The 48,498-nt window shown below is 36.6% G+C and carries 45 protein-coding genes and 1 tRNA gene; 19 read left to right on the plus strand and 27 right to left on the minus strand.

Annotation, left to right across the window (positions count from 1 at the left end; genetic code table 11):
- Nucleotides 1-122: 122 nt before the first annotated feature.
- The 3 genes from DRF59_RS19710 to DRF59_RS19720 form a co-directional block, all read right to left on the minus strand.
- Nucleotides 123-791: a TetR/AcrR family transcriptional regulator gene (locus DRF59_RS19710; RefSeq protein WP_115964176.1), complete on the minus strand. Its 669-nt coding sequence runs from the start codon at nucleotides 789-791 to the stop codon at nucleotides 123-125.
- A 642-nt stretch (nucleotides 792-1,433) separates the two neighbouring features.
- The gene (locus tag DRF59_RS19715; RefSeq protein WP_115964178.1) at nucleotides 1,434-2,063 is read right to left on the minus strand and encodes a TetR/AcrR family transcriptional regulator; all 630 of its coding nucleotides are present in this window, start codon (nucleotides 2,061-2,063) and stop codon (nucleotides 1,434-1,436) included.
- Nucleotides 2,064-2,587: 524 nt separating this feature from the next.
- The gene (locus tag DRF59_RS19720) at nucleotides 2,588-2,941 is read right to left on the minus strand and encodes a hypothetical protein (RefSeq protein WP_123873718.1); all 354 of its coding nucleotides are present in this window, start codon (nucleotides 2,939-2,941) and stop codon (nucleotides 2,588-2,590) included.
- A gap of 786 nt (nucleotides 2,942-3,727) precedes the next feature.
- Between DRF59_RS19720 and DRF59_RS19725 the strand changes: the two genes are divergently transcribed.
- A complete protein-coding gene (locus tag DRF59_RS19725; protein ID WP_115964182.1) occupies nucleotides 3,728-4,174 on the plus strand; it encodes a KTSC domain-containing protein in 447 nt (148 codons plus the stop codon).
- An 80-nt stretch (nucleotides 4,175-4,254) separates the two neighbouring features.
- Here the strand turns inward: DRF59_RS19725 and pgl are convergent, their stop codons facing one another.
- From pgl to gndA, 3 genes are read right to left on the minus strand one after another with little or no spacing between them, the layout of a single operon-like run.
- The gene (gene pgl / locus DRF59_RS19730) at nucleotides 4,255-4,965 is read right to left on the minus strand and encodes a 6-phosphogluconolactonase (RefSeq protein ID WP_115964184.1); all 711 of its coding nucleotides are present in this window, start codon (nucleotides 4,963-4,965) and stop codon (nucleotides 4,255-4,257) included.
- 24 nt (nucleotides 4,966-4,989) lie between these two features.
- Entirely contained in the window at nucleotides 4,990-6,471 is a 1,482-nt protein-coding gene (gene zwf / locus DRF59_RS19735; RefSeq protein ID WP_115964186.1) for a glucose-6-phosphate dehydrogenase, read from the minus strand.
- A gap of 13 nt (nucleotides 6,472-6,484) precedes the next feature.
- Nucleotides 6,485-7,903, minus strand: a complete 1,419-nt coding sequence (gene gndA, locus DRF59_RS19740) for an NADP-dependent phosphogluconate dehydrogenase (protein WP_115964188.1) — start codon at nucleotides 7,901-7,903, stop codon at nucleotides 6,485-6,487.
- A gap of 351 nt (nucleotides 7,904-8,254) precedes the next feature.
- Between gndA and DRF59_RS19745 the strand changes: the two genes are divergently transcribed.
- The 3 genes from DRF59_RS19745 (at nucleotide 8,255) to DRF59_RS19755 (ending at nucleotide 11,257) form a co-directional block, all read left to right on the plus strand.
- Nucleotides 8,255-8,614, plus strand: coding sequence for a prevent-host-death protein (locus DRF59_RS19745; RefSeq protein WP_115964190.1), 360 nt, complete (start codon nucleotides 8,255-8,257; stop codon nucleotides 8,612-8,614).
- Nucleotides 8,615-8,882: 268 nt separating this feature from the next.
- Complete coding sequence (locus DRF59_RS19750) at nucleotides 8,883-9,800, plus strand: pentapeptide repeat-containing protein (protein ID WP_115964192.1); 918 nt, start codon at nucleotides 8,883-8,885, stop codon at nucleotides 9,798-9,800.
- A gap of 86 nt (nucleotides 9,801-9,886) precedes the next feature.
- Nucleotides 9,887-11,257, plus strand: a complete 1,371-nt coding sequence (locus DRF59_RS19755) for a T9SS type A sorting domain-containing protein (RefSeq protein WP_115964194.1) — start codon at nucleotides 9,887-9,889, stop codon at nucleotides 11,255-11,257.
- Nucleotides 11,258-11,527: 270 nt separating this feature from the next.
- Here the strand turns inward: DRF59_RS19755 and DRF59_RS19760 are convergent, their stop codons facing one another.
- From DRF59_RS19760 to pckA, 8 genes are all read right to left on the minus strand, one after another.
- Entirely contained in the window at nucleotides 11,528-13,324 is a 1,797-nt protein-coding gene (locus DRF59_RS19760) for a BamA/TamA family outer membrane protein (RefSeq protein WP_115964196.1), read from the minus strand.
- A gap of 310 nt (nucleotides 13,325-13,634) precedes the next feature.
- On the minus strand, nucleotides 13,635-14,954 hold the full coding sequence (locus tag DRF59_RS19765) for an aspartate kinase (RefSeq protein WP_115964198.1): 1,320 nt from the start codon (nucleotides 14,952-14,954) through the stop codon (nucleotides 13,635-13,637).
- Nucleotides 14,955-15,273: 319 nt separating this feature from the next.
- On the minus strand, nucleotides 15,274-15,624 hold the full coding sequence (locus DRF59_RS19770) for a hypothetical protein (protein WP_115964200.1): 351 nt from the start codon (nucleotides 15,622-15,624) through the stop codon (nucleotides 15,274-15,276).
- A 377-nt stretch (nucleotides 15,625-16,001) separates the two neighbouring features.
- Nucleotides 16,002-16,598: a methyltransferase domain-containing protein gene (locus DRF59_RS19775; protein ID WP_115964202.1), complete on the minus strand. Its 597-nt coding sequence runs from the start codon at nucleotides 16,596-16,598 to the stop codon at nucleotides 16,002-16,004.
- The gene (locus DRF59_RS21315; protein WP_115964204.1) at nucleotides 16,595-16,975 is read right to left on the minus strand and encodes a glycine cleavage system protein H; all 381 of its coding nucleotides are present in this window, start codon (nucleotides 16,973-16,975) and stop codon (nucleotides 16,595-16,597) included. Before DRF59_RS21315 ends, DRF59_RS19775 begins: the two co-directional genes overlap by 4 nt.
- Nucleotides 16,976-16,992: 17 nt before the next feature.
- Complete coding sequence (gene gcvT, locus DRF59_RS19785; protein WP_115964259.1) at nucleotides 16,993-18,090, minus strand: glycine cleavage system aminomethyltransferase GcvT; 1,098 nt, start codon at nucleotides 18,088-18,090, stop codon at nucleotides 16,993-16,995.
- A 5-nt stretch (nucleotides 18,091-18,095) separates the two neighbouring features.
- Nucleotides 18,096-18,476 (minus strand): glycine cleavage system protein GcvH, encoded by a 381-nt coding sequence (gcvH, locus tag DRF59_RS19790; RefSeq protein ID WP_115964206.1) that lies wholly within the window; start codon nucleotides 18,474-18,476, stop codon nucleotides 18,096-18,098.
- Between the two features lie 32 nt (nucleotides 18,477-18,508).
- Nucleotides 18,509-20,107 carry a phosphoenolpyruvate carboxykinase (ATP) gene (pckA, locus tag DRF59_RS19795; protein ID WP_115964208.1) on the minus strand — a complete coding sequence of 533 codons (1,599 nt, stop codon included), beginning with the start codon at nucleotides 20,105-20,107 and terminating at the stop codon, nucleotides 18,509-18,511.
- Between the two features lie 395 nt (nucleotides 20,108-20,502).
- Between pckA and DRF59_RS19800 the strand changes: the two genes are divergently transcribed.
- Together DRF59_RS19800 and DRF59_RS19805 are read left to right on the plus strand one after the other, a co-directional pair.
- Nucleotides 20,503-21,111 (plus strand): prealbumin-like fold domain-containing protein, encoded by a 609-nt coding sequence (locus tag DRF59_RS19800; RefSeq protein ID WP_115964210.1) that lies wholly within the window; start codon nucleotides 20,503-20,505, stop codon nucleotides 21,109-21,111.
- Between the two features lie 51 nt (nucleotides 21,112-21,162).
- Nucleotides 21,163-21,936: a leucine-rich repeat domain-containing protein gene (locus tag DRF59_RS19805; protein WP_115964212.1), complete on the plus strand. Its 774-nt coding sequence runs from the start codon at nucleotides 21,163-21,165 to the stop codon at nucleotides 21,934-21,936.
- A gap of 265 nt (nucleotides 21,937-22,201) precedes the next feature.
- On the opposite strand, the gene DRF59_RS19810 is transcribed toward DRF59_RS19805, so the two are convergent.
- The 4 genes from DRF59_RS19810 to DRF59_RS19825 form a co-directional block, all read right to left on the minus strand.
- Nucleotides 22,202-22,273, minus strand: a tRNA-Arg gene (locus DRF59_RS19810).
- 37 nt (nucleotides 22,274-22,310) lie between these two features.
- Nucleotides 22,311-24,092: a TonB-dependent receptor gene (locus tag DRF59_RS19815; RefSeq protein WP_115964214.1), complete on the minus strand. Its 1,782-nt coding sequence runs from the start codon at nucleotides 24,090-24,092 to the stop codon at nucleotides 22,311-22,313.
- Between the two features lie 35 nt (nucleotides 24,093-24,127).
- Nucleotides 24,128-24,619, minus strand: coding sequence for a hypothetical protein (locus DRF59_RS19820; RefSeq protein ID WP_115964216.1), 492 nt, complete (start codon nucleotides 24,617-24,619; stop codon nucleotides 24,128-24,130).
- Between the two features lies 1 nt (nucleotide 24,620).
- The gene (locus DRF59_RS19825) at nucleotides 24,621-27,584 is read right to left on the minus strand and encodes a tetratricopeptide repeat protein (RefSeq protein WP_115964218.1); all 2,964 of its coding nucleotides are present in this window, start codon (nucleotides 27,582-27,584) and stop codon (nucleotides 24,621-24,623) included.
- Nucleotides 27,585-27,841: 257 nt separating this feature from the next.
- Here DRF59_RS19825 and DRF59_RS19830 point away from each other — a divergent pair, with 257 nt between their 5' ends.
- The 3 genes from DRF59_RS19830 to DRF59_RS19840 all read left to right on the plus strand — a co-directional run bounded on the left by DRF59_RS19830 (nucleotide 27,842) and on the right by DRF59_RS19840 (nucleotide 32,353).
- Nucleotides 27,842-30,082 (plus strand): CocE/NonD family hydrolase, encoded by a 2,241-nt coding sequence (locus DRF59_RS19830; RefSeq protein WP_115964220.1) that lies wholly within the window; start codon nucleotides 27,842-27,844, stop codon nucleotides 30,080-30,082.
- A gap of 104 nt (nucleotides 30,083-30,186) precedes the next feature.
- Nucleotides 30,187-31,869, plus strand: a complete 1,683-nt coding sequence (locus DRF59_RS19835; RefSeq protein WP_115964222.1) for an APC family permease — start codon at nucleotides 30,187-30,189, stop codon at nucleotides 31,867-31,869.
- A 148-nt stretch (nucleotides 31,870-32,017) separates the two neighbouring features.
- Nucleotides 32,018-32,353, plus strand: coding sequence for a DUF962 domain-containing protein (locus DRF59_RS19840; protein ID WP_115964224.1), 336 nt, complete (start codon nucleotides 32,018-32,020; stop codon nucleotides 32,351-32,353).
- A 143-nt stretch (nucleotides 32,354-32,496) separates the two neighbouring features.
- Here the strand turns inward: DRF59_RS19840 and DRF59_RS19845 are convergent, their stop codons facing one another.
- From DRF59_RS19845 to DRF59_RS19860, 4 genes are read right to left on the minus strand one after another with little or no spacing between them, the layout of a single operon-like run.
- A complete protein-coding gene (locus tag DRF59_RS19845; RefSeq protein ID WP_115964226.1) occupies nucleotides 32,497-32,961 on the minus strand; it encodes a hypothetical protein in 465 nt (154 codons plus the stop codon).
- Between the two features lie 22 nt (nucleotides 32,962-32,983).
- Nucleotides 32,984-33,445, minus strand: coding sequence for a lipocalin-like domain-containing protein (locus DRF59_RS19850; protein ID WP_115964228.1), 462 nt, complete (start codon nucleotides 33,443-33,445; stop codon nucleotides 32,984-32,986).
- The gene (locus DRF59_RS19855; protein WP_123873719.1) at nucleotides 33,442-34,245 is read right to left on the minus strand and encodes a hypothetical protein; all 804 of its coding nucleotides are present in this window, start codon (nucleotides 34,243-34,245) and stop codon (nucleotides 33,442-33,444) included. Before DRF59_RS19855 ends, DRF59_RS19850 begins: the two co-directional genes overlap by 4 nt.
- Nucleotides 34,246-34,282: 37 nt before the next feature.
- Nucleotides 34,283-36,304 carry a DUF3857 domain-containing protein gene (locus DRF59_RS19860; protein WP_115964232.1) on the minus strand — a complete coding sequence of 674 codons (2,022 nt, stop codon included), beginning with the start codon at nucleotides 36,302-36,304 and terminating at the stop codon, nucleotides 34,283-34,285.
- 148 nt (nucleotides 36,305-36,452) lie between these two features.
- On the opposite strand from DRF59_RS19860, the gene DRF59_RS21165 reads away from it, so the two are divergent.
- Nucleotides 36,453-37,064, plus strand: a complete 612-nt coding sequence (locus DRF59_RS21165) for a DUF4377 domain-containing protein (protein WP_241505642.1) — start codon at nucleotides 36,453-36,455, stop codon at nucleotides 37,062-37,064.
- Nucleotides 37,065-37,206: 142 nt separating this feature from the next.
- Here the strand turns inward: DRF59_RS21165 and DRF59_RS19875 are convergent, their stop codons facing one another.
- A complete protein-coding gene (locus DRF59_RS19875; RefSeq protein WP_002978074.1) occupies nucleotides 37,207-38,145 on the minus strand; it encodes an SPFH domain-containing protein in 939 nt (312 codons plus the stop codon).
- Between the two features lie 149 nt (nucleotides 38,146-38,294).
- Here DRF59_RS19875 and DRF59_RS19880 point away from each other — a divergent pair, with 149 nt between their 5' ends.
- From DRF59_RS19880 to DRF59_RS19905, 6 genes are all read left to right on the plus strand, one after another.
- A complete protein-coding gene (locus DRF59_RS19880; RefSeq protein ID WP_115964234.1) occupies nucleotides 38,295-38,909 on the plus strand; it encodes a Crp/Fnr family transcriptional regulator in 615 nt (204 codons plus the stop codon).
- Between the two features lie 108 nt (nucleotides 38,910-39,017).
- Nucleotides 39,018-39,551 carry a YceI family protein gene (locus DRF59_RS19885; protein ID WP_115964236.1) on the plus strand — a complete coding sequence of 178 codons (534 nt, stop codon included), beginning with the start codon at nucleotides 39,018-39,020 and terminating at the stop codon, nucleotides 39,549-39,551.
- 26 nt (nucleotides 39,552-39,577) lie between these two features.
- The gene (locus DRF59_RS19890) at nucleotides 39,578-39,796 is read left to right on the plus strand and encodes a tautomerase family protein (RefSeq protein ID WP_115964238.1); all 219 of its coding nucleotides are present in this window, start codon (nucleotides 39,578-39,580) and stop codon (nucleotides 39,794-39,796) included.
- A gap of 6 nt (nucleotides 39,797-39,802) precedes the next feature.
- Complete coding sequence (locus tag DRF59_RS19895) at nucleotides 39,803-40,537, plus strand: SDR family NAD(P)-dependent oxidoreductase (protein WP_115964240.1); 735 nt, start codon at nucleotides 39,803-39,805, stop codon at nucleotides 40,535-40,537.
- On the plus strand, nucleotides 40,534-40,986 hold the full coding sequence (locus tag DRF59_RS19900) for a nuclear transport factor 2 family protein (protein WP_115964242.1): 453 nt from the start codon (nucleotides 40,534-40,536) through the stop codon (nucleotides 40,984-40,986). Before DRF59_RS19895 ends, DRF59_RS19900 begins: the two co-directional genes overlap by 4 nt.
- A 29-nt stretch (nucleotides 40,987-41,015) precedes the next feature.
- Nucleotides 41,016-42,089, plus strand: a complete 1,074-nt coding sequence (locus DRF59_RS19905) for an NAD(P)H-dependent flavin oxidoreductase (RefSeq protein WP_115964243.1) — start codon at nucleotides 41,016-41,018, stop codon at nucleotides 42,087-42,089.
- Between the two features lie 7 nt (nucleotides 42,090-42,096).
- Here the strand turns inward: DRF59_RS19905 and DRF59_RS19910 are convergent, their stop codons facing one another.
- Nucleotides 42,097-43,452 (minus strand): deoxyguanosinetriphosphate triphosphohydrolase, encoded by a 1,356-nt coding sequence (locus tag DRF59_RS19910; protein ID WP_115964245.1) that lies wholly within the window; start codon nucleotides 43,450-43,452, stop codon nucleotides 42,097-42,099.
- Between the two features lie 182 nt (nucleotides 43,453-43,634).
- Between DRF59_RS19910 and DRF59_RS19915 the strand changes: the two genes are divergently transcribed.
- Both DRF59_RS19915 and DRF59_RS19920 read left to right on the plus strand, forming a co-directional pair.
- Nucleotides 43,635-44,261: a class I SAM-dependent methyltransferase gene (locus DRF59_RS19915; RefSeq protein ID WP_115964247.1), complete on the plus strand. Its 627-nt coding sequence runs from the start codon at nucleotides 43,635-43,637 to the stop codon at nucleotides 44,259-44,261.
- 128 nt (nucleotides 44,262-44,389) lie between these two features.
- Nucleotides 44,390-45,127: a DNA-formamidopyrimidine glycosylase family protein gene (locus DRF59_RS19920; protein ID WP_115964249.1), complete on the plus strand. Its 738-nt coding sequence runs from the start codon at nucleotides 44,390-44,392 to the stop codon at nucleotides 45,125-45,127.
- A gap of 41 nt (nucleotides 45,128-45,168) precedes the next feature.
- Here the strand turns inward: DRF59_RS19920 and DRF59_RS19925 are convergent, their stop codons facing one another.
- Nucleotides 45,169-45,891 (minus strand): LytR/AlgR family response regulator transcription factor, encoded by a 723-nt coding sequence (locus tag DRF59_RS19925; protein ID WP_115964251.1) that lies wholly within the window; start codon nucleotides 45,889-45,891, stop codon nucleotides 45,169-45,171.
- The gene (locus DRF59_RS19930; RefSeq protein WP_115964253.1) at nucleotides 45,891-46,967 is read right to left on the minus strand and encodes a sensor histidine kinase; all 1,077 of its coding nucleotides are present in this window, start codon (nucleotides 46,965-46,967) and stop codon (nucleotides 45,891-45,893) included. Before DRF59_RS19930 ends, DRF59_RS19925 begins: the two co-directional genes overlap by 1 nt.
- Before the next feature lie 191 nt (nucleotides 46,968-47,158).
- Here DRF59_RS19930 and DRF59_RS19935 point away from each other — a divergent pair, with 191 nt between their 5' ends.
- Entirely contained in the window at nucleotides 47,159-47,587 is a 429-nt protein-coding gene (locus DRF59_RS19935) for a hypothetical protein (RefSeq protein WP_115964255.1), read from the plus strand.
- A 7-nt stretch (nucleotides 47,588-47,594) separates the two neighbouring features.
- Here DRF59_RS19935 and DRF59_RS19940 read toward each other — a convergent pair whose 3' ends face one another.
- The gene (locus tag DRF59_RS19940; protein WP_115964257.1) at nucleotides 47,595-47,930 is read right to left on the minus strand and encodes a DMT family transporter; all 336 of its coding nucleotides are present in this window, start codon (nucleotides 47,928-47,930) and stop codon (nucleotides 47,595-47,597) included.
- Nucleotides 47,931-48,498 lie beyond the last annotated feature (568 nt).

Genomic DNA, 48,498 nt, shown 5'->3' on the forward strand with positions numbered 1-48,498 from the left:
CAAATGCATAACCAGTCACAAATTAAAATGAAAACCTATAAAAACAAAAACCAAAGTAATAGTAAAATTACTCTGGTTTAATTATTTATTTTTGTACTTAAATCTGTATCAGATTTTCAGGACTAGTCATCCTTCGTTATTATTTTAGCGTTACCTAGGTTTTCATAGGTCTGGTCAATTAAAAAAGAGATAGCCTTCCTGATTTTATCTCTTCCTTCCGGAGCATTGATATCAATACCGCAAAAAATACTTCCGTTTAAAGAGGAATACATGTTCAGATAGTATAGCCCGGAAACCATAATGGCCATTATCGAACGGAGAACATCGGTGTTTTCTCCAAAACGGGAATCCATCATCAGATTAAATATATATTCCCCGTTTTCCTCTTGTGTATCTGTCAGTTTTTTTAGTGACTTCCGGGGTTCAGATAAACGCCATAACAGTAATTTTTGTGCTTCCTTATTGTGATAAACATAGTCAAACTGTGAAAGAAGCATCTGTTCAATAAATGATCTTCCTCCATCATCCGTTTTCGGCTTCATTTCTTCAAGTTTTTCAACTGTCACCCCACTCCAATAATCTTGTGAACGGATATATTCATCAATCAAACCGTCCATTCCGCCAAAATAGGTATAGATCATTTTTTTATCTACTCCTGCAACTTTGGCAATATGATTTACTTTCAATGCCGCATATCCTTTTGTTTTTAGAATTTTCCCAACGGCATCCAGAAATTTTTTTTTACTGCGTTCCTTGTTTCGGATACTACCCGCTGCTGATTTTCTTTCCATAATTAAATATTCGGAGATACAAGTTTATGAATTTTTTTTATTATTTTAGACACCACAAAGTGTCTTAAGCAACCAGCCATATACCACAAATATCATGTTTTTAATGAATTTGATAGCAAACTACATCTTAAAAACAAAAATTAAATAGCTGGTATACAATCAATTACAAATTTTTAAGAAAATTTTTCTGATTTTTAGACACTATTAAGTGTCTTATTTGTATATTTGAACAAACTAATAACCATTCTATCATATAGAATCAGGTAAACCATTACTACCAGCAGCATTACTAAAAATTTAGTAATGTTGCTTTATATTTTTTAATCATCATTTTTATAAATATCATTTCTTCATATTTTCGTAAACAGATAGTGTAGGCACACATAATTTGTAGTACTTTTAAACACCAAAAGGTGTCTTACTTATACAATCAACTATATTCTGCCATCCCCTAACAAAGCATGGTCTATAACTATAATCTTAAAAATATAGCAGTAGTAAGAGAATAAAGCTTATCAGCTATGAAATCAGGATATTTCTTTTACTGTGAAGTTTGATTCAGAAAATAATATTACAGATGGAACAGCTACAACACACCTGTAATATGTGAAAACAAATTATGGTTCTGCAAACTTTCGGCAGCTACAAATTATTATAAGTTTCATCTACCAGAAAAGATACTGCTTTTTTGATATTATCCCGTCCTTCAGCAGTACTCAGGTCTATTCCACAAAAAATACTTCCATTTAAAGATGAATACATGTTTAAATAATACAGCCCCGAAATAAGGATCGCCATTATCGCACGAAAATCCTGTGAATGTTCACCAAAATAAGGATCTGCAATAAATTTAAAAAGCAATTCCCCGTTTTCTTCCTGCGTTTCTGTCATTTTTTTTAATGATTTCCTGGATTCGGACAACCGCCACAATAATAGCTTTTGTAACTCCTTATTTCCAAAAACATAATCATATTGTGCATGCAATAACTTTTCAGCAAATGCCTTGCCTCCATCTTCCGGGCTGGGCATTAAGCTTTCAGGGGTTATATTACTCCAATAATCCTGAGAACGAATATATTCATCCATCAAACCGTCCATCCCTCCAAAATAAGTATAGATCATTTTTTTGTCTACTCCTGCAACAGAAGCAATATCATTGATCTTTAACGAGGAATATCCTTTTGTTTTTAAAATTTTCCCAACTGCATCCAAAAATTTTTTTTTGCTACGTTCCTTGTTCCGGATACTGCCTGCTGCTGATTTTCTTTCCATGATTAAATATTCGGTAATACAAGTTTATGAAATTTTTTATTATTTTAGACACTACTAAGTGTCTTATTTTGTATATTTGCAAAAACTAAACCATGTAATACATAAAAAAACATCATCTGAATTGGAAAAAAATGAATTCCGGACTCAGGTAAAAACAACAGTAAACTTAACAATCTTTAAAGTTGTAAAAAACTGATATAGCCTGACAGAAGGGTTCCCCGGTTCAAAATTGCTTCAAAAGAGTGAGAAGATGAAGTAGTGGAGAAACGATGAAGACATAATGGTGATGAGGTTATTAAAACGGCAAATGAGCTGTTGCAATAACCAGAAAATTAATTCGAATACCGAAACTAGGTAAAAACACGAACTGTGAACAGCACATTAGGTTTCTAATGATGCTGTTTTTTTATTACAAAAATAAAATGCTGCAAAATACGGTTATGGTACATCAGAGCTCAGCATATGAAAGAGATTGCCTGACAGCAATCTCCTTAGTAATAAATTTGAATATCAGGAAACGTTTATCATAATACGCCATAGCAAAATAAGCACATCCAACGTCCCTGATTACCGGCTGCTTCTGCATCAAAAATATAAAGACCTTTACTTTCTATATATTCTCTCTGGCTCAACCTGTCTCCTCCTGAAACATTGGTAATATAGAGTATTGTTCCATCCTGATCCATACCATATAAAGTATTTCCTTTTTCTGTAAGTTCAGCGAGTGTCAATCTTGGAGGCAGTAATCCATCAATAGTCAATACCTCTTTTTTGGCAGTAATATCAAGAGTAGCTTTAGGGGTTTGGGTGTTAATACCTGCTTGTGCAGATAAAATTGATGATGCACAGATAAAGATCATGCTTATCATATTTTTCATAGAAATCATTTTTTGCAAATATAATAAGAGTAAAAAAATAAACATGCAATCCGCAGAAAGCATTATACTGTTGCTTATTTTACTATAAGATTCCTTCAATGATTTGAGAAGCTTTTCTGTTTATCAACAAATTACTTATCAGAGAAACCGGAGGGAAACTGTGCAGATTTTTTTCACAGATCATTGAGAAGGAAAATCCTTCTCAATAGTAAGCTGCTTCAGACGATAGATGATCTTTTTTCACCAATCTGTATTTTTTGTATCATCTACAGCTTTGATCTGTAAAAAAACATAGGAGTATAATTAGGAATATTTGAATCTAAATAATAATTGTAAATATTCATCTCAAAAGTTCATATGCAATATTTTAAAAAACATATTAAACTTTTGTCATAGTAAATCTATCAACAGTTTTAAAATTAGTCCTAAAAAAATGTAAAAAATTATACTGACAAATTGTAATATTGTTTGTACAATTTCATAAAGCATTAAAAAGCAAACGCTTACATGTAAAACCATAAGCTTTAAAATGCTAAAAAATGACATTTTTCAGAGGAAAAATAAAAAGCTACAGACAAAAGTCTACCGCTGTTCAATAAAAAAGCAGCAATTTTCTTCTTCTTTTTAACCTGTACAAGCTTCTGGTATCCGAATATATACTCATTTTTTAAATTATACATGTATACTTATTGCTCTACGTGCAAAAAACAGACTAACAATGAATACATTATAGTTTTATTTAAATATAATTACCTAATTTTGCACCCCGAAAATAAGGATCAAATTATGAAAAGAGTTGGTGAGCACAGAAAGCTTCTTGGGGTTGATAAAAATGTTACTTTAAGAGAATTAAAGACCATCTACAGAAATACAATGAAGGATTCTCATCCTGATAAGTTTATAAATGATGAAGCCGGAAAGCTGGAAGCTGAAGAAAAAAGCAAGGCGGTCATAGAGGCTTACCATTTTTTGGTGAGCATTAATCCTGAGACCCAGGAAAAATATAAGGAAGAATATACTGAGACGATCACAAAATCCAATATTCAGGATTTCTATTTTGAGAAGCAGATTCTGAACATACAGCATTTGAACGGGAAGATGTATGAATATATAGGGGTCCCGAGAAATACGTACATCAAAATGGTAAATGCTGATTCTCCAAGCCGTTTTGCCAGAAGGCATATTTATGGGAACTTCATCTACAGGAAGGCCGGTGAGGCAATGCAGGAATAATTTTCAATTATAAAATAAAGGCTTTCAGAAATATTTCCGAAAGCCTTTATTTATAATCGTTTTTTACCTGTTAAACTTTTTTAGCCTTTTGCTTTTTCATCCGTGAAAAACTGAAACCCTTCTTTTTGATTAATAAGCTGCATTGGGTACAATGCCGGATTGTAAGCTCCGTTAAGAACTTCATTCAGAGCATGCTTTTTAGATTCACCAAATGCAACCACCAATATATTTTCAGCTTTATTGATCAGCGGTGCCGTCAAAGTAATCCTGAACATATCCTGAGATTTCAGATAATATGCGGAAACCCATTTTTCTTTTTCGTCCAAAACATTTTCCCCCGGAAACAAAGATGCAGTATGTCCATCATCTCCCATTCCTAAAAGAATAAAATCAAAAACACCTTCATTACCCAGTATTTTTCTGATCTGCATCTCATACGCTCCGGCATAATCTTCAGGAAGTACTCCATCCTTATACATCGGGAAAATATGATCCCTGCTTACCGGAACCCGGTTAAGAAGTGTTTCAAAAGTCATACGGGCATTGCTTTTCTCATGATCCAAAGGAACCCAACGCTCGTCAACCCAAAAAAAATAGATTTTGTTCCATTCTATTTTTTCTGCATATTCTGCAGTCGCCAGTAATGTAAAGATAGCTTTGGGAGATGATCCGCCACTCAGTGCGACCACAAAACGGTTATTTTTATGTATTGATTCTTTGGCAAGATCTACAAATGTATCAGCTGCTTTTCTGTATAGTTTATCTAAATCTTCAAATACCGTAATATTCATTTCTTATTTTTTTAATTGATACTTTTACACCCAGTGATGTCCCTGTCTTTCCACGAGCGTATAACTGCTTTTAGGCCCCCAGCTTCCTGCTTCATAATTTGGAAAAGACGGATCTTTTTTACTTTCCCAGGCTTCCTGAATTGTAGTGACTACATCCCATGCCTCTTCTACCTGATCTGAACGCATAAACAGAGTAAGATCACCCAAAAGGGCATCCAGCAATAATGTTTCATACGCTTCCGGTGTATCTTCCTGACAGGCGAAATAATCAAAGATCATTTCTACCGGCTGCAGGTCCAGTGAAAGTCCCGGCTTTTTGGTCATAAACTGAAGCCTGATATCCATAAGCGGCTGAATATTGATAATCAGCCTGTTTGCAGACAGCAGATGCGGACTCCCTGAAAAAGTAGACTGGGGAAGCGGTTTAAACTGAATGGTAATATAAGAATGCTTTTCTTTCATTTTTTTTCCGGTACGTACATAAAACGGTACATCCTGCCATCTCTCATTATCAAGATAGAATTTTATAGCGGCAAATGTTTCGGTATTTGAATTTTCAGCAATTCCGTCTTCCTGTCTATAGCCCTTTGCTCCTACACCATCTGCCATATTCTCCCCATACTGCCCACGCACGGCATAATGATCTACCTGATCAGGCGAAATTCTCCTGATAGCTTTAAGCACATCTACTTTACGGTCTCTGATTTCACCTGAAGCCAGTGAAGCAGGTTGCTCCATTGCTACCATGCATAAAATCTGCAACAGATGATTCTGTATCATATCTCTTAAAGCTCCGGTCTGTTCATAGAATGCTCCTCTTGTTTCAACCCCAACTTCTTCAGCTACTGTGATCTGGACCGATTCGATATATTTATGATCCCATAAGGGTTCAAAAATAGAATTCCCGAACCTGAATGCCAGAATATTCTGTACTGTTTCTTTTCCCAGATAGTGATCAATACGGTAGATCTGCTCTTCTTCGAAAGTTTGTGCCAGAAGACTGTTCAGCTCTATTGCAGACTGTTTGTTATGTCCAAAAGGTTTTTCAATGATAATACGGTCTTTCTGGGGGTCAGAAGCCAGTGATGCATTTTTGATATGGTTCGAAATCGTTGAGATAAAATTGGGGCCGATAGACAGGTAGAATAGCCGGTTCGCTCTCATTCCGTAAATCGTGTCAAATTCCTGTAACTTCTGATAAAGCTCAATATAGGACGTTTCCTGATCCAGCTGATGCCGGAAATAGGTAATATGGGCCTGGAAACCTGCCCAATCTTCCGGAGTTACTTTTTTTCTGGAGAAATTTTCAAGGTTTTCCCTGATATAATTCCTGAAATATTCATCGGTATGATCTGCTCTTCCTAATGCAACAATATTAAATCCTTTTGGCATTCTCCCATCAATGTACAGATTATAAAACGCGGGAAAAAGTTTTCTTTTCGCCAAATCTCCTGTAGCACCAAAAATAATAATTGTAGTTGGCTGCAAGATTTTATTTTGATTCATTTTTCGCCAGGTTTTAATTGTTTACACTTTGCCATGAAGTATGGAATACTCCTTCCCTGTCGATCCGCTGATAGGTATGAGCTCCGAAATAATCCCGTTGTGCCTGAATAAGGTTCACCGGCAGGGATTCCGTGGAATATGCATCAAAATATCCTAAAGCAGTCTGAATTCCTAAACTTGAGATACCATTTGCAACTGCATATCCTGCAGTTTTTCTCAACCCTTTGATCTTTAATTTAACAAGCTCTGAAATCTCAGGATCCAGTAAGATATTGGAAAGGTTCGGATCTCTGGTATATGCAGCATAAAATTTTTCAAGCAATACGGAACGGATAATACATCCTCCTCTCCAGATTTTCACAACATCTTTCAACGGAATTCCGAAACCATATTCTTCAGAAGCTTTTACCAGTAAAGATAAACCTTGGGCATAACTGATCAGTGTTGCCAGAAACAGTGCGTCTCCTACTTCGTTTATAAACAGACTGATATCCTCCGGATCTGTAATCTCTTTTCCGGTATACAGCCGGGAGGCCTGAACTCTTTCTTCCTTATAAGCAGACAGAATCCTCGATGTAACCGCAGTGTCAATGGTAGGGATGGAAACTCCGATCTCCATAGCCTGCTCTGAAGTCCATTTCCCGGTTCCTTTTGCTCCTGCTTTATCTAGAATCTGATCTACAAGATAGTTATCCGTTAAAGAATCTTTCTGCTGGAAGATATCTCTGGTAATCTCGATCAGGAACGAGTTCATTTCACCATTATTCCACTCTTTGAAAACTTCATAAAGCTGATCATTATTTAATTTTGCTCCTCTTTTCAGAAGGTCATAGGCTTCACTGATGAGCTGCATGATCGCATATTCTATCCCATTATGGACCATTTTCACATAGTTTCCTGCTGAACCTTTCCCCATATAGGCAGTACAGGGCTCATTGTTAACTTTTGCTGATATGGCTTCCAGCATCGGCTTAAGAAGATGGAAAGCTTCCACATCACCTCCAGGCATAATACTGGGTCCTGTTCTCGCTCCTTTCTCACCTCCCGATACCCCTATTCCCATAAAATGAAGATCTTTAGATGACAAATCAGCAATACGCCTGTTGGTATCCATAAAATAAGAATTTCCTGCATCAATAACGATGTCTCCTTTACTCAAAAGCGGTGTAATATTATCTAAGACAGCATCAACAGGTTTCCCTGCCGGAACCATAAGGATAATTTTCCTGGGAGTTTCCAATGTCTCTACGAAGTCTTCCAGGGTAAGCGCCCCTTTTACTTTCATTCCCGAAGCAGTACCCTCCTCCAGTTCTTTTACCTTCTCTTCATCAAGATCGAATCCTGCAATTGAAAAACCATTCTCAGCAATATTATAAAGAAGATTCCTGCCCATCACTCCAAGGCCGATCATTCCATAATGATATCTTTCCATTGTATTGATATTAATATAAATTCTGTTATACAGAGAATAAAATTACGTAAATGCTGAGGATGAAAAAAATAAAGGTCAGAAAAAATTTCTGTTTTTATATTTAGTCTTCATCAATAAACGGGTTATTTTCTCACATTTCCATACAGCAGTTTTTTACAAGTTCCACAGGGATTTCATTTAAAATCAACATGTTCTATTTAAAATATTTTATAGTTATAAATAAAAGCTTTATCTTTTCACCGTGGATTTTTAGATGAACTGAATAAATTCAATCGTTATTATGGTAACGATCTATTAAAAATACACCGATATTTAACATAATTAAACTTATCTTTACCAAAATTTAAATTAATGAACTACAAGCTTGAGCTTAATACTCAGGAGCCTAACTCTAAAATTGTTTTTAATACGATCCTGTTTGATTCATTCAAAATTAATATCGTAGAAAGATATATCGGATCAGTAAAGTCCCGTTTAACCCTGTGTGAAGCACTGTTTAAAGTCAGAACTTTAGATGATGAGATCATCAAAAGGAAAGATGGTAATATAAGGGTAAAAATTAAAGGTGATAATTTCGAAACCTATCAGCAATTAAGCAGAAGACTGAGCTCGTATGAGTATAAAAACAAACTGATCAACAGAAAAGAAGTTGAGCAGGATTATGTTCATTTCATTTTAGGTCTGGTCATTGCCAATTACCAGCTTAATTAAGATTACTGATATAATACAGTCACGGGCATTGTTCGTGTTTTCTGACCATAATATTATTTACCCTCTTCTTTTGTAACTGTTGTACATTAAATATGGGCCGAGCTTAATTTTTTCGCCGGTACCATCCTGGAAACACTTAATACAACCAGGAGTTGTATAATACAACTATAAATAGCGGTATTACAACCAGAAGTGTCTGTTTATGTGCTTAGCCGGTGAATGCCTCTGACTATCTTTGTCCTGTCAAATCAATTAAAAGACAGCATGTATGGATCTAAAAGTATTAGGCAATAAAATTGCCAGCGCAAGAAAAGAAAATAATATGTCCCAGGCACAGCTTGCCCAGCTTCTGTTTATCAGTCCGCAGGCGGTTGGGAAATGGGAACGGGGAGAATCTGTTCCTGACTTTTTTACCATTAATAAACTTTCAGAGATCTTCAGGGTAGATCTTAATTATTTTTCAGGGAATCAACATTTATCTGAAAATTTACCTGCTGCTCCGATATCGGGAGCAACATTACGGGAAAATGCAGAATCTCCTGAAGAGCGGTATCTCCTGACCAATTTTAATGGTAGTGCCCTTGCAGAAACTGATTTTTCCGGAGTTGTTGCTCCGAAAAGAAAATTTTTCGGCAGTAATCTTCAACGCACTGATTTTTCGGAAGCAGACCTTACAGGTAGTGCCTTTAAAGGCAGTGATGTGCGGGGAAGTAATTTTAAGGGAACAAACCTGACCGACTGCACGCTTACCGCCAGTAATTTTACGGATGCGGAATTCTTCCAGACCATTATTATACGTACCGAATTTATTGCATCGGAACTCAGCGGGGCAAAATTTACAGAAACCAGATTCATTGATTCAAAACTAAAAGCAACCGATCTGAGGAAAACGATATTCGAAAACTGTGAATTTAACGGCGTAGACTTTAAGGCTTCAGATATGGACGGACTTTGTTTTGAAGGATTTACTTTTATAAATGTAAAGTTTGATAACGCTTCTCTAAAAAATACTTCTTTTAAAGGGGCAACTTTAAGAAATGTTTCTTTCCGCCCGACCTTTGCCCTTACCAATAAGTTTTACAAAAGTCTTCAAACCATTAATTTTGAAGGTGCATCAATGGATAAGCTGACCTATGCAGCACTTAAAGGTATGGGTGTAAATCTATCAAAAGCCCTCGTAATGTAAATCTGAAAGATTATTTTTCTGAGGGGAAGGATTCGTGTGCTTTTTTATGCACCTTTTTATGTATATTTAAAGCAAACTTTTAATCCATGAAACAACCATTATTCTTTAAGCAGATGCTTCTTCTGCTCTTTTCTGTCTTGTCTTATTCTTTATATGGACAGACTAATGACTGGCAGCCTCTTGGCCCCAATGACCTGAATCAGCCTTCTTTCGGCACCTCTGATGTCACGAGTCTCACTATAGGAGCTGACGACCAGATCTATTTTGCCTATCGGGATTATGATCATAATAACAAAGCCACTGTGAGAAAGTTTAACGGTACAAGCTGGGAGACGGTAGGTACAATAGGGTTTTCAGAAGGGGCTATTTCTCAGTTAAGTTCGGCTACTGCTCCGGATGGCACACTCTATATAGGCTATCAGGATTATGCGTATGCAGGCAAAATAACAGTAAAGAAGTTTAACGGAATCTCCTGGGAAACGGTAGGCACTCCCGGCTTTTCTTCGGGTATCGGAATCTATACAAGTCTGGTGATTGCTCCTGATGGTACGCCTTATATTGGCTTTTCCGATATAAGCAACAGCAATAAGGCAACGGTAATGAAATTTAACGGAACCGGCTGGGTTGCGGTGGGTTCCGGAATTATATCCACAGGGGGAGCTTACTATACCAGTCTTGCCATTGCCCAGGATGGCACGCTTTACACAGGATATATGGACTTAAACAGTAACAGCAAAGCTACTGTTAAAAAGTTTGACGGAACTAACTGGGTTACGGTAGGAACAGAAGGATTTTCCGTAGATCCTACATCCTACTATACAAGTCTTGTCATAGCACAGGACGGTACGCTCTATATCGGGTATTCTGATTTCGGAAGCATTGGAAAAGCCACTGTAATGAAATATAGCGGAAATACCTGGCAGACAGTAGGTACAGCCCAATTTTCACCAGACAGTGCTGTGTATACCAAACTTGCCATAGCACCGGACGGAACCCCTTATATTGGTTATGCAGACGGCAGTAACAATGGAAAAGCTACAGTGAAAAAATTTAATGGCAGCAGCTGGATTACTGTAGGAACAGAAGGACTCTCTGCGGGAGCTGTCAACTATTATCTTGATCTTGCTTTTACCCAGGACAGCAAAAATGTAGTTATTGGCTATAGCTTATCCGGATCAAATGGTGTCTTTGCCAGATATTATGATACGGACCTGCTGAGCACCAGAGAAACGGGAATACAGCAGTCCGGGATTTATCCTAATCCCTCAAAAGGAGAAGTTAATATCAAAACGAGTAAGCCTATAAAATCTGTTACCATATTTGATATGGCAGGAAGGATGATCTTAACAACCACATCAGACAAAGTTGATCTTTCAGCGTTTCCGGAGAGCACCTATATTCTGAATGTACAGTTTTCGGATGGAACCTCATTGTCTGAAAAGGTGATAAAGGAATAGAAATAACACAGAAAAGTATTTTGTATTAATATAAGCCGGAGTATTAAATGCTCCGGTTTTTGCTAGATACAGGGAGACCTCAACTTCATCCAATCGATTGAAAACCGATCCCATCTTTGCTTTCTTGAAATAATGACAACAGCAATAAATACTTTGTGTATAAACAAATAAACTTCTATAAATGAATGGCCAAAAATGGTAATGAAGAACATGATTCTATTCTACAGGTCTCACTTTAATAACAAATTTAAATTATTCCGGATGCTCTTATCAGTTCCCAAAATTTACAAAGTGAGGAATATCTGTAGAAAAACTGTTCATTGGCAAAAGATTATTCCGGTTACTGTTAAAATCAAAAACAGAATTATTATCAAAAGGAACACGGGGATAATATGTGAAAGACACCTGAATCCTGTTGAAAACCAGAAACGGATTATTAATTAAAACTCCAATCCCTATTTTCATATTTGTTTTTGTTTTCAGAAGTTTATCATCAGGCATTCCCAACCAACCGACTGCAGCTGTTAAATAGGGGCTGAAATGAAAATTTTTCCAGGTTTTATTGATAAACATTTGAAGCTGATACCTTAATACCAGTTTTTTAGTACCGATATAATCCTGATTATATACTGGAAATTCATCTGCAGAGGAAAGGTTTATCCTGTCCTTATATGAGTAATTATGCTGAGGGTTTCCCAATGCCAGGGTTGGTGAAAAAAAATGTCTGACTGAGGCAAATTTCCAATCCATAAGGTTGGTAAAATAGGTACCGTCCAGACGAAAAGATTCCCGGTTTTTGTTATCTTCATTAAAAAACCTTCCGAATTGAGCTTTGATATTAAAATATCCTGCTTTTGTAAAACTGCCATACGATGCAGAAATTCCTGCATAAGGTTTTACCTCATTGTTCCTTGATAACCCTCCGGCTGTGAAACTGACCGAATTACCGTACGCAATATCCTCCGGTAAATCATATTGGAAGATATTTTTCAGAATCGAAAAATTTCTGCGGATAAATTCGACAGACATCAGGAAACTGCTATAAGAGCTAAAATACTGATAACGGTCAATTCCCGGACTGTCTTTGTATTGATAATTCTGAAATCTTCCTGTTACTGCAATATTACCGGAAACTTTCTCATTAGGATCAGATGAAACCGGAATCTGGTAACCACCCCACACATCCTGGCTATATACCTTGATCTGAACCTCCGGAAACGCTATATCAGAAGCTGTGGGAAGCAATACATTGCGCATAAAATACTCAAAATTAACGCCTCCAGCCCACTTGGTCAGGGGCGAAAAAAAATCTCTTCTGATATTGAAACCGACTCTTTCATTTTTAAAAAAATCACGTTCCCCAAGGATTTGTGCATTGATATAGGTGCCAAAAAGATTATAGGCAGTATAGCTTCCCAGAAGATAATTTTGCTTTTCTTTAGAATCATTTCTATAAAGGAAACTGAAATCGTGCCCCAGGCCCAAGACATTTTCTTCTGTAACACCCAAACCTATCTTACTTCCTGAATAACTCAGCCTGGGTTTTAAGCTCCAGGAATCAAGAACTTTTACAATAACATCAATAGAATCCCTGCCGGAATTCACATCTGAAACGTTGATATGTACCCTGTTTATAAAGGGCATTGTTCTGAGCAGACGTTCAGATTCATAGAGCTTCTGGGCATTATACTCCTCACCTTCATGAAAAAGCAGATAATTATTAACTGTAGATACTTTTGTATTGTAATGAAGATGATTGGCCATCCGGTCATACCATCTGGATTGTTCTTTAGTGTCTTTTGAGCCATATCCGAACGGGTCAATGGTTTCTATTCGGATCTTCCTGATATATTTTTTGTTATAGAGGGCCTGTGGCAGCTTTTCAATCCTGGACTTAACCGAAGTGGAATCCGCTTCCCGGCGGAATATCAAACGGTGAATGAATTTGGTTATTTTTCTTTGATCAGAAAACTCTTCTATTTTATAATAAAGTGAATCTTTTTTTTCCTGTCCGTATAAGAAAAAAGTATGTAAGAAGAACAGCAGAAATATAATCAGTTTATTCATACGCATTAAAATTCAGCAAGTTTTCAGATTCAAGAGATAATATTCGAAAATCCTTTGTGTAAGGTTCGTCACCGATTGGAAGATCAAATATAAACCAGAATACCGTTACATTACAAGAAGGTTATAAAATAAAAAACGGAAAAAACATAAAATATGCTTTTTCCGCCAGATACCGTGGATATGAAGCTCCGGGCATTTGTGTTGGTATAATGAAATTAATACACTATTTTAAAACTGTTTATATCAATTCTGATAAATAAAACTGCTTACAGGTGTTTTTATAGTTTTGTTCTTCTCCCACTGCCGGTTTCTAAAACAACCTGTTATGCAGGGATCTTAAGGCTTCTATCTTGTAAACAGAAGGAACCAATAATGAAATATTATTTTCACTTCCCCCATAGGAGATCATACGTATCGGGATATGTTTTACCGCTTCAGAGACGATGGTTGCATAGCCGTGGTTTTCTTTTCTGAAATCCCCCACAATGCAGATGATAGATTGCTCATTATCAGTTTCAACTGCTGAAAAAACTTCTAATTCCCTTACAATTTCAGAAAGGTAATCCGTCTGGTCAATGGTAAGGGAAACAGCTACTTCAGAAGTAGTAATCATATCTATGGGAGTCCTGTAACGTTCAAAAACTTCAAAAACCTTTCTCAGAAAACCATACGCCATCAGCATACGGGAAGATTGAATACGGATTGCTGTGATTCCATCCTTTGCTGCAATGGCTACAATCTGTTTTTGGTTGGTCGTTTCTCCCGAAATCAATGTTCCGGCTGCCTCTGGATTCATGGTATCCAGTAACCTTACAGGAACATTATATTTTCTTGCAGGGAAAACGCTTTGAGGGTGAAGGATTTTAGCTCCAAAGTATGACAGCTCTGCAGCTTCATCAAAGCTGAGTCTGGCAATAGATCTGGTATTCTGAACGTATCTCGGGTCATTATTATGGAAACCGTCAATATCTGTCCAGATCTGGATTTCATCGGCCTGCAATGCTGCTCCCAGTAATGAAGCGGTATAATCAGAACCTCCCCTCTGCAGATTGTCAATTTCACCCTGAGCATTCCTGCATATATATCCCTGGGTGATAAATAAGGTTTCTTCCGGATATTTTGCAATCTCAAGGCCTGCATGCTTTCTGATGAAATCAATATCGGGCTCCTTGTCCTCATCAATCAACATGAAATCCAATGCTGATAATAATACAGAAGAGATTTCCTTTTCCTTTAAGTGTAAGTGAAACAGGGTTGTTGAAATAATTTCACCTTGCGCAAGTATAATACGTTCTGCATCGGGAGTGAAATTTTTATTTTTGAACTGATAAAACAGATCAAAAATTTTATCAATAAAAGCTAAAGCTTCCGATATACCTTTTTCGGTCTTAAATAATTCGTTTACAAATTTTTTATATTTTTCATACAGTACATCAATATGTTTGTAGGCTGCATCAATATCCTTGCTCTCATACAGCTCTGATAATTTTACCAAATCGTTTGTAGTACCGGAAACGGCTGATAAAACAACCAGGTGCTTGTCCGCTGCCTGAGATCTGATAATAGGTAATAACTGTTCAATCCTTTCCGGACTTCCTACTGAAGTCCCCCCAAATTTTAGTACTTTCATAATATGTTAAATTGTTAAAATAATCTTCAAAAAAAAGAGCTTGTCGTGATGACAAACTCCTGATGTATTTCGTTTCTAACCAATAGGAAAATGACTCACGACGTTCGACGTAAGTTCTGTTTCTTTCCTTTTTTTAAGTTAGATAATATCATTTTCTTTTTTTTGCTGGGCAAATATACAAATTTTCTAAAAGTTTATAAGAAGATTTTATGAGAAATATTGGCTGAACAAATTTTTAATTTCAAATTACATAATCTGTATACTGTTCATGGGCTATCTTCCAGCCTAACATATGATTTCAGCCTTGTTCAGATTATGGTTATATATCATCATTTACCAATAATCCCCATTTGTTTTTAAGATATACCTCTAATGGTGTTGTCCAAAAATAAGGAGGAGAGCAATACTCTGTTATTTCTGAAAAGACCGTCTGAATCCGTTCTTCATAAACAGGATGTTCTTCAAATTTTTCGGACCTATCATAATATATTTCATTGATAAATCGGATGAATTCATCATTTTTATCTAATCCTCTGGCTTTTAACTGGTCCATATTTTTAAAAAATTCAATGACAGTCTCTTTATATTGCCCTTCATCAATAGCTGAAAGGAATTCAAAGTTCAGATAAGTATCTATAATACGGTTTACTTCTGTTATTTGGGTTTCCATGTCGGGGTTTAAATTGTTGTAGTTTTTTGATTGTGTTTTATAATGAATATGACCTGAAACATTTTCCTGCCAGTTTTCAAGCTTATAAAACTATCTGTTACCAAATATAAACATTCATTGTATGGTATCAATAGTATTTCGAATAATTATTATACGCCCTCTGTACTTAATTTGATTAAATCTATCGAATAAATTTCTGAACTCTACAGATAAAAGCCCTGTTTGAACCCTGACCATTTTTCAATTACTGTGAATGTTCAAAACCTAATTGACGGAAATCATCTTTCCTTTGCTTTTTCAGTGATCTTTCCACGAATGTACTGCTGGATATTGTGAACAGGTACAAAATAAAATTAAGTATTCAATAACAAAAGTATTCAGGACATTTTTCTCCAAAAACTTAGAAATCCATTACAGGCAGAGTCCACCAGCTCAAAATTTCTTGGGATTTCGTCCCATTTACTCCAATAGGTAACTAAGCGTGTTCCTACAGGTGTTTTATCTAATTGTTCTTTGACATAATTTGAATAAACATCATATAAGTCTCTCTCTGGAATTATAGTATCATCAATGGGAAATGAAGTATCAATATTTTCAAAAAAAGGATTAAAAAAATAAAATGCTCCAAAATCAGAAAAACTGATTTCATCAATATTGGAGTGTATAAATTCTACATTGGTGATATCGTGTTTATTAGCAATTTTTCTTGATATTCTGATAAGCGAAGCTCTTTGTTCCACCCCATAAAAAAAACCATTCGTAGAAGCTGCTCCTACCAGGCAAAACTTTCCGGCACCCGCTCCAATATCCAAAACTTTTACTCCAGGCTCTTCAGCTAAATATGCAGCAGCCATTCTGGCAACAGCAACAGGAGTCCAATGTCTCTCGGCAACTGCTTTTATATGCTCCGGATATAATTCATTAAAAACAGAATCCTTCACATCAACATTCTGTCTGAGCTGTTTAAAAATCATTGGGTTATTTGTATATATTGTTTATGTGTTAAAAATTCGTTCATAGAATGATGGGTTGAAAAAATCAAAAACCAGCAGCCATAAGGATCTATATTGATATGAGAAGGCTTTAAATTTAAATTTTGATTGGTTTCCATGATTTTACAACTACAGGGAGCGATCAGTTCAAAACTCATATTAATTCCGTGAACGACACCAAAAGAATCGTTTTTTCCTATCAAATTTTTCTGCATGGTAAATTCAATCAAATGGATCTCTCCAATTTCCTTTTGAGCATAATCAGTAATCCCCATGCAGAAATCATGCAATCCAATTTTTCTAAACCACAAATGGTTTTCTGTATAATAAAGGTTTTTGGAAACAAGCATATAATACATCAAATAGTTTACGGGTATTATTTTTTTATAAACGGAGTTTTCACAATAACAGCTTTAACCGGCTTATTTCTAATACCAATATAAATATCCTCTCCTTCTTTAGAATTTTCTACAGAAATATATCCCATTCCTATTGCTTTATTTAGCGTAGGAGACATTGTTCCAGAGGTAACCATTCCTATGATCTGCTGTTTATTATCCCAGATTTCATAGCCATGGCGGGGAATTCCTTTTTCTACCATTTCAAAACCAACCAGTTTCTCAGTGGTACCTTTTTCTTTTTCAATTCTTAAAAATCCACTATGGATAAAATCTTTGGTAAATTTTGTTATCCAGCCTAAACCTGCTGCTAATGGCGACGTAAATTCATTAATATCATTTCCATACAGACAATACCCCATTTCCAAACGCAAAGTATCTCTTGCTGCCAGTCCAATGGGCTCAATACCTAAATCTTTTCCAGCCTCAAAAATGGTTTCCCATAAATGAGCGGCATACCTGTTCTCTACATAAATCTCGAATCCGGATTCTCCTGTATATCCCGTTGCGGAGATCAATACATTGGGAATATGGGCAAACTCCCCAATAGTAAAGGTATAACTCTCCATCTTTTTTAGGTTGATATCAGTCAGTTTCTGTAAAGCCTCCACTGATTTTGGTCCCTGGACAGCCAATAAAGAAACCGAATCGGAAATGTTAGTTACCTCTGCCCCAAAAGAATTATGCCTTATAATCCATTCCAAATCTTTTTGTATGTTAGAAGCATTAACTACCAGCAGATAATCGTTTTTGCTAATCTTATAGACCAACAAATCATCAATAATTCCACCTGTATCATTAGGCATACAGCTGTATTGCACTTTTCCCGGATAAAGCTTTGAGGCGTCATTTGAAGTGATTTTCTGAACGAGTTCCAAAGAACCTTTTCCCTGCACCGAGATCTCTCCCATATGGGAAACATCAAAAACTCCGACTCCTTTTCTTGCAATTTCATGCTCATGGGTTATTCCTTTGTACTGAACAGGCATTTCATATCCTGCATATTCAACCATTTTAGCTCCCAGAGCATGATGCATTACATTAAATGCTGTCTTCTTTAATCTTATAGTTTTCATATTGGTCATCCTGCTATTAAGGATGAATACGAATCAGCTCTTAACAATCCTTCAATATCAAAAAGATTCGCAATTTTAATTTTAATCATCCAGCCTTCTCCATAAGGATCAGTATTTACCAATTCAGGATTTGTTTCTAATTTTGGATTAATTTCTAATATTTCCCCGGCAAGTGGTAAAAAGAGGTCAGATACTGTTTTCACGGCTTCAACAGTTCCAAATACTTCATGCTGTTTCAGGTTTTCCCCCAGAGTCTCAATTTCTACATAAACAATATCTCCTAATTCATGCTGGGCAAAATCCGTAATTCCAATATATGCTATATTATTTTCTAATCTCACCCATTCATGATCTTCGGTGTACAAAAGGTTTTCAGGAATCTTCATTATTACTTTTTTATCTTCTTGCTTAATTAATTTTATTTGATTTCATTTCTAACTAATGGCCCTCCATTCAATGTTTCCAAATCAGCAAAGGCCTCAAATGATTTAAAGTTTTGCACAAACTCTTTGGCAAGGTGCAAAGCCTTTTCATCATACCAAGCCTGATCCGTCCATGTGTTTTTAGGATGTAATATTTCGGAAGGAACTCCATCACACTCTGCAGGTATTTGAAGTCCAAACACAGAATCCTGGATAAAGTCTGTTTTTTCCAGTTTCCGATCAAGCACGGCTGCTATCATCGCTCTTGTATAAGCCAGCTTTATACGGTTTCCAGTGCCATAAGATCCTCCGGACCAGCCTGTGTTGATAAGCCATACATTAATATTATTCTCCCTGAGTTTTTTACCTAAAAGTTCGGCATATTTTGTAGGATGAAGGGGTAAGAAAGGCTTTCCAAAACATGCGGAAAATGTGGTTTGTGGCTCCGTAACTCCGGCCTCAGTTCCAGCTACTTTTGCTGTATATCCTGAAATAAAGTGATACATAGCCTGTCCTACTGATAATTTTGAAATGGGAGGAAGAACTCCAAAAGCATCACAGGTTAAAAAGAAAATATTTTGAGGAATTTTACCTACGGAAGGGCGTAATGCATTATCTATAAAATCAATTGGATATGCAGCCCTTGTATTTTCTGTTACGGAAACATTATCGTAATCAACAATAAAAGTCCCATCAAAAAAACGTACATTTTCAAGCAGTGTTCCAAATCTGATGGCTGAAAATATCTGTGGTTCTTTCTCCTCACTTAAATTTACGCATTTCGCATAGCAGCCTCCCTCAAAGTTGAAAACACTTTCATTATCCCACCCATGCTCATCATCCCCAATTAATTTTCTGGAAGGATCTGCAGAAAGAGTAGTTTTACCCGTCCCGGAAAGACCAAAAAATACTGAGGTATCACCGTCAGCTCCAACATTAGCTGAACAGTGCATGGAAAGCACATTTTTTTTAAATGGTAAAATGTAATTCAATACAGTAAAAATTCCTTTTTTAATTTCGCCGGTATAGGCGCTTCCTCCGATAAGTATAATTTTCTTTGTGAAGTTGATAATTGTAAAATTATGCCGGCGGGTTTTATGAATTTCCGGAATGGCTTTAAACTCAGGTGCACAAAGTATCAGCCATTCATGTTCAAAAGCTGCCAATTCATGTTTTGCAGGTCTTAAAAAAAGATTATTAACAAATAAGTTTGCCCATGGAGTTTCAGTAACAACTTTCAGATTCAGTCTATATTCCTGCTTTGCACAAGCATAAGCATCTCTTACGTAAATATCCCTGCCTGAAAGATGAGTAGTAACATCCATATATAGTCTTTCAAAATCTTCCGGCATAAAAGGATGATTAACCTCGCCCCACCAAACAGAATCTTTGGTTTCATAATCCATGACAATATATTTGTCCTTTGGTGAACGGCCTGTAAATTCACCTGTATCACACGCCAGAGCTCCTGAACTTGTAATAACTCCCTGACTTTTTCTCAAGGTTTGGGAAATCAGCTGAGGTTCAGATAAATTCCAATATACTTCTTTATCTGGTATGATTCCAATGTTCTTTAGTGATTCTAAATATTCCATAACTTCAATATCCCAACAAAAGTAGTTGAATTACAGGGATGCAGAAATGATAGAGATCTTTTCTAAACTTGATTTAAGTCAAATTTATACTGTTTTAAAATTGTTTTTAAAAAGCCTCTGTTGAATGGTGAGAATGACTAATGTCATTCTAAGAAAATCCGGTCTTTATTAATTAGCAGACATACATCTAAATCGGGATATCTGAAACCATATTGAGGTTTCGGAGAAAAGTTTCCACAAGTACAATTTTCAAACACCTTGTAAGGCTTGCTTATTTAAGAGAACAAAAAATGAATGCTGCATATTCTGATATTTCCTACCTGACTTGTATATTTTTTTTGTAAACAACTATATTTCAGACTTTTTATCTATTTTTGGACTAAAATAAATATACCATGAATAAGCATGTTAAATCTTTTGTTTTCAGCATAATCTTTCTGGTACCTTATCTTTCGGTAAGAGCTCAGAAAACACCTGAATTCATCCCGCCTGCCGTAGCTTTTAATAAAGAGGAAGCGTACAAAATGCTTGACGAAGGCAATAACAGCATCCGGGGAAACATCTCACTTAAAAAAAGAGGTTATGTCAATTATCCGGGATTCTCGGATATGGTCCTGCTTTATCCTGCAACACCATATTTTCAGGAGTATATTGAACTTAAAAAGAAATACAACAGCAAAAAGAAACAGGCCGGACTGACAAGGGAAGCTGCAATGGCACGCATCGAAACAAAAACTATAGATGACAAAGGCAATTTTCAGTTTACCAATATAAAACCCGGAAAGTACTATATCGTAAGCTGGATTAAATGGGAAAAAGTTACCCGTAACGAGGTGCAATCCGGACCGGTTACAGCCAATCGTAATATGCTCGGGATACAGATGGGCGGAGGTTATTTTCCCACCAAAACACAATATGAATCCCAAGCTTATGAAAATGAGGTAGGTGCCTATATTGAAGTCTCTGCAAACAATCCCGTAACCACCGTAACCATTGCCCAGTAGCATTGATTAAGCAGATACTGTCTTACTGAAAATTATTAATAAAATACGACAATGAAATCAATCTATATCAACTTTATCAAGCTGTTGGTTTTGTGCAGTACAATCAGTGTTAACGCCCAGACCCTAACTTTTCCTGACCCAAATTTCAAGGCTGCATTGATTGCCCTGGGACTTGATACCAACAATGACGGAAATATTCAGAAATCCGAGGTAGCCAATGTCAAGAAGCTGGATGTTGGCAATTATGGTATCACTTCAGTAGTAGGTATAAAACACTTTACAAATCTTGAAAACTTTCTATTTTACGATAATAAGATTAACGTGGTTGATCTTGAAGGCATGCGTAATTTAAAGTATATCTATGGTATTGATGGTACAACCACACAGCTCAAAGTAAAAGGCTGTATTAATCTGGAAGAGATCATTATGGATAACAACCAATTATCTTCACTTGATCTGACCGGACTTACAGTCCTTAGCGATATACGGGCCAGCAGGAATAATCTGAAACGGATCGACCTCAGGAATAAACCTAAATTGTGGATGGTACAGCTGTTTCGCAATGAGATCAGTGATTTCAAAATCGGCCCTGCGCCGGAGCTCAAACACCTTTACCTATACAAAAACTTAATTTCGGAAATTGATCTGAGGCCATTTACCCAGCTTGTGGAGGCCGATCTGGACGGCAACCCATTAACAAAAGTATATGTAACCGGTCTGAACAAGCTTGAAAAGCTAAACCTGGAACCCCCGTTTAATACCCCTTCCGCAATCAAGCAATTAAACACCAGCGGACTTGTAAGCCTGAAAGAATATAAATGGTAGATAACTGGTATAAATATATCAGATAATATCGCTGTGTTTGTTTCAGATATATATTAAATGAATGAAGCTGCAGCACAGAGGCAGATCATACTCTACTCACAACGGACACAGAAACTAAACAATCTATTCAATTTTAGTTAAAAAATTGAATTTGATGAAATATATTTCAACACAATGCTGAATTCAGCCTTCTCCTATATAACACATCAACAATGGTCTACAAATAAAACGGACAAAGCATTAAAAAATGCTTTGTCCGTCTAAGTGACCGCAGAGGGATTCGAACCCCCACTGTCGGAGCCGAAATCCGAAGTTCTATCCATTAAACTATGCAGCCTTATTTTTGAGTCATCAGATTAGATCTGCTGCGCTCATTAGAAAGTAATTTTCACTCCTCCCAGAATCTGTGCACCCAGGACTTTATATCCTTTGTACGTCTGGTATTTTGAGCTTAGAAGATTATTTCCGAGTGCAAAAATACTGAAATTTTTGTGAATTTTATACTCTGCAGAAAGATTTAAATCAGCATAACCGCCAACTTTATCATCTGTATTTTCTAAAGAGCGGAAAATCATCCCGTTAGGAGCCTGAGCATCTGCAACACCTTCGATAGAAAAAGAGTTTGTGGTTCTGTCACTCGCAAAAATTCCTTTGAAACCCAGTAATAATTTCTTATCCAGCATCGTATATTTCGCTCCTATGCTTGCATTGAACAAAGGAACATTATAAATATTTTCGTAATTCTTCAGATTATACTTTGTAAAACGCAGTTCGCCATCTAAAACAAGGTTTTCCAACGGGAAATACTGTATACTCCCTTTGATATCACTTACATTTCCATCGTCATAAACTGCAGAGAATGTATTCGCAAAATCATAAGCAGAACGGTTCATGCTGTATACATCATCAAAAATACTGTTGGCCTTAAAGAACATAATGTCTCTCATCTTTCCATATCCGGCTGAGAAATCATACTTGAATGTTTCATCAATATCCCCTCTCAGACCTACATAAAAATGATATTTGGTTTCTGTAGGCTTCAGGTACTGATCAGATAAAAGAAACGGGTTTTCCTGCAAAAGATCACCATAGGTATTCAGTTTAAGACCTCCGTCTACCCCGCCATAAAATTTAAACTCTTTAGCTGCGGCAAACTGGAATTCTGCCTGCGGGAACCAATAGGTTTTATTGCTCTTTAGTTTTTCAGCCATCAGATCATTTGAATTTTTGGCATTCAGGAAAGAGAATGAAGATCCCAGCATTAAATATGAATCCCCTTTTCTGAAGGTTACCTTAGGAGCTAAATTCGTATTAAAGAAGTTCGCAGAGTTCTTGTCTCTGATTGCAAAATCTGTTTTTACAGCTTCTAATCCTACTCCAAGATCAGCATTCAGGTTAATTCCGGATCCTCCCAGCTCTACAGCATGTTTTGAGAAGTTAGCTAAAATGGAAACCTGGTTTTCCTGTGCATCAAAATGGTCTTTCAGGAAAGTTGATTTCACCCGAACATCATTTAAGATTTCATTGGAATAAAAATCATAGTACCCGTTTACCTTAAACTGATTCACGTTTTGTTTCAGGTCAACATCAGCAGCAGGCTGTAAAGCATAAATACCATAATAATTGTAGTTATTCAGCCCGTATTCAGCATTCACATTGAATTTTCCTTTATCTCCGTAAGAATTAAGGAAAGCCCCGAAAGTGGCTGAAGTCTGCTTTGATTTCCAGTCGTAATCTTTTTTAAGACCACTGGTAGAAAGCACATGTACATCACCTCCTACTTCAATTTTATTTTCAAGGGTTTTGGAAACATTTCCATCCAGCAAGATTTTACCATAATTTCCCATTCCGAACTGTAAATAGTTATTCTGGGCTGTCCCGTCAAATTTTGGGGTCACATCTTCTCCCTGGATCGTTGAAGTTTTAAAGTCCGAAACCGCAGGAACATCCGTAATGGTATATCTTACAGGAGTTTGGGATTTCTCTTCCGGCGGATAATTTTTAATGGTTTCCACAGAAGTTTTCTTCTTCTCGATCTTCTTCACTTCCGGCTCTCTCTTTTTATTAAGAACCAGTTTTTCCTCCTTGATCTGGGAAAACGCCACCGACGAAACCCCTAAAAATAATATGGATAATAATTGAATTTTTCTGTTCATATTTTCTTTATTTGAAAAAAATATATAACGGGCTTTTATTTATTGGAAGCAATATAACTGCCTAATAAAGCTTTCCCCGACTGTTTTGAAAAAGTTCTCCCCAGTCTGAATATATTAAACAGCCAAAGGCTTTGATAAACTTGTAATTTGTATTGATAATTTTTTGTTGTACTGCTCTCAGCTACATCATAACTGTAAGAAATATTATACGAAAATCCCGAAGGCAGTAATCCGACGGTCAGCATACTTCCAATCATTGGGTTTCCACAAGGAGGAGTAAGAGTCTGCATCGGATGCAGAGTAATCTTAGCTGCATGGGTACTGTCTTCTACAATTTCATAAATATCAGAATGTTTTAAAATCTCAAATTCTTTATTAAGATCCTTGTTCACTACAAAAGCCTTTTGTTTTTTGAAGTCAGCTTTTGCATGGTTATACTCTTTGGGATAGGCACTATACGAAGGAATGCAGCTCCAGAGAGAAGCAGAAATTAAAAAGGAATATATAGCAATTTTAAAAACTTTCATCCTATTTCTTAATCTGTTTTTTAACTTCTTTAGCTTCTGCTACAATTTCAGGGAAATCCTTATAATTCGCAATGATCTGATCACATGTATAACTTGCCTGATAGTTATCTTTCAGGCCGATATAGTTTTTCGCCATCAATATCAAGGCTTTTGCTCCCCAGAATTCTTCCGAAGCATAGTTATTGGCCAGCTTAAAGATCGTTTCATTGGAAGACTTGAAAGCTTTTGCTTTGTTCTGATAATATGCTTTTGCATACAATGCTTCTGCAGCTACTGAAGTGTTGGATGATTTTTCCAGAGCAGTATAGGCAGACTGTGCATCTTTATCCTTTCCTGAATTCATCAGACTTCTGGCCTTAATCACTTTCGCCGTTTCAATAACTGCTGCTGAGTTTTTAGAGTTGGCAATCACGGCATTGGCTAATTTTTCAGCTTCAGAGAAATTCTTTTCTTCTGCATATAGTTTCATCAGCTCTACATTCGCATAGTTTTTAATGCTGATATTGGAAGAGTTCCTAATGCTTTCAAGGTACTTTTTAGCTTCTGCAGTATTCCCCTGTGCAATGAAGATCTGAGCTAAACGGGTTTGTGCATCATCCTGGTAATCATTCTGAATTCCAGCAACTTCCTGCAACACAAGTAAAGCTTTTGTTGAATTATTGGTCTGATAGTAGCTTTCCCCTAATTCGTACTTCGCCTGGTACAATCCTTCACCCGTTGGATTTTGTGTCAGATACTTTTCATAATAAGAAATAGCATTTTTATAATCCTTCTGAGCAAAGTATTGTTTCCCTGTAGATAGATTGATCTCATCAATTTCTGCAGCATCCACATTCACCCCTATATTTCTTGCGAAGGCCTCATACCCGGAAACATCCCCGCTTTTTGTGAAGACAGGTTTTGCAGCCTGAACGATTTTCTGGGCGTATGCGGTATTTTTATACTGTTCACCCAAAGATTTCAGTTCAGAAAGTGCTTTATCATTCTGGTTCTGATCAATATAATTCTGTGCCCTGTAAATAGAAGCATTGGCAATCAGATCTTTATCAGAAGAGCCTTTAATCACTTTTCCGAAATAATCATTGGAATTCACAAAATCATCCTGAGCAGCATAAGCTGCTCCTATTTCATACTGGGCATCATCATAATATTCAGAATCCGGATATTTTGATAAAAGGTTTTTTAAATTATTGATTTTCGCCTGAGTATCTCCTTTAAATCCTAAAGCCATTGCTTTCTGATATAAAGTATAGTCCATGGCATCTTCATTTTTATCATAGATGGCTATGGCCTCGTTCAGGTCATTATTGGCATAATGAATATCCGCAAGACGAAGTTCCGCATCATTTTTAAATTCCGGTTTAGGATTGGCAAGATATTGTTTAAAGTAAGCGGCTGCCTGATCAAACTTTTTGGATTTAAAATAAGCATATCCCAGATCATATGGTAACTGCTGTTTTTCCGGAAAGTTTTCGTTTAAAAGTTTTTCATAACGAACAATGGCAGATGGATAATTTCCTTTCTGATAATATACCTGTGCCAGCCAGTATAGAGCCCTGCTGTTAAATTCTTTATTAATATTAAATCCAAGGCTTCTTAAAAAGTACTTCTCTGCCTCGTCATAATTTCCTTTATTGAACTCTTCTGTTCCTAATAAATAAGAAACTTCCTGATCTACTTTGTCAATTTCAGGAGTGGAACTCTGCAATCTGTCAATAGCATTCAGGGTTTCTTTATAGTTTCCTGAGTACAGGTATGATTTCACCAATAAAGATCTCATTTCCGGGCTATTGGCATCGTTCTGATTCTCATTAATATAACTTTGGATTACTGCGGAAGGGCTTTCAAACGGGTTTCCTATATCATAACTTAATTTGGCATACTGCTCATGGGCCAGCTTTTTCACCTTAGCATCATAATCCATCTGGTAAGAAGAACGGAATGCAGAAAGAGCCTCCTGTTTTTTATCCACTGCCAGATAAGCATTTCCTAACTGGTAATAAGCATTTTGGGCCAATGCAGAATTGCTGTTGATAAGCTGGTTATAATATGAAACCGCCTCATCATATTTCTTCAGCTGAGCCGCTACAAATCCCATTTCATACAGATCATTCTCAGACGGGTTCTGCTGCACGTTCAGATAATCTTTCAGATGCGGATAAGCAGCAGTATAATCATTTTTCATGAAATAACTTTCTCCAATGATCTTATGAACTTCAGCTTTATAAGAATCCGAAATATTTTCATTTAATAAGGCATTTCCTTCCGTAATGGCCTGATCATAGTTTTTATCATTATAGTACATCTGTACATAATAAGGCCTTACCAGCTTTGAGAATTTTTCCTGATCCTTTATAGAGTCAAAGTACTGAAATGCTTTATCACTTTGCCTGTTACTGTAGTATAAATGCCCAAGCATATAAGCAATATCTCCTTTTTGGGATTCATCAGCCGTTTTATAAGCTTCTTCCAGAGCATCTGTTGCCCCTTTGGAATCTCCGGTCATGAATTTTGCATATCCAAGCTTCAGAATATACTGTGTATTTTCCTCTTTCGAAAGCTGATACTGGTTTACTTTTTTAAGAGTCTCCAGCGCTTTATCAAAATCTTTTTTTGCTAAGTAATAATCCGCAAGAGGAAGATTAGCCTGTGCAAAATAAGCAGAATTTGGATATTCTTTCATGAAAGCTGTTAATCCATCTTCAGCATGATTTTTCTGGAGGATTACACCAATCACATTGTCAAAAAACTGAGCCGCTTCCTTTTTTGAACGTGACAGATTCTGATTATAGAAATACTGCCTTGCATATTCATATTGGGAAGCGTTGTATATTTTGGTCTGATAAAGATTTTCAGCTAGATTGAACCTGTAATTTTCTTTCTGTGTAAAATATTGGGACTGTTGAGCATCGGAGATTCCGAAATAAATGACCGCAGCCGCTAAAAGTATTTTTTTTGATTTCATTCTTCTTGATATAAGAAAATTAGTCTAAATAAGTTAACGAAAATATTAAAAACTTATTGTTTAAGCAAGTTTTAACAGATTTAATAGTATTAAACAGCAAATTAACAACAATGAAAATTTTCTCACTATTCAATGATAAAATTTACTACTTTCGTCTGATAAAATGTAAACAATTTTAATAAACAGTTATCAAAAACCTATTTTAATTTGATACCTTTTCAACAGCAGCTAAAAACATACCATAAATACACCTAAACATGAAATTTAAGATACTTTTAGCATTAATTTTTGTCAATTTAATGCAGGCCCAGAAATTTTACTTTCCGAAAACAGCTGTAACTGATTCTGTTATACTGGAAAAACAGATGCCAGAACTGGCCAGGCAGGTGATCCCACACCTTCAATCTACTAAGTACAGACCGGAAAATACCGTTGATCTTATGGACAATCTTTTCCGTTTACAAATGGTTGCTCAGGATTATAAAAACTCACTTGCTTCTCTTTCTGAAAACCGTAATCTGTTTGCCGATCATAATATGGGAGGATATCGGTTTATGGGATTCGAATTGTACAATCTGGCTAAACAGGTACAAACAAATAAGAATGTTTCGTTTTCCAACGCATTACAGGAAGTATTCAATCAAAAATATGATAACCTTCCTGAACGGTTAATCCCCAGGCTCGGACTTTCTCTCGACGGAGATGTAAAAGACTCCAAAAAACAGCTGAAAAAAGCACTGGACAAGCAAAAGGATAAAGACAGCATCGATTACAGAACCGCCCTGGCCCTCTGCAAAACCTATCTGAACTATAAGGCCTACTCAAGTATCAAACCCCAGGTAATGCAGCTGCTGACCTCTAAAGACAAGGAAAGGTTCATTACTGAAACACGGGATCTTAAGATAAAAAGCGGGAATACCTTAACAATTACCATTGTCAGAAAAAAAGAAAACACTTCCCCTCTTCCCGTTATTCTTACCAGTAATATCTATGCAGGATCATTTGATCATTTCTTTGGAAAAAGAGCAGCTACATATAATTATGTGGGAGCTGTGGTCAACACCCGGGGTAAAAGAAACAGTAATGATGTGAACAATCCTTTTGAACATGAATCAGAAGATCTGTATGAAGTAATAGACTGGGTAAGCAAACAGCCGTGGAGCAACGGAAAAGTGGGCATGATCGGGGGAAGTTATCTGGGCTTTAGTCAGTGGGCAGCTGTCAAGAAGCTGCATCCTGCTTTAAAAACCATTGTACCGCAGGTTGCTGTAGGTATTGGGATTGATTATCCTGCACAAAATAATATTTTTATGAGCTATATGCTGCAATGGATACAATATGTTACCAACAATAAACTCACCGATGAAGCAGATTTTGCCAATGCTGTAAAATGGGATTCTATTTATACAAAATGGTATAAAAGCGGGAAATCATTCAGGTCTTTAGATACAATAAGCGGAAAGCCCAGCAAAATATTCCAGCGATGGCTGGATCATCCGGGATATGACCGGTACTGGCAAAAAATGGTTCCTTATAAAGAAGATTTTTCAAAAATAAATATTCCGATCCTGACGACAACAGGATATTATGATGATGATCAGATAGGGGCACTGTATTATTTTAAAGAACATCATAAATACAATAAAAATGCAGAACATTATCTGGTGATAGGGCCCTATAATCATGGAGGTGCACAAAACTTCGGTTTTACCTATGTGAATGGCAACCCTATTGATCCGGCAGCCAGAATAAGCATTGACGAGCTTGCTTTTTCCTGGTTTGATTATATTCTTAAAGGGGGTAAAAAACCGGAAATTTTAAAAGACAGGATCAATTTTCAGGTCATGAATACGAATACATGGAAACATGTTGCTGATCTTGGCAAAATGCACAATTCTTCTTTGAAATTTTACCTTCAGGACAAAAAAAATACTTCTTCAGTATTCAGAAAGCCAGAAAGCCAGAGCTTCACGAAGCAAACCGTTGATTTAAAAAACAGGGATCAGAAAGACACCTATTATAAAGTCAGCAAAAAAGACAGTATAAAAACAACGTATTCTGTTGTTTTTGAAAGTGAAATACTTGACAAAGATATAATCATCAGCGGGAATCTGTCAGGAGTTTTTAATGTTTCAATTAATAAGAAAGATTTTGATACCGATACTTATCTGTACCAGATTTCTCCGGATGGAAAATCCTATTTGCTATCTACTCATATTGTGAGAGCCAGCTATTCAAAGGACAATGAAAGACGACAACTTCTTGAACCAAATAAAGTGGAACAGATTCCAATTAACAATTCCTATTTTATGAGTAAAAAAATTGAAAAGGGAAGCAAATTACTCTTATTGGTTGGTGTTAATAAGAACCCTAACTGGCAGATTAACTACGGATCAGGTAAGGATGTAAGTGATGAAACCCTGAAAGATGCCGGTGAACCTTTGGAAATAAAATGGTACAATGACAGTTATGTGGAAATACCGGTCTATAAAGACTAGAAGCTTTCGATCCTTTATTTTTATCTAAATGTTCTTAACGACTGTTAACATCAAAATAAAAAATCATTACATTTGCTTTTTTTCAAATCAAATATAGTTATTGAATGAGTCAACTTTTTAGAAGAAAAATCTATTCAGATACAGATACTTCAACAGGACTTTTAAGGGTCTTAGGTGTATGGGACATCGTATTTTTTGGTATTGCGGCTATTATAGGAGCTGGAAGTTTCAGCAGTTTGGGAGAAGCCGTTTTCAGAGGTGGTCCCGGTGTTATCCTTCTATATTTGATTTGTGGTTTTGCCTGTGGGTTTACCGCTCTATGTTATGCTGAATTTGCCAGCAGAATTCCTACCGCCGGGTCTGCCTATACTTACGCTTATGCAAGTTTTGGGGAATTAATTGCCTGGATCATCGGTTGGGCTTTGATCATGGAATATTCTTTCGGAAATATTTATGTAGCCTTTTCCTGGTCGGATTATTTCACCAGTTTTTTAGGCCGTCTCGGAATGCATATCCCTGATTACCTGACCTGCAGCTATACCGAAGCCAGAAAGGCTTTTCAGTATGGTTCAGAAAATAAAGAATTATTAAATGCATGGAAAACAGCGCCGTTAATCGGAAGTTTGAAGTTTATTGTAGATATTCCCGCATTGGTTATCAATGGATTGATCACATGGCTTTGCTATGTAGGAGTTAAAGAAAGTAAAAATTTCAACAACTCTCTGGTGATCCTTAAACTCGGAGTGATAGTACTGGTAATCCTTGTCGGATTTGCTTACATCAATACGGATAACTGGACACCGGTAAGCCCTGCCACAGGAACACCATCCTTTATGCCTAACGGATTTGCAGGAGTAATGAGTGCGGTATCAGGTGTATTCTTTGCCTATATCGGGTTTGATGCCTTAAGTGTTCTTTCCGAAGAAACCAAAGATCCGCAAAAAACACTTCCAAAAGGAATGATCATTTCACTTGTTTTATGTACAGTGATTTATATTGCACTGACATTGGTATTAACGGGAATGGTTGATTATAAAAAGTTTGATGGTGTAGGGGACCCTCTTTCATTTATATTTGAGAAAACCAACGCCAATGTAGCATGGATGGAACTTGTAGTTTCTTTTGTTGCCATTGTTGCCATCACCACAGTATTACTGGTTTTTCAGATGGGGCAGCCAAGAATCTGGTATGCAATGAGCCGTGACGGGCTGATGCCTCAGCGGTTTCAGAAAATACATCCCAAATACAAAACACCTTCCTATGCAACCATTATTACCGGAGTTGTAGTAGGAATTCCCATTCTGTTTACTGACAAAACATTCATCCTTGACTTTACCAGTATAGGAACCATCTTTGCTTTCGTACTGGTGTGTGCAGGCGTGCTGGTTCTTCCGGCCAAAGAAAAAATTAAAGGCAGATTCCACCTTCCTTATGTGAACGGTAAAATTATCTTCCCTGTGGTTTTCATTGGTGGGCTGATTGCATTTTACTACTGGCAGCCGGAATTTTTTCATAACCTGACAGACTGGTCAGATCCTTCAGAGGGGGAATTCAGAGCTTCCATTTTCTTTTTCATTCTGATCAATCTTATCCTTTGTATTCTGGCTTTTGTTAAAAATCTTTCATTAATTCCATTGGTTGGTTTAAGCTCCTGCCTGTACCTGCTTACAGGGATGAGTCATGATAACTGGTTCTGGTTCGGGCTTTGGTTTCTGATCGGAATGGTTATTTACTTCTGCTATGGTTACAGAAACAGCAAACTGGGGAAAGAGCTAAAGAGCAAGTAAACTGAAAAATTATAACAAAAGGGCAAAACAGCTAAAGGCAAACATACAGGTTTCTTTTTTTCTGTTTTGTCCTTTTTCTTTTCTTCTTTTCTACAAAACCGGCAGAATTATTGCTGTTATCTTACAGAAACACCAAACTAATGCTGCCATGTCTGAGAGAATAAAAACATACAGAGAATTTTATCAGTTCTATCTTACCGAGCACCGTAAAACCGGAACCCGCATTTTTCATTTCATCGGAACATTACTTGTATTTGTCGTGATAGGTTATGTCATCAGTTCCGGAAAAGAAAGGTTCCTATGGTATATTCCTATTGTCGGATATGGTTTTGCCTGGTTCAGTCATGCTGTTATTGAAAGAAACAGACCTGCTACATTCAAATATCCTTTATGGTCTTTAATTTCGGATTTCAGATTATTTTTTGAGCTGCTGACTGGTAAACAAAAGTTTATTATGCCTGATGGAAAACCACAGAATCAGTAAGAATATTTTGCTTTAGACCTGTTATGTCCGGCGTGAAATCCCTTGCTTTGCACGGATGGCAAAAGTACTGCTGAGTTTTTGAAATAAAGTCTTATATTTTTCAAAGTTAGCATCTCTATTGAGATTACCTCGGTTCGCAATGGCTATACTTCAGCGGGATTCTGTTTATCTCCATGAAGCTTCTTCCCTATCCAATATCCCAATGAAGGCAGAATAAAAGACAGTACTACCGGAACTACCAATGCCAGTCCGGAACCATCAAGAATAACCGTTAACGGAAAAAGATATCCATTATAAACCAGAAGGGCCAGAGAAAAAAGGAAACTGTCACTATTCCCTGTGGAAAGAATATTGAAGCTGCTTCCAAACTGATCAAACAGACCGGAGCAAATGAATAAGAACACATTTATAAAAAACATCCACAGAACAGTTCTGTAAATCATTCCCTTCCTTGCGTTCAGATAACCTGCAAAGAACAAAAAAACAGACAGGATTCCGGAAACGGTATAATCCAGTCCTGACATTGCCTCCCCACTTTGGGTTCTTCCAAAGAAATACATGGCATACAATACCAGATTTACAAGATAGATTAGCGTTACATAATTCATAAATCAGAAGTTATATTTACAATCAGTATTGTTTTTCAAGTATATCGTAGTGAACGGTATTTGCTATTTTTTCAGCCAGAGCATCCCCGTCTATTTTTACCCGTTCAGGAATATAGCTTGAAAAAGTGACCGTACCATCCCCATTCATTGTTACCACTACTTCTTCGAGGATATTCTGATCATTTATATAAAACTGAATTCTGTTTTCCACAATTCTCCAAAAAGAAAGTCTGGGTTCAGAAGGAGCACAGTTTCCTGTACTTCCTTCTGTATAATTGTAAATTGCAAAACCATCTTCCCGTATTGCATAATTCCTCATAAGTCTGCAATGATCAAAATCTTTGATCACTTTCTTATTGTCTTCATAAAATCCGGATTCTTTAAGTTTCCAGAATCCTGTAACCTGCTCTTTCTTTAAGGTCTGAGCGTTTATAAAAGAGCAAAAAACCCAAAGGCAGGTAAAGGAAAATAATATCCGCGTCATTTTTTCTTACTTTTTATTGTTCGATCTGAGGAGTTTTCTTTATCCATATCTTCTCCCAGATCAAGAAGTCCCCTGGAAAGTGCTGATGCCATATCTCCATGCTTTTCTCCTTCCTCCCAGGTTTCCAATGCTTTATCCTGAAGCCCTAAAATCATGTAATAGGCCCCCAGAACATTGTAACCTTCTGTTTCACCAAGGCTTACTATTTTTTGAGAAAGCCTGATCAGTTCCGGATGAGGTTTTAATTTTTTTTCTTTTATCTTTTCCGGATCACCTTCTAACAGACCGGGAGTATATTTTACCATCTTGATCCCAAATGTATTGAGACAGGCTTTAGGCAAGCCACGGTTACAAAAATCTTCATTAATATTCAGAAGGTCATCAGAAAATAAAGCATCGAGCGCAGACCTGTTTTTTGTTTTATCATAAAAAGCTGCCAGTAAAGCTGCTTTTCTTTGAGCTTCTTCCGGATCCTTTCTGTTATTAACTTCTGAGCTGTCTTTTTTTGGGGCCCAGACTCCTTTTTTCACCCAGTCGGAAATGCCAATTAATTTTCCTTTTTTGATTTTAAAAATAAATATATCCTTATCCGGAAAAACAATCAGGCTGTCATTTCTGGTAAAATAATATCCATTGGAAATCCCTCCTGCTACTTTCCCGTTACCATCAAAGCTAAAGCCTTTGTAAAATGTTTCATTTCCCTGTTCTTCAAAATACCCTTGTAAAGCATTGTCTGCCTGCTGGGCAAAAGTAAAACCGGTTATAAAAAACATTGAAAACACAACCCATAACTTCTTCATCTGAACTACTCTTTTCATCTGAACTATCAACCGATGTTTATTTAAATTTTTTCTTAAAGCTGAACTTAAGCCGGTTCATCAATCCCGGTTCTATGATATCAATTCCCAGTCCGAAGTTACTGTCTGCCACAATATGATGATCATTTCTGAACTGTTCAAATTCACTCTGTGGAATTTCAATATTAATAAGAGGATTGTATTCAATGTATACACTTGCCCCGTTCTTATTTACTTTTTTACGGCTTTTATAATCAAAATACGGATTGGCAATGGTACTTTCCTGAACGGTATATTTTTCTTCAGTATCAATTTTATGATCTGTATGCAGGTTGATCTCATACTTCTCACTGTCGAAATTATGCCAGAACGGTAAATCTTTATGCATGAAATCCCTTGCACTTGCCTTTACTACATTCCGGTCGAAATACATCAGGAAACGGTTCTTCTGCGGATCTACAAAATACGGGTTCTCAACACTGGCAGAATACTGAACCTTCACTTCATTCAGTCTCTTGTCATCGCTTACCACATCAATGGCGGCATCTTTGAACACATTACGTACATCTGTACCGTTCCTGTCGCCGGAATAATTAAGCGCATAGAAAAGGAAGCTGTTCCAGCTGTCTATAATTTCCCTCTTATTGGTACTCTTAAAATATCTTCTCATCGCATTAGCCCTGTTTCCTTTGTAGGTAGTTGACAAAGTAAGCTTACCCGTATTTCCCTGTGCAATAAAATCTACTTTTTCATCAATGCAGAAATAAGGGTATTTATAAGGCTTTCTTACCTGCAGCTCCTGATCTTTTTTCACTTCCAGATAATGCATAAAATACATAAATCCTCTGTTCTCTATCAGCCCGAATTCATCACGGATGGTAGCATCAATAAAATATTCCTGTCCTTTGTAATTTACTTTTACCACAACATGGTTGAAGCTTAAAAGAGACGGCAGGTAATATTTGATATAATAATCTGTATTGAAATTTACCAATACTACGGAAGCTTCTACTCCGATATAATCAAGGATTACCTTTAATAAAACCGATTTTGCCTTACAATCTCCCTGCTTGTTTTCATACGTTACTGATGGTTCCTGTGGTTTATGCCCATTCATTTCATCAGCATTGAAGATATAATAAATATGGTTCTGGACATATTCTATGGCAAACCGGAGTTTTTCATCCTGATCAGTAATCGCATCCAGCTTTTCAATCAGGTTCGGCGCAAAATCTTTTAAGGAAGCTTTATTGAAAACCTCTTCATAAATAGGCACAACATAGTTGGAGAGGTCTTTCCAGTTGCTTTCTGTAGCAAAATCTACATAAGGAAAAATCTCACGTCCGGAATCTACAGGATTGATATAGTTCTGCTCTTCAATAACAAATCGATCTCCTTTTTTCAGATGATTTACTTCCGGTTCAAGAACATTACCCTGTTCATCTCTGAAAAACGTTTTTTTATAAGCGATCGTCTGATCACGCTCATTGATGAATGTGAATTTAAAGCTGCCATAAGCCCAGTAATTATCCGGGCTTACCCACACATATTTTGAAAATTCCTTTCTCAGGAAATCACGATCGGTAAATTCTTTAATCCTTGAGTCTTCTAAAATCAGTACATCATATAATCTGAGATCTTTGATCGTAATATTGATTTTTTTATTACTGCTCAGCACCCCTCCGCTGCTCTGATTTTCACTGTCAAGGACTTTTATTTTCGTATCCGGAATTTTATCGATCAGTACACCGTCCCTCAGAACGCTGATCCTGTGAATCTGGTATATTTCATTCTCTTCCACGATAACATCTGAAACAGAGGCTCTTTCCAGGTTTCCAGGCTCATTCAGGGTATATGCCATACAGACATATTCACTGTTTTCCGTATTGCTTGTATAATATTTTTTATCCAGAAAGTAGCAATAGTCCCTGCCTTCATCGATTTGTCTTCTGGCAAATTCCGAATCTTTAATCCGGTTTATGATTTCCTCATCACCGATATTCCCCGCCCACTCTTCAGGCTTCTGAATTTTATATTGTTCCACTTGAATCTGATTATCCATATAACAGTTAATTATTGTGTTTTTAAATCATAAATTATTAGAAGCTTCAAATTAAACGATTAAAAAAGTAAAAAACAATAGCAGAATTGCGACAATTCACCGGAAATTCCGGCATGGTAATTGCGAGGTAACTTTTAAAATCAAGTTTATGAAAAGTATAGCAACAATTCTAAAAGGAGCAGCTCCCGCTTTAGCATTATTCGCAATGACACAATGTACAACCACCGCCGGAGCAAGAGCTTCTGATGAAAAAACGTTCATCGTAGGACCTCAGACTGCAGATTGTACAGGTGTAGCTCCTATGAAATGTCTGCAGGTAAAAGAAAAGGCTTCTGACAGCTGGACGAATTTCTACAGTAATATTGAAGGATTTACTTATGAGCCGGGATATGAATATGTTTTAAAAGTAAAAACTGAAAATATTGCCAACCCGCCAGCCGACGGATCCTCCATAAAGTATACATTGGTAAAGCAGGTTTCTAAAACGAAAGCAGAAATAGCAGCCAATGAAAAAACAATCATTGTAGGACCTCAAACCGTGGATTGTTCTGCAGGAGCAGGCCGTATGAAGTGTATGCAGGTTAAAGAGAATGCTTCTGACAGCTGGACGAATTTCTACAGCACTATTGAAGGATTCACCTATGAGCCGGGATATGAATATGTTTTAAAAGTGAAAACTGAAAAAATTGAAAATCCGCCGGCAGATGCTTCTTCAATCAAATATATATTGACAGAACAGGTTTCTAAAACGAAGAAATAATAATAAAAAACGCTTCTGAAATTCAGAAGCGTTTTTTATTGCAGAAAGCTTGAAGAATGAAGCCTGAAATTATTTTTGACAATCACGGAAAATTTTCCATTCATTTTTTCAGTTCAATTTAAGCTTCTTTTTTTCTTTTATCTTAAAATCCGGATTCTTTTTGAGGAGGTTCAGGATATTTACCTTTGGTGGCTTCCCCTACTGTATTTGCGGTTGTCATAGCCACAACAAGATCATTCAGCATTCCGCTTGCTGCAGTGGGTGAATTGGGAAGAAGTACAAGGTTACTTCTGTTGCTTGCCCCCACTGAATGCAGAGTATCATAGTGCTGTGTCACCACAATAAGTGCTGACGCTTCATGAGAATTGATATCTACATTATTCAGCATTCTTACGGACTCTTCAAGTCCTTTTGCTATTTCTCTCCTTTGATCGGCAATTCCCTGTCCCTGAAGTTTCTTAGATTCTGCCTCTGCTTTTGCAACGGCTACAATACGGATTCTTTGTGCTTCAGATTCATATTCTGCGGCGGTTTTTTCTCTTTCCGCAGCGTTAATTCTGTTCATCGCATGTTTTACCTGCTCATCCGGATCAATATCAGTAACCAGCGCTTTGATGATATCATAACCATAACTGTTCATAGCTTCCTGAAGCTCGCTTTTTACGGCTACCGCAATATCATCTTTTCTCACAAAAACATCATCCAGCTTGAGCTTAGGAACCTCAGCACGTACTACATCGAATACAAAAGAGGTAATTTGATTCTCAGGATTTTCCAGACGATAGTAAGCATCTCCCACCTGGTTTCTGATCACCTGATACTGAACGGAAATTTTCATTTTAATGAAAACATTATCCAATGTTTTGGTGTCAATCATCACATCCAGCTGCTGGATTCTCAGGTTCAGTCTTTTAGCGATCTGATCTATAATCGGCAGTTTAAGATGGAGACCGGAATGTTTTACAGCCTGAAATTTCCCGAAGCGTTCAATAATCGCTGCTGTTTCCTGCTTAACCACAAAAAACGAAGCGAACAAAATGATAAGCCCGAAGAAAATAACGGGCGCTAAGTATATACCCATAGTTTTTAATTTTTTAATATGTCGTTATAAATCCTGTTTTGTTAAAACAATTTTTACCTGTGCTGTTTAAATATAGGAAAAATTAATTTAAGCCTTAAAGCATCATTCACTGGAAATCATGTAGAGTTATTCACAACATTTAAATTAAAATGATCCTGAAAAAACTTACTTTTGATTATTCATTATACATTATGGTCAATTCTAAAGAAATATTAAAAGATCACATCTCTAAATTCACTTCTCTTACTGATGAACAACTTGACTATGTTTTCGGACATTTTGATCTGATTACTTTAAAGAAAGGGCAAAGTCTTATTTCGGAAGGCAATTTCGTGAATCATGAATATTTTGTTCTGGAAGGCTGTTTAAAAGCATTTTATCTTACTGACAATATGAAGATGTTTATTCTTCAGTTTGCCATGCCTACCTGGTGGGTAACGGATTTTGATGCTCTTTACAATAAAACAAGGGCTACCATTAATGTAGACTGCATTACAAATGCAGCAATTTTGTCCATTTCCAATGAGGACAGGGAAAAAATCTGTAATGAAATTCGTGAAGTTGAACATTTTTTCAGATGGCGGACCAATAAAGGATACGTTGCTGCACAGAAGCGTCTGCTTTCTTTTATGAATAACGATGCCAAATTCAGATACGAGGAGCTTTTATCTATGTATCCCCAACTGTACAATCTTGTTCCGAAACATCTGATCGCTTCATATCTTGGAGTAACCAGAGAAACGCTGAGCAGGCTTCATCAATAATCTGCAGCTTTTTAAACTGTTTATTCTCATCTTCATTTTGTGAGGTACATCACGTAAATGTTTCTTTCGGTCAGCTGAACTTTGTATCCATATTTAAACCCAATAAAAATGGATACAAAAAATTTTAAAATCAATGCCGAAAACAGTACTATCGACTGGGTTGGAAGAAAAGTTACCGGAGCTCATAACGGAACAATTCGCATAAAAGAAGGCAACTTCATATTTGAAAACCAAAAACTTCAGTCCGGAAAGTTCGTTATTGATACCCGCTCCATCAAAATCCGTGACATTGAGGATACCGAAACCAATACACAGTTTGCCAACCATCTGGCTTCTGATGACTTCTTCAATTCCGAACAATTTCCTGAAGCTTCATTTGAAATTACTCATGCAGAACCTGGTGATGAGAATCTTTATTACGTACAAGGGCATCTTACCATCAAAGGTATTACTCAACCTACCGATACCAGCCTTCAAATTGTAACAACAGATAATGCAGCTGTTCTAAAAGCCAAACTTGTAGTAGACAGAACAAAATTCAATATCAGATTCAGGTCCTCTAACTTCTTTACCAACCTGGGTGATACGTTGATCTACAACAACTTTGATTTAAACATTCATCTTATTGCGGAAGCTTATTAATTCAATAACTCTAAAAATTTATCATCATGCCATTCATCAAAGTAGATGTGCTTCGCGAAGACCTTAACCGCGAAACAAAACAACAGCTAATCAGAAAAATCAGTGAAGATGTAACCTCGGTTTTGAATAAGGATCCTCATTTAACACATATTGTTATTAACGAAATTGAAGACGATAACTGGGGGTATGCAGGGGAACAGGTGTCAGTATTAAAACAACAGGGATTTTCAACAGTAAAAAAGTAATCAGCAGTGAAAAAACAAACCGTAATCATAACAGGAGCCTCTTCAGGAATAGGATTGGAAACTGCCCGCTATTTTTTAAATCAAGGGGATAACGTGGTCATTAATTCACAAACAGCAGTCAAATTAGAGAAAGTGTATCATGAACTGGGAGCCGGAGAAAATCTGGCAATGGTTGCCGGAAATGTTTCGGATAAGACAACAGGAGAAGCACTGGTGAAAACAGCTTTAGAAAGGTTCGGATCTGCTGATGTGCTCATCAACAACGCCGGAATTTACGAAAACAAACCATTTCTGGAAGTTACTGAAGACTATCTGGACCGTTTTTTAAGCATCAATTTAAAAGGAACATTCTTTACCACACAGGCGGCCATTCCTCAAATGATCAGAAAAAAAGACGGAGTGATTATCAATGTGGGAACGCCATTAGTGTACCATGCCATTGCCCAATCTCCTTCTACGGCACCTATTTCGAGTAAGGGAGCTATTCATGCTCTTACCTTACAGCTTGCTGCAGAGTTTGGAAAAGACAATATCAGGGTTAATACGGTTGCGCCGGGATTGATCAGGACTCCGATGCATGGTGCAGGTCTTGATAACAATGCAGGAATGCACCTCATCAACCGTATCGGGGAACCTGAAGAAGTGGCTCAGATGATTTATGCGATTGCTAAAAATAAATTAATCTCCGGAGCCATCATCAATGTTGACGGAGGGATGGGTGCAGGACATCACTTATCATGAAACTATCATTAATTATAGCATGGCTGTTCAGCTTTCCGTTGAGCGGTCATGCACAAAACCTTAAGAATATGAAAACCATTCAGGCACCAGAAACCGAAATAAGAAATGTCATAGAGCATTATTATTCCAAGGGAATTTATAAAGGCGATACAGAACTTTTGAAAAAGGCTTTTTATAAAGATGCCCTGCTTTTCGGAGATATCAATGGAATTCCTTATTTCAAAACTGCGGAACAGTATATTGAAGGAGTGGGAAACCGCGTAAGTCCGAAAAAATCGGGAAAGGATTTTATAGCTGAAATTATTTCAGTTGATATCATCAATTCAATTGCTGTCGCGAAATTGCATGTAAAAATGTATGACTTCAATTATTATAATTTCATAACTTTCAATAACATAGAAGGGAAATGGCTCATTGTTAACAAGACATTGACCCATGTACAACCTTAATTCAAGCTTTTAATGTAAACCAAAAAAACATGTGGAACAAAAATAGAATTACAGAATTAATCGGAATTGAATACCCTATCTTTCAGGGTCCTTTTGGCGGAGATTTTTCTACTGTTGAACTGACAACTACAGTGAGTAATCTTGGCGGACTGGGAGGTTTCGGAGCCTACACTTTGTCACCCCGGGAAATCTATGACATTCACCATAAAATACAGTCGAAAACTGATAAACCATACAATCTTAATCTGTGGGTAAGCGATAACGATATCATTGACGAAAAACATACAAAAGAGCAATATCAGAAGGCTGTTGAAACTTTCAAACCTTATTTTGATCTTTTGGATATAGATATTCCGGCACCTCCACCCTCTTTTGAATCGAGATTCCAAAATCAGCTGGAAGTGATCTTTGACATCAAACCTAAAGTTTTCAGCTTTATGTTTGGGTTGCTGAATGAAAACATCATCGAAGATCTTCATCATCAGGGAACTGTTGTGTTGGGAAATGCGACGACACTGGATGAAGCTGTTGCTTTGGAAAAAACCGGAGTAGATATTATCGTCGCTTCAGGATTTGAAAGCGGCGGCCACAGACCTTCATTTCTGGACAGGTCTGAACTTTCAACAACGGGAACTTTTGCTTTAATTCAATTAATCCGGGATCGTGTAAAGATTCCTGTAGTTGCTGCCGGGGGAATAGCGAACGGCCATGGCATTGTAGGTGCTTTCCAGCTGGGAGCAGAAGCAGTACAGATTGGAACAGCATTTCTTGCAACGGAAGAATCCGGGGCGCTAGCCGTTCACAAAGAATTGTTATTTTCCGCAGCTGCAAAATCTACCACTCTTACCAGGGCGTACACAGGAAGATTAGGGCGCGGAATTACGACAAAAATCACAAAGGATGTACTGACTGCAACTGATAAAATATTGCCATTTCCTTTGCAGGCCCAGTTTATGAGAACCTTGAGAAAAGCTGCTTTGGAACAACAGAAAAATGATCTGGTATTCTTCTGGTCCGGACAGATTGCTCCTATTTTAAAGCATAAAAAAGCCTCCACCTTAATGAAATCATTAATCGAAGAGGCTTCTGAATTATTACAATAAATAGAATTTACACGGTCATTCCGATGTCTATTCCTTTAATTTTTCTATACAGATCGGTAGCATAATTATCAGTCATGCCCGAGACGAAATCAATGACCCCGAGGACTTTCTGGTAATCGGTTCCGTCATTGTAAATGAATTGCTTTGGAATTAATTTCAAAGCTTTTTCATCATAAGACTTTCTGTTGGCTTCAGGCTTCAGAATGGAAGGAATAAAATGATCCAGCAATTCGTACATTACATTATACCCGGCATTTTCAATTTCAACCACTGCCTTGTGATTGTAAATTTTCTCTACCGAGAAACTCTCAATATCCTGCAGTGCTTTATTTTCTTTTTTATAGATATCAAGTAAACCGTTACCAAGATTTCCTTCAAGAATGGTTTCAAAGTTATGCTTATACATCTCAATTGATTTGTTGATCAAGGCATTGATCACTTTTGCTCTCAAATAGGAAATCTGTTCATTTTCGTTGGAGATAGAGCCTAATTTTGTCTCAATTCTCTGAACATCATCTGTTTCAGATTTTACCAGCTCGAAAAATAAGTTTTTACAATCTGCCGTTGAAACAATCCCGAGCCTGTGAGCATCTTCCATATCAATAATATTGTAGCAGATGTCATCAGCTGCTTCTACCAGCCATACGAAAGGATGCCTTTTAAAAATATGAGGTTCTTCACTCTCGGGAATAAGATGAGTTCCTTTTGCAATGTCAAGAAATATATCTTTTTCATTCTGGAAAAACCCGAATTTTTTCCTGTGAATAATTCCTTTTTTCTTGGCGACTGCTTCACATGGATATTTGGCAATACTGGCCAGTGTAGAAAATGTCAGCTGTATTCCCCCTGCATCTTTTCCCTGTTGCTGCTGCGCCAGAACCCTGATCGCATTTGCATTTCCTTCAAAATTCACCAGATCCGCCCATTCCTTTTCATTGAATTTTGTCTTCAGGTCTCTTTCATTTCTTTCAAAATAACTTGCAATAGCATCTTCACCAGAGTGCCCGAAAGCCGGATTTCCTACATCATGACACAGACAGGCAGCAGCAATTACATTTCCTAAATTATATAAGTAAAAATTCTTTGAATCTTCAGTAAGTTCATTTTTAAAATCTTCAGCAATAAATTCACCGACAATACTTCCTAAACTTCGTCCTACAGACGATACTTCCAGAGAATGTGTAAGTCTGTTGTGTACAAAAACACTGCCGGGAAGAGGAAAAACCTGCGTTTTATTCTGCAGTCTTCTGAAAGCAGAAGAGAAGATGATCCTGTCGAAATCCCTTTGAAAATCAGTTCTTGAAGCTTTAGTGTGCGGATTATTTCCTGTACGTTGATTGGTGAAAATCTGGTTTAAATTCATCATTTTTCAAAATTACTTCAAATTTTAGTTTTATGGAATAGTATTTACACTTTTATTATACAGATTGTATTATTCAAAAAATCTATGATCACCACTCGTTTTTTAATAGGATATACTTCGCAAAAACATCTTACATTTGAATATAAAACTTCGGATTTATCCGTTACTTTAAAATATAACCAATGAAAGACAATATCTGGCTTGAAAAATGGGATGAGAGATACAGCACCGAAACTTTTGCCTATGGTACTGAACCCAATAATTATCTGAAAGAACAGCTTAACAAATTAAATCCCGGTAAAATACTTTTCCCGGCTGACGGGGAAGGACGGAATTCAGTATATGCTGCAGTGAAAGGGTGGAAAGCTTCAGCATTTGATATCAGCTCCGGAGGACAAAAGAAAGCCCTGCAGCTGGCTCAAAATAACCTGGTTACCATTGATTACCAGGTCGGCGAACTGCACGCCTTGAACTACGAAAAGGAGCAGTTCGATGTCATAGCCCTCATCTATGCTCATTTTCCTGCAGAAATAAAATCATCAATACATAAGACGCTTGATCAGTATCTCCGCAAAGGCGGGACCATTATTTTTGAAGCGTTCAGTAAAAATCACCTTGACTATCTCGCAAGAAATGAAAAAGTAGGCGGGCCAAAAGATATTGGCTCCTTGTTTTCTATTGAGGAAATCCGGTCTGATTTTCCCAACTACGATATTCTTGAACTTGCGGAAACCGAAACAGAGCTGAATGAAGGGATCTTCCACAACGGAACCGGTTCTGTTATAAGATTCTCAGGCAGAAAGCAGTAATGTATGTCAAAGGCGGAAGTTTATATGACAGCTTCCCGCCTCTGCTCCGTCGCTAAGCTTTTTTCAATAAAATGACTTATTTACAATTACGGAATAGTATTTGAACTTTTATAAAAAAAATAAATGCTATGCCTGAAGGTCCCTCTATAATTTTAATGAAAGAAAGCCTGCAGCCGTTTGTTGGTCAAATAGTAACAGAAGCTTCAGGGAATGCCAAATTTGAAAAAGAGCCGCTGATCGGCCAGACCCTTTTGGAAATCCGTACTTTTGGAAAACAGACTTATCTTGTTTTTGAAAGGATGGCGGTTCGTATACATTTATTAATGTTCGGTTCTTACAGTGTTGATGAGCAGACCAAACCTGATAAAAGTCTTCGCCTCTCGCTTATTTTTCCGACGGGAGGAATGTATTTTTATACATGCTCAGTAAAACCCGCAGAGCTGGAAGCCCTTTCAGCAATTGACTGGGAAGCTGATGTCCTCAGCAATCAATGGAGTCCTGAAAAAGCGAAACAAAAACTAAAGGCAGATCCGGAAATGATAGTTTGTGATGCACTGATGGATCAGAACATCTTTTCAGGGGTTGGAAATATCATTAAAAATGAGGTCCTTTTCAGAATCAGGGTACATCCTGAAAGCTTAACAGGCAAACTACCCGCTAAGAAATTAAACGAACTTATTACAGAAGCCAGAAATTACAGCTTTGATTTCCTGGAATGGAAAAGGGAATTTACCCTGAAAAAGCATTGGCTCGTCCACACCAGGTCAACCTGTCCCGCCTGCGGACAAAAACTAATCAAAAAGCAAACAGGAAAAGGGAAAAGAAGAAGCTTTTATTGTGAAAAAGATCAGAAGCTGTATCTGTAATCCTGTATTCAGTTATAATACCCTGATCTGGTATAAAATGGTTAGTCAGAATTCAGAAGGCCCCCTGCATATTTTTCAAAAAAATCTGCTCTGTATACCTCACCTATAGGAATTTCCGAACTCTCAATATAGATCGTATGATTATCAAATGAATCAATATAGTCCAAATTGACAACATAAGACTTACTCACCCGGATAAAGCGGTCTCCTGAAACTTTCTGGTGGATGGTCTTCAGGTTCATTGCCGTAATCAGTTTTTGCTGCCTGATATGAATGACCACATAATCCTTCAGTCCTTCTATGAATTTTATTTCCGAGAAGTTGATCTTATAAAACCTTCTTTCGGCTTTAATAAAAAGAAAATCAGTGCTATTGGATTCTATGGTATTTTTCACGGTATCTTTTGACAGAAGTTCAGCATACAATACTGCTTTGTCAATCGCTTTTTCCAGTCTTCCCGGATCAATTGGTTTCAAAAGGTAATCTACCGCCTCCAGCTCATAGCTTTTCAGGGCATACTGGGCGTAAGCAGTAGTAAAAATGATCAGTGATCTTTTAGGAAGCATTTCTGCAAATTCCACCCCTGTCACCACAGGCATTTCAATATCCAGGAAAATAAGGTCCACTTCATTATCCTTCAAGAATTCCAGAGCTGATAAGGCATTGGAAAACTCACCGAGAATCTCAATTTTCGATGTTTCATTGATCAGCGACCGCATTTCTTCCCGTGCCAGCGGTTCATCATCTACTATTATACAATTCATCAGACCGGAATTTTTAAATGTACAGTATATTCATTACTTCCTGATATCATCTGCAGTTCAAAGGTATCTCCATACAAAAGCTCAAGCCTTCTTTTAATATTGGTAAGCCCCAGCCCGCTATTCTTTTTATCAGACACCTTGTATGCAGGATTCCTGGAATTTACACACATAAAATGAAGCTGTCTGTTTTCCACTTTAATCTCTATTTTCACATACGAATCCTTATCACTAAGATCAACACTATGTTTAACAGCATTCTCTACAAAAGTAGTAAACAGATTGGGAGGAATAAAGATGGTATTCAATATTCTTTTATCATTGTCTGTAAAAATATCAAAAGAAAAATGCTCCCGTCTGATCTTTTCCAGATTTAAAAAGTTAGATAAGAAATCAATTTCCGAACTCAGCTGTGTTTTCTCTTCTCCGTTTTCATAAAGCTGATACCTGAGGAATTCAGAAAGCTTGACAATAACCACAGAGGCTTTTTCAGGATTGGTCCTGATAAGGGCTTTCACGTTATTCAGCATATTAAAGAGGAAATGGGGATTGATCTGGTTCCGAAGTGCATTCAGTTCCATATTCAGGGTTAAATTATGAAGTTCATTAATTTTCCTGTTATCGCGGATCCATTTCTGAAAAAGTTTTACGGTAGTGGTGGTCAGAATAATAGGAATACACATAATAATTCCTTCATAAATACCATTTTTGCCACCTTCCCTGTGTACCTCTTCAATTTTATATTCTGCAAAAAAAGTTTTAAATCCGTATCCGATGATATTGAGACCCAGCACCCCCATCATCACAAGCAGTATCAGATAAGTGATGTATTTTTCCTTAAAGAAAAATTTCGGGACCAGGAAATAGATATTAATATAAACCATAATGATCAGTACAGTATATACAAAGGCCAGTATATAATAAGGATAAATACCCGAATATCCATTCCAGAATCTTGAACAGTACAACAGCAGGAAAAAGAAAAGAAGAAATGTGACATGCCGGTGTATCCTGTACCTGCTTTCCAGCAGGAAGTCAATCACCAGTGTTTCTTTAAGTGTAAGCAGGCTGTACTTCATATTCTTAATCCCTTTTTCAGAATACAAAAGTAGGTAATACTAATATTGATCTCTATAATATTATACAAAACCTACATTTTTTTATACCAATTATACACGTTCGGGTTTCGTATAAAATACCTGCCGTTTTGTATAAAAACCCGTTTGTGCAATTCTATTCTGTTTTTCTTTGCATCATTTAATATATGCGTATGGAATTAGCCGTTTTTCAGGAATTAACAAAAGAAATAACCTCAGAATGTTTTTTTATGACAGACTCCCAGCAAGAAGAAAAAGTAATACAGCTTATAGATCTGCATCATTTTATAGAGTGTTATGATCCGGAAATTGAAATCATCAGCTATCTGCATCACCCGATCAATATTGTAAAACATGATCATCTCAAAAAAGGCATTTTATTTTATGACCTGAAGCACTCCCAGATTCCTGATTGGAATGCTTTTGAGGAATTTAAAAGACTCCATAAAATTTCAGAACTATGGTTTGTGTTTGTAGAAGAAAATTTTGTTGCTGATAAAGCTGCTCAATCTGATTTTATCATTGAGAACAGTATAGAAATTTATTATGACAAAATTTTTGTCTTTAATTTTTTTCAGTCCGCTATTCATTCCTTGTACTGAAATACCATCAGTGCGAACCCATTTTTGAAAACACATTAATGATGATTACCCCCAGAACAATCAAAGCTATTCCTATAATGGCAGGCACATCCGGCACCTGTTTAAAGGCTATAATCCCGATTATAGTTATAAATACAATTCCTACTCCCGACCAGATTGCATAAGTGATGCCTACAGGAATCTGACGAAGGGTGAGACTCAGGAAATAAAAAGCACAGGCATATCCTATTACGGTGACCACAGAGGGCCACAGTTTTGAAAATTCTTCTGATTTTTTTAAAAATGAGGTGGCTATGATCTCAAAAATAATTGCCAATGCAAGGAATATATAACTTCGTCCCATCGTTTAATTCTTCATACAAAAGTAATAAAACCGTTCGGGACTCCCTATTGTTATCTGTGAAGATGATTGGCAATCTTAAACCATATGACCCATTACCTCAGAAAGTTAAATATATATTAGATTGTAATATTTACAGATAATATTTTTCTAAAACTATTAGCCATAATTCCAATAAAAATAAACCAAAAAATATAAATGTTAACAATGTAAATACATCAGATAACATTTACCATTTAAACTTAAATATTTAAATATCAACACTCTATATCATTTATATAATATATATTTTGACACAAAAACTGACATTTTATCGTGACAAGATCTTTAAAAAAATGACAAATCCAACCTAAAAAAAATATCGTTTAAAATAAATTTTATTAACAAACAAACAGCATATCAATCTAAATTATCTTTTGAAATTTAAATTGAAAAACAATATTATGCTTCGCATTATTTATTATTTGTTTTATCAACTCCAATATACAAGCCGTTAAACCATTAACGGATTCACAAAAAATTATATAAAAATTAAAAAATTAATTAATATTTTTTCAATAATATATTAATT

The sequence above is a fragment of the Chryseobacterium flavum genome (assembly GCF_003385595.1).
Taxonomy (GTDB): domain Bacteria; phylum Bacteroidota; class Bacteroidia; order Flavobacteriales; family Weeksellaceae; genus Chryseobacterium; species Chryseobacterium flavum.

Coding starts and splice junctions, on each gene's coding strand:
- DRF59_RS19710 (WP_115964176.1), bottom strand. CDS start 791: ATGGAAAGAAAATCAGCAGCGGGTAGTATCCGAAACAAGGAACGCAGT.
- DRF59_RS19715 (WP_115964178.1), bottom strand. CDS start 2,063: ATGGAAAGAAAATCAGCAGCAGGCAGTATCCGGAACAAGGAACGTAGC.
- DRF59_RS19720 (WP_123873718.1), bottom strand. CDS start 2,941: ATGAAAAATATGATAAGCATGATCTTTATCTGTGCATCATCAATTTTA.
- DRF59_RS19725 (WP_115964182.1), top strand. CDS start 3,728: ATGAAAAGAGTTGGTGAGCACAGAAAGCTTCTTGGGGTTGATAAAAAT.
- pgl (WP_115964184.1), bottom strand. CDS start 4,965: ATGAATATTACGGTATTTGAAGATTTAGATAAACTATACAGAAAAGCA.
- zwf (WP_115964186.1), bottom strand. CDS start 6,471: ATGAATCAAAATAAAATCTTGCAGCCAACTACAATTATTATTTTTGGT.
- gndA (WP_115964188.1), bottom strand. CDS start 7,903: ATGGAAAGATATCATTATGGAATGATCGGCCTTGGAGTGATGGGCAGG.
- DRF59_RS19745 (WP_115964190.1), top strand. CDS start 8,255: ATGAACTACAAGCTTGAGCTTAATACTCAGGAGCCTAACTCTAAAATT.
- DRF59_RS19750 (WP_115964192.1), top strand. CDS start 8,883: ATGGATCTAAAAGTATTAGGCAATAAAATTGCCAGCGCAAGAAAAGAA.
- DRF59_RS19755 (WP_115964194.1), top strand. CDS start 9,887: ATGAAACAACCATTATTCTTTAAGCAGATGCTTCTTCTGCTCTTTTCT.
- DRF59_RS19760 (WP_115964196.1), bottom strand. CDS start 13,324: ATGAATAAACTGATTATATTTCTGCTGTTCTTCTTACATACTTTTTTC.
- DRF59_RS19765 (WP_115964198.1), bottom strand. CDS start 14,954: ATGAAAGTACTAAAATTTGGGGGGACTTCAGTAGGAAGTCCGGAAAGG.
- DRF59_RS19770 (WP_115964200.1), bottom strand. CDS start 15,624: ATGGAAACCCAAATAACAGAAGTAAACCGTATTATAGATACTTATCTG.
- DRF59_RS19775 (WP_115964202.1), bottom strand. CDS start 16,598: ATGATTTTTAAACAGCTCAGACAGAATGTTGATGTGAAGGATTCTGTT.
- DRF59_RS21315 (WP_115964204.1), bottom strand. CDS start 16,975: ATGTATTATATGCTTGTTTCCAAAAACCTTTATTATACAGAAAACCAT.
- gcvT (WP_115964259.1), bottom strand. CDS start 18,090: ATGAAAACTATAAGATTAAAGAAGACAGCATTTAATGTAATGCATCAT.
- gcvH (WP_115964206.1), bottom strand. CDS start 18,476: ATGAAGATTCCTGAAAACCTTTTGTACACCGAAGATCATGAATGGGTG.
- pckA (WP_115964208.1), bottom strand. CDS start 20,107: ATGGAATATTTAGAATCACTAAAGAACATTGGAATCATACCAGATAAA.
- DRF59_RS19800 (WP_115964210.1), top strand. CDS start 20,503: ATGAATAAGCATGTTAAATCTTTTGTTTTCAGCATAATCTTTCTGGTA.
- DRF59_RS19805 (WP_115964212.1), top strand. CDS start 21,163: ATGAAATCAATCTATATCAACTTTATCAAGCTGTTGGTTTTGTGCAGT.
- DRF59_RS19815 (WP_115964214.1), bottom strand. CDS start 24,092: ATGAACAGAAAAATTCAATTATTATCCATATTATTTTTAGGGGTTTCG.
- DRF59_RS19820 (WP_115964216.1), bottom strand. CDS start 24,619: ATGAAAGTTTTTAAAATTGCTATATATTCCTTTTTAATTTCTGCTTCT.
- DRF59_RS19825 (WP_115964218.1), bottom strand. CDS start 27,584: ATGAAATCAAAAAAAATACTTTTAGCGGCTGCGGTCATTTATTTCGGA.
- DRF59_RS19830 (WP_115964220.1), top strand. CDS start 27,842: ATGAAATTTAAGATACTTTTAGCATTAATTTTTGTCAATTTAATGCAG.
- DRF59_RS19835 (WP_115964222.1), top strand. CDS start 30,187: ATGAGTCAACTTTTTAGAAGAAAAATCTATTCAGATACAGATACTTCA.
- DRF59_RS19840 (WP_115964224.1), top strand. CDS start 32,018: ATGTCTGAGAGAATAAAAACATACAGAGAATTTTATCAGTTCTATCTT.
- DRF59_RS19845 (WP_115964226.1), bottom strand. CDS start 32,961: ATGAATTATGTAACGCTAATCTATCTTGTAAATCTGGTATTGTATGCC.
- DRF59_RS19850 (WP_115964228.1), bottom strand. CDS start 33,445: ATGACGCGGATATTATTTTCCTTTACCTGCCTTTGGGTTTTTTGCTCT.
- DRF59_RS19855 (WP_123873719.1), bottom strand. CDS start 34,245: ATGAAGAAGTTATGGGTTGTGTTTTCAATGTTTTTTATAACCGGTTTT.
- DRF59_RS19860 (WP_115964232.1), bottom strand. CDS start 36,304: ATGGATAATCAGATTCAAGTGGAACAATATAAAATTCAGAAGCCTGAA.
- DRF59_RS21165 (WP_241505642.1), top strand. CDS start 36,453: ATGAAAAGTATAGCAACAATTCTAAAAGGAGCAGCTCCCGCTTTAGCA.
- DRF59_RS19875 (WP_002978074.1), bottom strand. CDS start 38,145: ATGGGTATATACTTAGCGCCCGTTATTTTCTTCGGGCTTATCATTTTG.
- DRF59_RS19880 (WP_115964234.1), top strand. CDS start 38,295: ATGATCCTGAAAAAACTTACTTTTGATTATTCATTATACATTATGGTC.
- DRF59_RS19885 (WP_115964236.1), top strand. CDS start 39,018: ATGGATACAAAAAATTTTAAAATCAATGCCGAAAACAGTACTATCGAC.
- DRF59_RS19890 (WP_115964238.1), top strand. CDS start 39,578: ATGCCATTCATCAAAGTAGATGTGCTTCGCGAAGACCTTAACCGCGAA.
- DRF59_RS19900 (WP_115964242.1), top strand. CDS start 40,534: ATGAAACTATCATTAATTATAGCATGGCTGTTCAGCTTTCCGTTGAGC.
- DRF59_RS19905 (WP_115964243.1), top strand. CDS start 41,016: ATGTGGAACAAAAATAGAATTACAGAATTAATCGGAATTGAATACCCT.
- DRF59_RS19910 (WP_115964245.1), bottom strand. CDS start 43,452: ATGAATTTAAACCAGATTTTCACCAATCAACGTACAGGAAATAATCCG.
- DRF59_RS19915 (WP_115964247.1), top strand. CDS start 43,635: ATGAAAGACAATATCTGGCTTGAAAAATGGGATGAGAGATACAGCACC.
- DRF59_RS19920 (WP_115964249.1), top strand. CDS start 44,390: ATGCCTGAAGGTCCCTCTATAATTTTAATGAAAGAAAGCCTGCAGCCG.
- DRF59_RS19925 (WP_115964251.1), bottom strand. CDS start 45,891: ATGAATTGTATAATAGTAGATGATGAACCGCTGGCACGGGAAGAAATG.
- DRF59_RS19930 (WP_115964253.1), bottom strand. CDS start 46,967: ATGAAGTACAGCCTGCTTACACTTAAAGAAACACTGGTGATTGACTTC.
- DRF59_RS19935 (WP_115964255.1), top strand. CDS start 47,159: ATGGAATTAGCCGTTTTTCAGGAATTAACAAAAGAAATAACCTCAGAA.
- DRF59_RS19940 (WP_115964257.1), bottom strand. CDS start 47,930: ATGGGACGAAGTTATATATTCCTTGCATTGGCAATTATTTTTGAGATC.